Annotated in this window: 60 protein-coding genes and 3 pseudogenes (1 of these 63 running past the window's edge); 45 read left to right on the plus strand and 18 right to left on the minus strand. The window is 45.5% G+C overall.

The genetic code is table 11. The features are described from left to right. Positions 1–182 (minus strand): annotated as a pseudogene (locus KNP96_RS10380) (copper amine oxidase); the annotation flags it as partial. 321 nt (positions 183–503) lie between these two features. On the opposite strand from KNP96_RS10380, the gene KNP96_RS10385 reads away from it, so the two are divergent. The 7 genes from KNP96_RS10385 (at position 504) to KNP96_RS10415 (ending at position 6,921) form a co-directional block, all read left to right on the plus strand. Beyond that, entirely contained in the window at positions 504–1,877 is a 1,374-nt protein-coding gene (locus tag KNP96_RS10385) for a PepSY-associated TM helix domain-containing protein (protein WP_239456801.1), read from the plus strand. Next, the gene (locus KNP96_RS10390) at positions 1,874–2,326 is read left to right on the plus strand and encodes a hypothetical protein (protein ID WP_088836136.1); all 453 of its coding nucleotides are present in this window, start codon (positions 1,874–1,876) and stop codon (positions 2,324–2,326) included. The genes KNP96_RS10385 and KNP96_RS10390 overlap by 4 nt, the downstream gene beginning before the upstream one ends. Before the next feature lie 125 nt (positions 2,327–2,451). Beyond that, positions 2,452–3,822 carry a copper amine oxidase gene (locus tag KNP96_RS10395; RefSeq protein ID WP_214770335.1) on the plus strand — a complete coding sequence of 457 codons (1,371 nt, stop codon included), beginning with the start codon at positions 2,452–2,454 and terminating at the stop codon, positions 3,820–3,822. A 253-nt stretch (positions 3,823–4,075) separates the two neighbouring features. Continuing rightward, on the plus strand, positions 4,076–4,327 hold the full coding sequence (locus KNP96_RS10400) for a hypothetical protein (RefSeq protein WP_088836138.1): 252 nt from the start codon (positions 4,076–4,078) through the stop codon (positions 4,325–4,327). Positions 4,328–4,500: 173 nt separating this feature from the next. Continuing rightward, positions 4,501–5,559, plus strand: coding sequence for a bifunctional transcriptional activator/DNA repair enzyme AdaA (locus KNP96_RS10405; protein ID WP_214770338.1), 1,059 nt, complete (start codon positions 4,501–4,503; stop codon positions 5,557–5,559). Further along, the gene (locus KNP96_RS10410; RefSeq protein ID WP_214770341.1) at positions 5,546–6,589 is read left to right on the plus strand and encodes a DNA alkylation repair protein; all 1,044 of its coding nucleotides are present in this window, start codon (positions 5,546–5,548) and stop codon (positions 6,587–6,589) included. Before KNP96_RS10405 ends, KNP96_RS10410 begins: the two co-directional genes overlap by 14 nt. A 2-nt stretch (positions 6,590–6,591) precedes the next feature. Then, entirely contained in the window at positions 6,592–6,921 is a 330-nt protein-coding gene (locus tag KNP96_RS10415; protein ID WP_214770344.1) for a hypothetical protein, read from the plus strand. 53 nt (positions 6,922–6,974) lie between these two features. On the opposite strand, the gene KNP96_RS10420 is transcribed toward KNP96_RS10415, so the two are convergent. Further along, complete coding sequence (locus KNP96_RS10420) at positions 6,975–7,271, minus strand: hypothetical protein (RefSeq protein ID WP_214770347.1); 297 nt, start codon at positions 7,269–7,271, stop codon at positions 6,975–6,977. A gap of 15 nt (positions 7,272–7,286) precedes the next feature. Beyond that, a complete protein-coding gene (locus KNP96_RS10425; RefSeq protein WP_214770349.1) occupies positions 7,287–7,874 on the minus strand; it encodes a DEAD/DEAH box helicase family protein in 588 nt (195 codons plus the stop codon). A gap of 138 nt (positions 7,875–8,012) precedes the next feature. Between KNP96_RS10425 and KNP96_RS10430 the strand changes: the two genes are divergently transcribed. Continuing rightward, positions 8,013–8,540: an NUMOD4 domain-containing protein gene (locus KNP96_RS10430; RefSeq protein WP_214770351.1), complete on the plus strand. Its 528-nt coding sequence runs from the start codon at positions 8,013–8,015 to the stop codon at positions 8,538–8,540. 66 nt (positions 8,541–8,606) lie between these two features. On the opposite strand, the gene KNP96_RS10435 is transcribed toward KNP96_RS10430, so the two are convergent. Then, positions 8,607–8,786, minus strand: coding sequence for a hypothetical protein (locus KNP96_RS10435; RefSeq protein ID WP_239456898.1), 180 nt, complete (start codon positions 8,784–8,786; stop codon positions 8,607–8,609). Positions 8,787–8,951: 165 nt separating this feature from the next. Here KNP96_RS10435 and KNP96_RS10440 point away from each other — a divergent pair, with 165 nt between their 5' ends. Further along, the gene (locus tag KNP96_RS10440) at positions 8,952–10,043 is read left to right on the plus strand and encodes a GGDEF domain-containing protein (RefSeq protein WP_214770353.1); all 1,092 of its coding nucleotides are present in this window, start codon (positions 8,952–8,954) and stop codon (positions 10,041–10,043) included. A gap of 38 nt (positions 10,044–10,081) precedes the next feature. Here the strand turns inward: KNP96_RS10440 and KNP96_RS10445 are convergent, their stop codons facing one another. From KNP96_RS10445 to KNP96_RS10455, 3 genes are all read right to left on the minus strand, one after another. Continuing rightward, positions 10,082–11,185, minus strand: a complete 1,104-nt coding sequence (locus KNP96_RS10445; RefSeq protein WP_214770355.1) for a DNA/RNA non-specific endonuclease — start codon at positions 11,183–11,185, stop codon at positions 10,082–10,084. Positions 11,186–11,438: 253 nt separating this feature from the next. Further along, on the minus strand, positions 11,439–11,849 hold the full coding sequence (locus KNP96_RS10450; RefSeq protein WP_214770357.1) for an NUDIX hydrolase: 411 nt from the start codon (positions 11,847–11,849) through the stop codon (positions 11,439–11,441). Continuing rightward, positions 11,792–12,505 carry a Type 1 glutamine amidotransferase-like domain-containing protein gene (locus KNP96_RS10455; RefSeq protein WP_214770359.1) on the minus strand — a complete coding sequence of 238 codons (714 nt, stop codon included), beginning with the start codon at positions 12,503–12,505 and terminating at the stop codon, positions 11,792–11,794. The genes KNP96_RS10450 and KNP96_RS10455 overlap by 58 nt, the downstream gene beginning before the upstream one ends. Before the next feature lie 146 nt (positions 12,506–12,651). Here KNP96_RS10455 and KNP96_RS10460 point away from each other — a divergent pair, with 146 nt between their 5' ends. The 3 genes from KNP96_RS10460 to KNP96_RS10470 are packed head-to-tail and all read left to right on the plus strand — an operon-like array spanning position 12,652 to position 13,688. Beyond that, entirely contained in the window at positions 12,652–13,026 is a 375-nt protein-coding gene (locus tag KNP96_RS10460) for a hypothetical protein (protein ID WP_214770361.1), read from the plus strand. Continuing rightward, positions 13,023–13,406, plus strand: a complete 384-nt coding sequence (locus KNP96_RS10465; RefSeq protein WP_214770363.1) for a hypothetical protein — start codon at positions 13,023–13,025, stop codon at positions 13,404–13,406. Before KNP96_RS10460 ends, KNP96_RS10465 begins: the two co-directional genes overlap by 4 nt. A 15-nt stretch (positions 13,407–13,421) precedes the next feature. After that, on the plus strand, positions 13,422–13,688 hold the full coding sequence (locus KNP96_RS10470; RefSeq protein ID WP_214770365.1) for a hypothetical protein: 267 nt from the start codon (positions 13,422–13,424) through the stop codon (positions 13,686–13,688). 34 nt (positions 13,689–13,722) lie between these two features. Here KNP96_RS10470 and KNP96_RS10475 read toward each other — a convergent pair whose 3' ends face one another. Beyond that, on the minus strand, positions 13,723–14,112 hold the full coding sequence (locus KNP96_RS10475) for a RidA family protein (protein ID WP_214770368.1): 390 nt from the start codon (positions 14,110–14,112) through the stop codon (positions 13,723–13,725). Between the two features lie 112 nt (positions 14,113–14,224). Between KNP96_RS10475 and KNP96_RS10480 the strand changes: the two genes are divergently transcribed. The 6 genes from KNP96_RS10480 to KNP96_RS10505 are packed head-to-tail and all read left to right on the plus strand — an operon-like array spanning position 14,225 to position 22,574. Beyond that, positions 14,225–14,548, plus strand: a complete 324-nt coding sequence (locus KNP96_RS10480; protein ID WP_214770371.1) for a nucleoside triphosphate pyrophosphohydrolase — start codon at positions 14,225–14,227, stop codon at positions 14,546–14,548. After that, complete coding sequence (locus KNP96_RS10485) at positions 14,545–16,866, plus strand: DEAD/DEAH box helicase family protein (RefSeq protein WP_214770374.1); 2,322 nt, start codon at positions 14,545–14,547, stop codon at positions 16,864–16,866. The genes KNP96_RS10480 and KNP96_RS10485 overlap by 4 nt, the downstream gene beginning before the upstream one ends. A gap of 58 nt (positions 16,867–16,924) precedes the next feature. Then, entirely contained in the window at positions 16,925–18,319 is a 1,395-nt protein-coding gene (locus KNP96_RS10490) for a V-type ATP synthase subunit I domain-containing protein (protein ID WP_214770377.1), read from the plus strand. A 1-nt stretch (position 18,320) separates the two neighbouring features. Further along, entirely contained in the window at positions 18,321–20,342 is a 2,022-nt protein-coding gene (locus tag KNP96_RS10495; protein WP_214770380.1) for an McrB family protein, read from the plus strand. Next, positions 20,326–22,173: a hypothetical protein gene (locus KNP96_RS10500; RefSeq protein WP_214770382.1), complete on the plus strand. Its 1,848-nt coding sequence runs from the start codon at positions 20,326–20,328 to the stop codon at positions 22,171–22,173. The genes KNP96_RS10495 and KNP96_RS10500 overlap by 17 nt, the downstream gene beginning before the upstream one ends. Positions 22,174–22,178: 5 nt before the next feature. After that, positions 22,179–22,574: a hypothetical protein gene (locus tag KNP96_RS10505; protein WP_214770384.1), complete on the plus strand. Its 396-nt coding sequence runs from the start codon at positions 22,179–22,181 to the stop codon at positions 22,572–22,574. A gap of 87 nt (positions 22,575–22,661) precedes the next feature. Here the strand turns inward: KNP96_RS10505 and KNP96_RS10510 are convergent, their stop codons facing one another. The 6 genes and pseudogenes from KNP96_RS10510 to KNP96_RS10530 form a co-directional block, all read right to left on the minus strand. After that, the gene (locus KNP96_RS10510) at positions 22,662–22,961 is read right to left on the minus strand and encodes a nucleotide pyrophosphohydrolase (RefSeq protein WP_214770387.1); all 300 of its coding nucleotides are present in this window, start codon (positions 22,959–22,961) and stop codon (positions 22,662–22,664) included. Beyond that, positions 22,958–24,592: a DUF2075 domain-containing protein gene (locus tag KNP96_RS10515; RefSeq protein ID WP_353048346.1), complete on the minus strand. Its 1,635-nt coding sequence runs from the start codon at positions 24,590–24,592 to the stop codon at positions 22,958–22,960. Before KNP96_RS10515 ends, KNP96_RS10510 begins: the two co-directional genes overlap by 4 nt. A 315-nt stretch (positions 24,593–24,907) precedes the next feature. Next, positions 24,908–25,393, minus strand: coding sequence for a DUF6060 domain-containing protein (locus tag KNP96_RS10520; RefSeq protein ID WP_214767285.1), 486 nt, complete (start codon positions 25,391–25,393; stop codon positions 24,908–24,910). Between the two features lie 81 nt (positions 25,394–25,474). After that, a complete protein-coding gene (locus tag KNP96_RS10525) occupies positions 25,475–25,669 on the minus strand; it encodes a hypothetical protein (RefSeq protein WP_214767283.1) in 195 nt (64 codons plus the stop codon). Between the two features lie 160 nt (positions 25,670–25,829). After that, a pseudogene (locus KNP96_RS17000) lies at positions 25,830–26,511 on the minus strand (IS30 family transposase). A gap of 149 nt (positions 26,512–26,660) precedes the next feature. Continuing rightward, positions 26,661–26,882 carry a hypothetical protein gene (locus KNP96_RS10530; RefSeq protein WP_214767281.1) on the minus strand — a complete coding sequence of 74 codons (222 nt, stop codon included), beginning with the start codon at positions 26,880–26,882 and terminating at the stop codon, positions 26,661–26,663. A gap of 611 nt (positions 26,883–27,493) precedes the next feature. Between KNP96_RS10530 and KNP96_RS10535 the strand changes: the two genes are divergently transcribed. The 8 genes from KNP96_RS10535 to KNP96_RS10570 all read left to right on the plus strand — a co-directional run bounded on the left by KNP96_RS10535 (position 27,494) and on the right by KNP96_RS10570 (position 37,144). Beyond that, positions 27,494–28,507 carry a LacI family DNA-binding transcriptional regulator gene (locus tag KNP96_RS10535; RefSeq protein ID WP_088836158.1) on the plus strand — a complete coding sequence of 338 codons (1,014 nt, stop codon included), beginning with the start codon at positions 27,494–27,496 and terminating at the stop codon, positions 28,505–28,507. Positions 28,508–28,713: 206 nt separating this feature from the next. Further along, positions 28,714–30,021: an ABC transporter substrate-binding protein gene (locus KNP96_RS10540; RefSeq protein WP_214767279.1), complete on the plus strand. Its 1,308-nt coding sequence runs from the start codon at positions 28,714–28,716 to the stop codon at positions 30,019–30,021. Positions 30,022–30,081: 60 nt separating this feature from the next. Beyond that, positions 30,082–30,978, plus strand: coding sequence for a carbohydrate ABC transporter permease (locus KNP96_RS10545; protein WP_088836160.1), 897 nt, complete (start codon positions 30,082–30,084; stop codon positions 30,976–30,978). Positions 30,979–30,981: 3 nt separating this feature from the next. Next, positions 30,982–31,902 (plus strand): carbohydrate ABC transporter permease, encoded by a 921-nt coding sequence (locus KNP96_RS10550; protein ID WP_214770391.1) that lies wholly within the window; start codon positions 30,982–30,984, stop codon positions 31,900–31,902. Positions 31,903–31,928: 26 nt separating this feature from the next. Beyond that, entirely contained in the window at positions 31,929–33,275 is a 1,347-nt protein-coding gene (locus tag KNP96_RS10555; RefSeq protein ID WP_214770393.1) for a GH1 family beta-glucosidase, read from the plus strand. 64 nt (positions 33,276–33,339) lie between these two features. Continuing rightward, on the plus strand, positions 33,340–35,727 hold the full coding sequence (locus KNP96_RS10560) for a carbohydrate binding domain-containing protein (RefSeq protein WP_214770395.1): 2,388 nt from the start codon (positions 33,340–33,342) through the stop codon (positions 35,725–35,727). 127 nt (positions 35,728–35,854) lie between these two features. After that, positions 35,855–36,328, plus strand: coding sequence for a hypothetical protein (locus KNP96_RS10565; protein WP_214767275.1), 474 nt, complete (start codon positions 35,855–35,857; stop codon positions 36,326–36,328). A gap of 516 nt (positions 36,329–36,844) precedes the next feature. Beyond that, positions 36,845–37,144 (plus strand): excalibur calcium-binding domain-containing protein, encoded by a 300-nt coding sequence (locus KNP96_RS10570; protein ID WP_088836165.1) that lies wholly within the window; start codon positions 36,845–36,847, stop codon positions 37,142–37,144. A gap of 43 nt (positions 37,145–37,187) precedes the next feature. Here KNP96_RS10570 and KNP96_RS10575 read toward each other — a convergent pair whose 3' ends face one another. Further along, entirely contained in the window at positions 37,188–37,511 is a 324-nt protein-coding gene (locus tag KNP96_RS10575; protein ID WP_088836166.1) for a thioredoxin family protein, read from the minus strand. Between the two features lie 306 nt (positions 37,512–37,817). On the opposite strand from KNP96_RS10575, the gene KNP96_RS10580 reads away from it, so the two are divergent. From KNP96_RS10580 to KNP96_RS10620, 9 genes and pseudogenes are all read left to right on the plus strand, one after another. Next, entirely contained in the window at positions 37,818–38,687 is an 870-nt protein-coding gene (locus KNP96_RS10580) for a cation diffusion facilitator family transporter (RefSeq protein ID WP_088838402.1), read from the plus strand. Positions 38,688–38,895: 208 nt separating this feature from the next. Next, positions 38,896–39,384 carry a MarR family winged helix-turn-helix transcriptional regulator gene (locus KNP96_RS10585; protein ID WP_088836167.1) on the plus strand — a complete coding sequence of 163 codons (489 nt, stop codon included), beginning with the start codon at positions 38,896–38,898 and terminating at the stop codon, positions 39,382–39,384. After that, the gene (locus KNP96_RS10590; protein ID WP_214770397.1) at positions 39,377–41,101 is read left to right on the plus strand and encodes an ABC transporter ATP-binding protein; all 1,725 of its coding nucleotides are present in this window, start codon (positions 39,377–39,379) and stop codon (positions 41,099–41,101) included. Before KNP96_RS10585 ends, KNP96_RS10590 begins: the two co-directional genes overlap by 8 nt. Then, positions 41,098–42,966: an ABC transporter ATP-binding protein gene (locus KNP96_RS10595; protein ID WP_214770399.1), complete on the plus strand. Its 1,869-nt coding sequence runs from the start codon at positions 41,098–41,100 to the stop codon at positions 42,964–42,966. Before KNP96_RS10590 ends, KNP96_RS10595 begins: the two co-directional genes overlap by 4 nt. 148 nt (positions 42,967–43,114) lie before the next feature. After that, entirely contained in the window at positions 43,115–43,414 is a 300-nt protein-coding gene (locus KNP96_RS10600) for a rhodanese-like domain-containing protein (RefSeq protein ID WP_088836170.1), read from the plus strand. A 46-nt stretch (positions 43,415–43,460) separates the two neighbouring features. Then, complete coding sequence (locus tag KNP96_RS10605) at positions 43,461–44,879, plus strand: MBL fold metallo-hydrolase (RefSeq protein WP_214770401.1); 1,419 nt, start codon at positions 43,461–43,463, stop codon at positions 44,877–44,879. Positions 44,880–45,052: 173 nt separating this feature from the next. Then, the gene (locus KNP96_RS10610) at positions 45,053–46,858 is read left to right on the plus strand and encodes a mechanosensitive ion channel (RefSeq protein WP_214770403.1); all 1,806 of its coding nucleotides are present in this window, start codon (positions 45,053–45,055) and stop codon (positions 46,856–46,858) included. A 42-nt stretch (positions 46,859–46,900) separates the two neighbouring features. Continuing rightward, positions 46,901–47,970: pseudogene (locus KNP96_RS10615) on the plus strand (amino acid permease); the annotation flags it as partial. A 110-nt stretch (positions 47,971–48,080) separates the two neighbouring features. Then, on the plus strand, positions 48,081–48,863 hold the full coding sequence (locus tag KNP96_RS10620) for a GNAT family N-acetyltransferase (protein WP_214770405.1): 783 nt from the start codon (positions 48,081–48,083) through the stop codon (positions 48,861–48,863). A 182-nt stretch (positions 48,864–49,045) separates the two neighbouring features. Here KNP96_RS10620 and KNP96_RS10625 read toward each other — a convergent pair whose 3' ends face one another. Then, a complete protein-coding gene (locus tag KNP96_RS10625; protein WP_353048347.1) occupies positions 49,046–49,498 on the minus strand; it encodes an NUDIX hydrolase in 453 nt (150 codons plus the stop codon). After that, the gene (locus KNP96_RS10630; RefSeq protein ID WP_214770410.1) at positions 49,495–50,577 is read right to left on the minus strand and encodes a nitric oxide synthase oxygenase; all 1,083 of its coding nucleotides are present in this window, start codon (positions 50,575–50,577) and stop codon (positions 49,495–49,497) included. Before KNP96_RS10630 ends, KNP96_RS10625 begins: the two co-directional genes overlap by 4 nt. A 184-nt stretch (positions 50,578–50,761) precedes the next feature. Between KNP96_RS10630 and KNP96_RS10635 the strand changes: the two genes are divergently transcribed. Then, positions 50,762–51,619 (plus strand): YihY/virulence factor BrkB family protein, encoded by an 858-nt coding sequence (locus KNP96_RS10635; RefSeq protein ID WP_088836176.1) that lies wholly within the window; start codon positions 50,762–50,764, stop codon positions 51,617–51,619. Positions 51,620–51,697: 78 nt separating this feature from the next. On the opposite strand, the gene KNP96_RS10640 is transcribed toward KNP96_RS10635, so the two are convergent. Then, positions 51,698–52,552 (minus strand): sulfite exporter TauE/SafE family protein, encoded by an 855-nt coding sequence (locus KNP96_RS10640; protein ID WP_214770412.1) that lies wholly within the window; start codon positions 52,550–52,552, stop codon positions 51,698–51,700. A 119-nt stretch (positions 52,553–52,671) separates the two neighbouring features. On the opposite strand from KNP96_RS10640, the gene KNP96_RS10645 reads away from it, so the two are divergent. The 9 genes from KNP96_RS10645 to KNP96_RS10685 form a co-directional block, all read left to right on the plus strand. After that, on the plus strand, positions 52,672–53,529 hold the full coding sequence (locus KNP96_RS10645; protein WP_214770414.1) for a LysR family transcriptional regulator: 858 nt from the start codon (positions 52,672–52,674) through the stop codon (positions 53,527–53,529). A 105-nt stretch (positions 53,530–53,634) separates the two neighbouring features. Further along, positions 53,635–53,898 (plus strand): metal-sensitive transcriptional regulator, encoded by a 264-nt coding sequence (locus KNP96_RS10650; RefSeq protein ID WP_029332497.1) that lies wholly within the window; start codon positions 53,635–53,637, stop codon positions 53,896–53,898. Between the two features lie 57 nt (positions 53,899–53,955). After that, positions 53,956–54,435 carry a DsrE/DsrF/DrsH-like family protein gene (locus KNP96_RS10655; protein ID WP_088836179.1) on the plus strand — a complete coding sequence of 160 codons (480 nt, stop codon included), beginning with the start codon at positions 53,956–53,958 and terminating at the stop codon, positions 54,433–54,435. A gap of 78 nt (positions 54,436–54,513) precedes the next feature. Then, entirely contained in the window at positions 54,514–54,819 is a 306-nt protein-coding gene (locus KNP96_RS10660; RefSeq protein WP_214770531.1) for a rhodanese-like domain-containing protein, read from the plus strand. A 26-nt stretch (positions 54,820–54,845) separates the two neighbouring features. Continuing rightward, positions 54,846–55,142, plus strand: a complete 297-nt coding sequence (locus KNP96_RS10665; protein WP_088836180.1) for a rhodanese-like domain-containing protein — start codon at positions 54,846–54,848, stop codon at positions 55,140–55,142. 48 nt (positions 55,143–55,190) lie between these two features. Continuing rightward, entirely contained in the window at positions 55,191–55,757 is a 567-nt protein-coding gene (locus tag KNP96_RS10670; RefSeq protein WP_088836181.1) for a sulfurtransferase TusA family protein, read from the plus strand. 31 nt (positions 55,758–55,788) lie between these two features. Then, positions 55,789–56,925, plus strand: a complete 1,137-nt coding sequence (locus tag KNP96_RS10675; protein ID WP_214767259.1) for an MBL fold metallo-hydrolase — start codon at positions 55,789–55,791, stop codon at positions 56,923–56,925. 50 nt (positions 56,926–56,975) lie between these two features. Further along, positions 56,976–57,203: a sulfurtransferase TusA family protein gene (locus KNP96_RS10680; RefSeq protein WP_029332503.1), complete on the plus strand. Its 228-nt coding sequence runs from the start codon at positions 56,976–56,978 to the stop codon at positions 57,201–57,203. A gap of 53 nt (positions 57,204–57,256) precedes the next feature. Continuing rightward, positions 57,257–57,671, plus strand: partial view of a sulfite exporter TauE/SafE family protein gene (locus tag KNP96_RS10685; RefSeq protein WP_029332504.1) — the 5' portion only. 362 nt of this gene lie beyond the right edge of the window; only the first 415 of its 777 coding nucleotides appear in the window; its start codon is at positions 57,257–57,259; the stop codon falls past the right edge of the window.

Genomic DNA, 57,671 nt, shown 5'->3' on the forward strand with positions numbered 1-57,671 from the left:
TGCTCAGAAAGCAATTGGTCGAGTGTCGCACGAAGATCTGCTGCTTTCGTTTTGACCGTGACGTTTTTTGCTTTGTCCTCATGCATCATGTCGTCTGAACCGCCTGATGCAAACGCCGCCGTTCCTGGTAATACGAGTGCTGCTGCCATTGCTGATGCTGCGAATTTTTTAGTGTGTTTCATTTGTAATCATCCTTTCAAATTTGGGTTTTATTTTAACCAATCTGGTAATTCGTTTCCTCATCGTTCTGAACAGCATACGCACCCGGATTTCGTTTGGATTTAAAAAAGCAAAAAAAAGTGAAATCTTTTTTAAGTCATTTGTGGAATCTATGAAAAAAGACTCCAGTATGTGTGCATTTTCTTCATAGGGACTACGCAGAAACAACACTGGATTGGCAAGAATTCGCCATAGTGTGTTAAAAGTTGGCTTGATGTAACCGCTTATAATTAAAGACGTGTTCACATGTGGGACATATATAGGAAAGAACGGGGGATATGATCATGAAAGAACGGAATCAAGCTTCGCGCGTGCAGCAGAGCTGGTACCAATCGATGTGGCGGTGGCATTTTTATGCAGGCATTATTTTTGCACCGATTTTTATCATACTTGCCGTCACAGGATCGATTTACTTATTTAAACCGCAACTGGAGGATATGTTGTACCGTGACATGATCTTCACGGAAGAGACAGGGCAACGTCTGCCGCTCGAAGATCAGATGAAAGCTGTCGCGGACAAATATCCAGAGGCGGGTATTTCTTCGCTTGGTCAGTTTGAGCAACAAGACCGGACGACACGGATTGGCGTGACGTTCAAAGAGGAGTCGGGATATGTCTATGTTGATCCATACACGGGTGAAGTGACGGGGAAACGACTCGGGGCAGGACCACTCGGCTTTATTAAAACAATTCATGGGGAATTGTTTGCTGGGAAAGCCGGAAATCTTCTCGTCGAACTTGCAGCGAGCTGGGCAATCATTTTATTGGTGACAGGAACGTATCTCTTTTGGCCACGAGGGAAAACGGGGAGCTTCAAGCGTGTATTTTTCCCGTCCTTCAGACAGAAAAACGGAGCACGTAATTTTTGGAAGGGGCTTCATGGTTCAGTTGCCGTCTGGTCAACGATCGGATTACTCGTGATCATCGGTTCCGGACTCGCATGGTCGGGTGTCGCAGGTCAGTGGATCAATACGATTGCGACGAAAGCCAATTCGAATTATCCACAGTTTGCGTACGGACCGGATGAAAGTATGGCGTCAAAAATCGTCACGAAGGACATTGCGACGGATATTCCTTGGGCGACACAAAACGACGTCGTTCCGAGTTCGGGACCAGCCCGACCGTTGACACTGTCTGTGACGGAAGTCGCAGCTGAAGCGAAACAGTTAGGGATGGGACGCCCGTATCAAATTACACTTCCACAAGGGGAAACAGGGGTCTATACGTTATCCTCTCTTCAAAGTGCGCCGACCAAAGAAGCGACGATTAATCTCGATCAATATTCGGGAACGGTCTTATCCAATGTCTCTTATGCAGACTACGGACTCCTCGCGAAGGGCATTACGCTTGGGATTGGGTTTCATGAAGGACGGTTGTTTGGTTTCTTGAATCAACTCGTCGGATTAGCACTGTGTCTAGGATTAATCTTCATCGTCGCCAGCTCATTTGTTCTATGGTGGAAACGCCGAAATGGTGCAGGAAAACTAGCGCCACCAAAACGGGCGAGTGATCAACGCGTGCAAAAAATCGTTGCCGGTTTGATTGTAGTGATCAGTTTGACGATGCCACTCGCGGCACTGTCGGTCATGACAATCCTCGTACTCGATTTCTTGATTTTCACGCGTCGACGTAAAGGAAATAAGGAGGCGGCAGCATGAAACGATTCGTATTAACAGGTTTATTCGCCAGTAGTATGGTGTTACTGGCCGGCTGTCAGTTCGAGACAAAAGCGGCTGCGCCTGCGATGAAAGTCGGACTTTACGCACCGGAGAAAATCGCAGCAGACACGAACACGACGGTCGCGCTTGAAATTGAGAACCCGCAAGCCATCGATCAGGTGCATGTTCAAGTTACGCCAGTAGGAAGTGACGAGACAGAAACGTATATGGCAGAACAGAAACAGGGACATTATGTCAGCAGTATTCCTTTTAAAAAAGCCGGTGTCTATCTCGTCAATGGTATGGTCCATGTCGGTTCGCATGTCTACACACCAAAAGCACTCGTTCAAGTGGGGGATGTGTCAGAAAAAGAGCTCGAGGCGGCACAGAGCTTATTGAAACAGGCCGTACCGGCAGGGGAACAGACGGATCATCATGGACATCATTAATGGGAAATAAGGACTTCGCTGCCGAAGTCTTTATTTTTTTGGGAAAAATATTAAAAATCAAAACTATTTGTGAACTTCTTACGTTATCTATGTGTAGTCCAAAAAAATAAAGGGGTGTTTACAAGATGAAAATGAAAAAGTCGTTTCTCGCAGTTCCACTCAGTGCCGCATTGTTGATTCCGGCAGCCGGCGTCAGTGCCCATGGTCATGAAGATCACAGCAAGATGGCCAGCTCCGGAAACATGTCTCTCGATGTCTCCTCACCAGCGTCCGACCTCCGGGCGACACTCGATCAGCTTTTATCGGAACATGCCTACCTCGCAGTCGTTGCAATGCAAAAAGGGATTGATGGGGCGGATGATTTTGATCAAGCAGCAGGTGCACTGAATCAAAATGCCGATGATCTCTCAGCAGCCGTCGGATCAGTTTACGGGGATGAAGGCGGAGAAGCCTTTAAAGAAATTTGGAAAAGTCACATCGGTTACTTCGTCGATTACGTGAAAGCAACAGGGGCAGAAGATGAGGAAGCAAAACAAAAAGCGCTCGATGACCTCGATTCGTACCGCGTCGAACAGGCAGCCTTTTTGGATAAAGCAACGGAAGGGCGATTGAAAGCAGCTGATCTCGAAGGTGGCTTAAAAGTCCACGTCACCCAACTCTTGACGTCGTTCGACAGTTACGTTGCAGGTGATTATGACGCCACGTACAGCAATTTGCGAAAAGCAATCGAGCATATGTACATGGTCGGGGAAGGATTATCGGGAGCAATCGTCGATCAATACCCGGATAAATTTGAAAATACGAAAGTCAATACACCCGCAGCCGATTTACGTGCCGGTCTGAACCACAACTTCTCGGAACACGCGGCACTCGCAATACTTGCGATGCAAAAAGGGATTGAAGGAGCAAAAGACTTTGATGCCGCAGCCGGTGCACTCAGTGAAAACACGGACGACCTGACAGCATCAATCGGCTCGGTCTACGGTAGTGATGCAGCGAAAGAATTCAAAAAAATCTGGTCGAGCCACATCGGCTACTTCGTCGACTATGTCAAAGCAACGGGGGCGGAAGATGAAGACGCACGTGACATGGCCGTCAAAGAGCTCGACGAATACCGTGTCGAACAAGCTGCCTTCCTTGATGCAGCAACGGAAGGTCGCCTGAAGTCAAAAGACCTGGAAGAAGGCTTGAAGATGCACGTTGATCAATTGTTACTCGCCTTCAATAGCTACAATGAAAAAGACTACGATAAAACGTACCCGGCAATCCGTGAAGCTTACGGTCATATGTACGGAGTCGGTGAAGGAACAGCGACAGCAATCGTCGATCAATTCCCGGATAAATTCCAAGGGACGCCAGCAAGCATGCCGAACACAGGTCTTGGTGGAGCCGCTGAAACTCAATCGTCAGCCGGTATCTTATGGTCACTGTTCGGAATTGCAGCCGCTTCACTTCTAGGATTTTTTGCAATCCGCGGTCGTCGCGAACAACAATAAGCTGTCTGACGGAGATGACTCAAAAAAGTCGCCTGAAGCGCGTGCGTTCTTTTAGACGAGAGGAGGGTGGCGGATGTAACGTCGGTCACCTTTGTCTCTGTAAAGACTGACGTTTAAGTCAGTCGCATTAGATTGCAGACTCAATGATTTTGAAGGATTCAAGATTCGATTCCTACTCTCGGGCATTCTTTAAAAAACGAATTTTTATTAGAAGACGATCGTGAAAATAAAAATCAGGAAAGGAGGAGGAACAATGAAACGAACCATCGGCGTGGTAGTAGTACTCGTCTTCGTCGTCTTCATAGCTCTCATGACACCAGAACTGCATGCAGTGGCAGTTGAACATCTGTTGCAGGATCCATTGACATCGAGCGAAATCATCCCGGTCGAAGATCGTGCAGTCGAGCCAGGTATCGTCCCGCGTATCTTACCGTGGATTGTCAGTAGTCTATTGCTCAGTGCCTTCGTGACGTTCCTCCTCCTGCGACGTAAACCAAAGCGTTAAATGAAAGCACGATCCGTTTCTCAGCCATCTGTGGCTGAAGAGGCGGATTTTTTTTTGAAGTGGACACGCGTCCGGATCAGGCACGTCGCAAAAACAAACACATCGATGCCTGATTTTCGGCGACATCCCATCGGAAGAACTCGGTATACTGAAGGAAAGAAGGAGGCGATCGCATGGAGGACCATCAAACAGAAGAGTATTATGCGGCACTCGTCCGCCGGGATGCGACCTATGAAGGGCGGTTCTTCGTCGGCGTCAAGACGACAGGCATCTTTTGCCGGCCGTCCTGTCCTGCCCGGAAACCGAAACGCGAGAACTGTGAATTTTACGGGACGGCGAAAGAAGCCTTACTCGCTTCATATCGCCCGTGTCTCCGCTGTAAACCCTTGTCGCACCCCGGTGCGAGTGACATCATCAGCCGTCTTGTTGCCGCTGTCGAAGCGACACCGGAAAAACGATTTAAGGAGGGCGATTTCCGGGAACTTGGACTCGATGCGTCAACGGCGCGCCGCCAATTCAAAAAACGCTTCGGGATGACGTTCGTCGAGTATGCCCGCTCACGTCGGATGGGACTGGCGATGAAAGAAATCCGGACCGGGAAACCGGTCATCGAGGCCCAGCTCGCGGGTGGCTACGAATCGAGCAGCGGCTTTCGGGATGCTTTCGCAAAAATCATGGGTGCGACACCAAAACGCTGGGACGGGACCTACTTGCAGGCGAAATGGCTCGATACGCCACTCGGTCCGATGCTCGCGATTGCAGACGAGGAAGCCCTTCATTTGCTTGAATTCGTTGATCGCCGAGGACTGGAACGGGAGATCGAACGGCTCCGTCTCGCGGCACGGGCCGTCATCGTCCCGGGGGAATCAATCATCTTTGAGCAAATCGGACAGGAGCTGACCGACTATTTCGCCGGGACACTGCTTCAGTTCAAGACACCACGTGCCCTCTACGGAACGCCGTTCCAACGCCGCGTCTGGGCCGAGTTGGAGCAAATTCCGTCCGGAGAGACGATTTCTTATCAAGAACTCGCCATCCGGATCGGTAATCCGCTTGCGGTCCGGGCCGTCGCCCGGGCAAATGGTGCCAATCAACTGGCACTCGTCATCCCGTGTCACCGCGTCATTCGGGCGAACGGTGATTTGGGCGGGTACGCCGGCGGGCTCGCCCGGAAAGCGACATTGCTCGAAACCGAACGACGAAAGGACTTGATTTCACATGGCACTGATTAAAGATGTCTTCTCGGACGACTGGCTCGACCGCCTGGGGCGGGCGCTGGATGCGCCGCGGCTGCAGCAGGACATCAAACAAACCGACTGGGAGGAACTCGCCTTCAAACAACGGGTCCGCCGGATTTCGACGTCGCTTGGATCGTATGTGCCACGTGAATTTGATATGGCGGCGACAGAACTCGAACGGCTTGCCCCGGAGTTCACGGGACTCGCCGGGATCGTGTTTCCCGACTATATCGAGCTCTACGGCGACGACTGGGACCGGGCGTTGCTGGCACTCGAACGGCTGACGCCGTATTCGACGGCGGAGTTCGCCGTCCGGCGGTTTTTACTGACCGACCAAGACCGGTACTTACAACAGGCACTGCTCTGGAGCACGTCGGACGATGAACATGTCCGGCGCCTGGCATCGGAAGGGACACGTCCACGCTTACCATGGGGACAGGCGATCCCGGCGTTGATTGCCGATCCGCGTCCCGTTCTGCCGCTGCTCGACCGGTTGCTGACCGACGACTCACTTTACGTCCGCAAGAGTGTCGCCAATCACTTGAACGACATCACGAAGACGCACCCGGAACTTGTGATTGAACGACTCGATCAGCTCGGGACCGATCCCCGTGTGGACTGGGTGTTGCGTCACGCTTCACGGACGTTGCTGAAACAAGGACACCCGGACGTCCTAAAGGCATTTGGTCTCGTGACACGCGGCACGGTCACAGTCGATGATTTGACGGGGACACCGTCGCTGCCGATCGGAGGCGAGCTGTCGTTTACATTTAGCCTCACGACGACGGAACCGCAAGTCCTGCGGATTGAATATGCGATTGACTATGTCAAACAGCGGGGAATGAGTCAAAAGGTCTTTCGGATTAGTGAACGACAGGTGGCTGGACGGGAGACGTTTACAAAACGGCAATCGTTTCGGAACTTGACGAGACGCGTCCACTATCCGGGGACGCATCGTGTGACCATCTTGATTAATGGGCAAGCTTACGCAACGGCAACGTTTGACGTGACAGGGGAGGAATGAAGATGAACGGACGCCATCCTGACTTTACGACGTCCCGCTTACACATCGAAGCGGTGGATACGACAGACGGCTGTGTTTGGACATTGGAGCTGTGGGACGAGCACCAACAGGTTGCGACGATGCAGTTAGCCGGTCAGCAACTCAGCTATGACGCAATCGATCCGTCCGACGCCGCCGGCTACGTTGAAGAAGCCTTGAGGGTCATCACGGCGTATCTGGCACGGACATTATTGTTACCGTCCGTGACGGGCAGAGGCGGGGAAGCCGTCGTTTGGGAGAAGAGTGGATTTGAGAGAACGGATGACGGATTTTCGTTAGCCTTGACGCACTAAACGAAAAAGAGGACAATCCGCGTCGCAGACTGCGAACGGCTTGTCCTCTTTTTTTAAGGTTCCGAGATGCCGTTCGCAAGCAGCAGGAGATAAACCCAAATCACGAGCGGGAGCAACAGCATCAGAGTGGCAAGCAGGCTGAAGGTCTTGATGACAGTGTTTTTCAACCGGAGCGCAATCAGGAGTGACATCACATAGCCGACGCCGACGAGCGAATATAGACTGATCGGGACCCAAAGGCTCATGTTCGGGAACGTCCGTCCGTTCAGTCCGAAAAATAACAGGAGGCTGACGATCAAGAGAATGAAGGTCAGGACAAGTGAACGGTATTCCTTCGGTTGTGACGTCAAGCGGCATTCTCCTCTCTATTTTTGACCGACGGGGTTATAAGACCAGCCGAAGCGGGCGCAGATTGCTTCGGCACTCTCTGCGGCAGAGCGTCCTTCCGTATCCAGGCGGAAGTAGTTCGGGTACGGCAGTTCTCCTGGCAGGGAGGACGTCCGGTAGCCGTCTGCCGTCTCGAGTAAGTCGTTTTCGGAAGCGGCGAGATCTCGTTTCGTAAACTTATGGGCAAGACGGTTTTCCGTCTTATTCCGCATGAGCCGTGTTGCGACAGAGGCTTCGAGTTCGACGATATAGACGTCGGAACCCGCCTCTTCAAACAATGCGACCGTTTCCTCAATGAACTCAATCCCTCCGCCTTCGACCCCGAACAGGCAGAGGAACGTGAAGAGGACACCTTCGAGATCGCTGACCGCCATCTCTTTGAACATCTCCCGGCGGATCAAGTCCTTCAGCCTGTGATGGGCGGGCTTTGAAAAGTCGAAATAGGGCAACAGCAAATCGATCGTCTGGTGGTTATGAAACAACTTCATCCCGGTCAACCGTTCGAGTTCCTGACCGATTGTCATCTTTCCGACGGCCTGAGGACCGAGCAGCAAAACAAATTTCATCGAAAGACCCCGTTTCCTTTTTTTTGTTAGATTACCATACAAAAAAGGAACATTAAAATTAGAACGTTTGTTCGCTTTATTGTATAATGGGAGTAAGAACTGTTGGCGTTTTAGGACCGAATGGAGGTCATTGCTCATATGGAACATTGGAAGATGGTGCAGGGGTATGAGGGAAGTTATCAGGTCTCGACGTCAGGCAACGTCCGTTCGCTCGACCGGATTGTCGAGACAAGCCGTGGCGTCAAACAGCGGCGCACGGGTGTCGTCCTGCGTCCGCGAATCAATCAGGACGGCTACCGGAAAGTGACGCTGTATCAGCAGGGGCGTGGTGAACGGTTTTACGTCGGTGAACTCGTCGCCCGGGCGTTTCTTGACCCGACTGCCTGCGAGGAGCGTCTCGTCCGGGCGGATCATGACCGGTTGAACGACCACATCGATAATCTGTCGGTCAAGCCTTCGCCAAGTCAAGCCTATGCTTCCTTGCTCGCTGAATTCGATCTGCTGTTGACGGACCATGTTGAATTGTCGGCGTGGCAGATTCGGGAGATCCGGCGGCGCTACCGGACGGGCGAAGCGTCGATTCGAAAGCTTGCGCTCGTGTACGGGGTGACTGAAAACCGGGTCCGCAATATCATCGATAAGAAAGAGGCGCGGTATGTCGTGTAGGCAGAAGGAAAGGGCAGTCCGAAGAAAATCGGTCTGCCCTTTTGGTTGAAAAAAAGTAAGGTGTCGTTAGCCGGCAAGTGGTAAGTACGGCGTGATTTGGCTCACCGTCAGTTGGAGGAGCTGTTGCGTTTCCTCTTTCGGTTCAGACGTGACGTAGATGATTAACGCAGCGGCGACGATTAAAAAGATGACGATGACGAGCCCGATGAAGAAAGGCATTTTACTTTTTCGTTTTTCTTCGTTCATGTCCACAGGTAGTTCCCCCTTTTACGAATTAACAGATGCATCTGTCATAATGATTCCCTTTTAAGAAAATGGAAAACCTGCGAAACGGCTAGAAAAAGGGTTCCGGTAAGACGATAAAGAAGATATAGACAGAAAAAGCTATTTTTTGAAGGGATGTCGATCGTCGTGTTGAGTCAGTTCAACCAGTTTCTATTAAACTTTTCCCTTTTGATTACGTCCCTGCTGTTCGCCTTCTTACCGATGCGCAACATCAAACGCATTTCACCGCACTCCTCCATCCGGATCCGACTTGCCGTCGGATTGATTGCAAGCGTGATCGGGGCACTGCTCGTCTTAAACAGTATCTCCTACGATGGAGCGAAGATTGATTTACGACTCGTCGCGCTCGTCACGGCGTATTATTACGGCGGCTGGATCAGTGGCGCATTGACGACGGTCGCCGTCATCGGGGCCCGCTTTCTCGTCACGCCACCCGGTGTCTACCAAGGTTTGATTCTCGCGACACTGATTTGTCTTGCTTTACTCGTCACGGCAAGTATTTACCGTCGCTTTGCTGCCCAGACGTTCAAAGACTACCTTGTCCTACTGAGCATCGGAATCGGCTACAGCTTACCGGCCCTGTACTTGTTGACGGATACGTTCATTCGGTTTTTCGAGATGTCATTCGTCTACATCATCTTCAATCTCCTCGGAGGGTACGTGACGTTTCGTTTTCTGCAGGAGTTACGGAAACATTTCCAGTTCGTCCAAGCCCAGCAGGAGCTTGCCTTGACGGACAGTCTGACGAATCTCGCCAATCGGCGGAAACTCGATGAGACATTGGCCGACTATGACAAACACGGGTATGCCTTCTCGGTCCTGATCGTCGATATCGACTTCTTCAAGTCGGTCAATGACGAATACGGACATGATGGCGGGGATGTCGTCTTACGGCAACTCAGTCATCTGTTGACGACGTTTTGTCCGGAAACGGGACTCGTCACCCGGTATGGCGGCGAGGAATTCGTCGTCGTCCTGCCGGATATCTCGCACCGTGAAGCGGAGCAACTCGGGGAACGGATTCGGACGGCGTGCGCCGATCAACACTTCATCTTCAAACCGTATCCGGCTTTCCATGTCACGCTTTCGATGGGTGTCGCATCGTCCGACCAAGCCAAGACGGCGTTCGAAGTCGTCCAAAAAGCCGATCAGGCGCTGTATCAGGCAAAACAGACGGGGCGCAACAAAGTCGTCGGTTATGATATGACACATAATTAAAAAAAGGCAGCTCCGCGGAGCCTGCCTTTTTCGTGTTGTCATTCACCGACCATGCCGTCGTTATCGTTGTCCCGCATGTACGGATAGAGCCAGTGGTCACTCCGGATCGGCATGCTGAAACCGGCATCCTTCGCTTCCTGGATCGTGACTTGTCCGTTTCCGTTCGCATCGACGCTTGAGACGTCACCGCCCGTTTCCGGCGTCGTGCTTGGTGTCGAAGCGGCAGGCGTTTTCGCCTTCGGTTCAGCTTTTGGTGTTGCTTTTGGCGCTGCCTTTGGTTCAGCCTTCGGTTTACTTTCCGGACTCTCGGTCAGACCGAGCGACGCGTTGACACCATCCGGGTTGATGTTATCGAACTTGTCGACGATGACGTTGCCTTTGATTGTGTACGTGTACTGATAACTCGAAGGAATTTGTGTTTTCGTCGTTTCATAGCGGATGATCGCTTCGAAATTCGTCGCACCACCGGCTTTACGGATAGTATCTTCCATGTAGGCTTGATCGCCGTGGCGATTGAGCGTGCTGTCCTGCGGCGTGATGTTGTAGGCGTTCGAGACACCGCCAAGCGAATCGGCGATGACATGTCCTTCATCAAGATCACGGTGTTCGACACCCGGAACCTTCGCTTCATCATGATAGTAGCGACCGGCTGACGTCACGTCTTCCGTTTTATCATTTTGTAAGGTGATTTTTTTGGCGATGACTTTGACGAGTTGTCCATGCTTGTTCGTAAATGCCCAGTATTCACGGTCCCCGAACCCGATATCGACGACGACGTTCGCCTGACGGTCTCCGGACTGGTCGCCGCCATCGACTTGAATCTGTTTGTATCCGGTGAACGGATCATTGCTGGACGCCGTGACCGAGGGCTTGTCTTCTGTTTCTTTTTGATCCGTTGTCGTGTCTGATTTTTTTTCGGTCGTCTCTTTCGCAACCGGCTCTGCAGGAGGCGTCTCCTGTTTCGCGTCTTCTTTAACGATGTCCGCTGTCGGTTCTTTGATGTCGCTCGTCTGCGGCGTCTCTTCTTTTGGAGCACGTTCCTCCGTCTTCGTGTCTGTCGAAGAAACTGTCTCCTCGTCGCTCGCACATCCCGTCAGTAACAGGGCCGCTAGCGGTAATGCAAGGTACATTCGTTTTTTCATGCCGCACTCCTTTCACTTAAGCACACCCGTCTGTTTTCTCAACATCCCTGAAGCTGGCGCTAAGCTGATTTTCAATATATAACAATCTTAATATATATTTGGGTGCAATTAAACAAATATGTAAATTTACTTAAGGAATGACGACGTCAACCTCGTGACGTGATGCAATCAAGGAAGTTGCATTTCAGGAAAAAGACGATCTGTCCTGGTGGGCAGGACAACAAAAAAACACGCCACTTCACGTGACGTGTTTTCAAGTCGAGACGAGCTGAGGAAATATCTGATACCGCTCAAAGTCAGTTAAGATGTTCGGTGCAATCTGTTTCCGAATCATTGCTTCGTCAGCCCAAAGATAGGCGTCGTGTTCGTCCGATAAGCTGACAGCATTGGTTTCCGCCGTACAGAAATAGACGAGTAAGATGACTTGGCGGTCGGAGTGGGTCAGGAAACTGGAGGCATACGCAATCCGGTCGACCGTGACTGAGAGTCCCGTTTCCTCCCGGACTTCACGGATCAGACTCGCTTCCGGTTGCTCCCCGAAATCAATCTTCCCGCCCGGACATTCCCAGGTCCCGCCACCCGAGTCGGCAGCGGCACGCTGGACGATCAGGATTCGGTGATCTTGCCGGATGATGCCTTTGACGGCGGTGATGATGGTTGGCATATGTGTTCCTCCGTTCGCTTGAGCACGACAGGCAGGGGGCCTTCCTGTCGTACGAGTTGATTGTTGTTAAGGTAAATCCCTGTCCGTTCCGGTAAACCGTAACCGTATAGGCTTCCGGTCGTAATAAATGCCTGTTGTAAATTCGCAACTTCATCCCAAGTATCGTAATGGACGGAGAGGACGGCGTCCGGTAAGAGACCGAGTCCTTCAAGGACTAAGTCCCGACCGTCCCGCTGATCGATTGCCGGAATCCGGCACTCGTCCGGTGCGAGTAATGCCCCGGCAGAAAAACCAGCGACCGGGACACCAGAGCGGTACCGTTCTTGGATGACGGCGCCGATTGGCGTGTTGAGGATGTAATCCTGATAACATTCCGTTTCCCCACCCGAGATGATGATGCCTGTGCTTTTGCTCAACTGTTGAAGCTGTCCGTCGGTCGGATGGGGCGACAACGGCAAGTGGAAAAAGTCGGTTATCCCACAGGCGGCTAACGCATCCGTATAAACCGGTGCGTAACTTGAGAAGGACGAACCGGGACGCGGAACATAAAGTAAGGCGACGGGTCCGGGTCCGTCTACACAATCGGCAAACGCGGCACAGAGTGTTGGCGGGAACGGCGGTCCACCGCCGAATAAGAAGAGATGTTGATTGGTCATGGGAAAGACCTCCTTCAAAAAAAGTATTCTTTTATCGTATTAGAAATGTACGACAAAGGGTACCTGTTTATTTTTTGTGATAGGTAGAAAACGGAAAATGAATTACAATGGGAATACCAGGGAAAGTACAGCGAGGAGAGCTGGATATGAACCAAAAGCAGATAAATCGATTTCGCTACCGGGAGTCCGGGATGGGGCAAGGGCAAACGTTCTTCTGGACTAGGGCGACCGGGGAATTGCGATACGAAGAGGACGGGCGGGAAGAACCTAAAATCAAGCGGCTCTCGTCAAAGCAACAAGCGGTGCTTGAACAACGGTTGACGCAAGCAAAGGTAGCCGACTGGAAACCGATTTATGAGACGGAGTGGCTGATTCTCGACGGGACGGACTGGGAAATCAGTTGGAGTGGTCCAGGTGGAGACGGGGCATCTCGCGGCAGTAATGCCTTTCCAGAAGAGTGGGAAGTGCTGCGGGACTGGCTCTATGGACAATGTACAGAAAGCGGGGAGGAAACGAGATGAAAAAAGGGCTGGTCGGACTGATCGTCCTAATCGGGTACACGGTTCCGTTCGTTTATTTTGCATTATTGGAAGATTTCAAAACGGGAACGTTACTTGGTTATTTGCTGTTACTTGTCATGTTTACGGCACTCGCCTTTGTCGGACAACGTTTTAGTCATCTGTTGTTTGTAGTTTTCGGCAATCTCGTGTCTTATTTCGTCTCGGTTTATTTTGCGGGACAGAGGAACGACTTCGGCTGGGACTGGTATTTTAAACCGCTGACAGCAGAACAACTGATTCTGTTTGTCAGTCTGTTGATGCTCATCCCGCAGTTAATTGCGGTGGTCGTCGCGATGTCACGGGAAGCAAAAAGACGGATGAAAAAGCAGATAACTGAATGAGTGGAGGAGACCCTGATGACTGAAAGCAGTGAAGCATTATTAAAAGCCATCATCGAAATCTTGAGGACAGAACGCCAACTGGAGTTGACAGAGCTTTACCAGCGTGTACGAGAGCGAAACGATTTAGATGTGTCACGTTTTTCGACGGAAGCCGGACTCGATGCCCGCATCCGAAAATTAATCTATTTTCATGCGAGTGAGTGTGAGTTATATGAAGGAACGAAGGATTTGTTCTACAGTGAGACAGGCAAAGGGACAGGGCGCTGGGAATTACGAAAATGAAAACACGCCACCAACAGTGACGTGTTGCAATGCATTAGACTAATCCTAAAATCTCGACTTCGACCAAAGCACCCTTCGGCAACTCTTTGACAGCGATACATGAACGGGCCGGGAAATGGTGATGCGGTTCGAAGTACGCGGCATAAACTTCATTGAAGGCCGCAAAGTGCTCCATGCTCGTTAAGTAACACGTCGTCTTGACGACACGGTCCGGTGTCAGGCCGGCTTCTTTTAAGATTGCATCGACGTTTTTCATGACCTGTTCCGTCTGTTCGGCAATCCCGCCGGCAACGAGTTCACCGGTTGCCGGGTCAATCGGAATCTGACCGGAGGCATAGAACGTACCATTGGCGATGAAACCTTGCGAATAGGGACCGATGGCAGCAGGTGCCTGGTCTGTGTTGATTTTTTTGAATGCGTTCATGAAAAGAACCTCCTATGATTTTGGGTGGTGAATAGGGATATGGCGTGCGATTTACGTCTAACTGTAGGATAGTTGTGACAACGTTACTATTACATACAAGGAGTGAAGCAAAATGCCTCTTTATCATAAGTTAGTCCGAGACGAAATTCCAACCATCATTGCGAAAACCGGAAAGCAGGCGACGTTCCGTACGCTTGAGCCGGAAGAGTTTTTAGCGGAAGCAAAACGAAAGCTCCATGAGGAAGTCGCGGAATATGAAGCTGCGGTGACGGACGCAGATGCAGTCGAGGAGCTGGCTGACCTGCTCGAACTGATTCAGGCACTAGCGAAGACGCACGGCGTGACAGTCGAGGAACTGGAAGCCGTCCGACAGGCGAAACAGCGAAAGCGCGGCGGTTTTGAAGAACGGCTTTATCTTGTCGAGGTAGAAGATTGATCCCGGAAGCGAAGCTGACGACACACCATTTATATGACTCACTCGTCGATGCCATTGATCAGGCGGAGGAAGTCTATATCGTCGCCGCCTTCGCACAACGCTCGGGTGTTGAACTGTTGTTACCGGCGTTGCGTCGCGCCGTTGAACGGGGCGCTGATGTGCATTTTTTGATTGGCGACTACTTACATATTACGGACCCGGAGGCGTTGGCAGAATTATTGAAACTGGACGGTCTGTCGATTCGGTTTTATCGCTCCGGCGGTCGGGCGTTTCATCCGAAAGCTTATTTGTTTCGCAATGCAGAGACGGGTCTGTCGATTGTCGGCTCGTCGAATATCTCTAAAAGTGCGTTCCGAACAGGTGTTGAGTGGAATCTCCATTTACCGCAAGCCGTCGCGCCGCATATCTTGGATGATGCGATTGAGGCATTCATGGATCTTTATTTAAGTGAAGCAGCTCAAGACCTGAATCCGATTGTCCTCGAAGCGTACCGGCAAGAACATGACGCACGGCAATATGTTGCGGAACCGGAAGTTGATTATGCGGAGGAACAGATCGTCACGTCCGAGGAGATTCTGCCGCACCGGGTGCAGGAGGAAGTATTACGGGCACTCCGGGAAACGATGGAAGAAGGACGGACGCGTGCTTTGACTGTGCTTGCGACCGGTCTTGGAAAAACGTATCTCAGTGCATTCTTTGCACGTGGTTTTAAGCGGATTCTGTTCCTCGCACATCAACGCGAGTTGCTGGAACAAGCGGAACGTTCGTTTCAAAAGGTCGAACCCAATTGGCAGACAGCCTTTTATATTGGATCAGACCGTACGAACGATGAACAGACGGACGTGCTGTTTGGATCAGTCCAAACGTTATCCCAAAACCGGCATCTCGAACGGTTTGCAAAAGACCATTTTGATTTGATCATCATCGATGAGTTTCACCACGCAGCAGCTAAAAGTTATCAAAAAGTGCTTGCGCATTTCGACCCCCGGTTTTTGCTGGGACTGACAGCGACGCCGGACCGGATGGACGGAGCGGACGTCTATGCACTGTGCGACAATAACGTTGCGTTTCAGATGCACTTCACGTCAGCGATCAACGAAGGATTCCTGACACCGTTTCATTATTACGGGATTCATGATGTCATCGACTACTCGCAAATGCGGCGGATGGGACGGAAATATGATGCGATGGAACTGGAACAGGCGCAGATTGATCGGGCAGTCTCAGAAAACATCTATGCCGCCTGGTCGAAGCACCGGCAGACGAAGACGATCGGCTTTTGTTCGTCGATCCGTCAAGCTGAATACTTAGCGCTGACGTTCCGGGAAATGGGACACCAAGCGATTGCCTTGACCGGACAGACCATTAATCGACGGGAGCGGATCCAAGAGTTTGAACAGGGAATGTTAGAAATCGTCTTTACGGTTGATTTGTTTAATGAAGGAGTCGACATTCCGAAAGTCGATACGTTACTATTCTGTCGACCGACGGAATCAATTGCAATCTACACCCAGCAAATTGGACGGGGCTTACGTTTAGCGAGTGAGAAATCACATTGTGTCATCATCGATTTGATTGGGAACTATAAAAACGTCGAAACGAAGCTGATGTTGCTTGGAACAGTAAAAGACAAGCTCAAGCGGGGGGACAAGGAGCCGATTACCCCACCAAAGGGATGCATCATCGAGTTCGATACAGAAGCGCTGAATATCATTCATCGGATGCGTCAACCGAATCAGCGTAAACTGCGTTTGATCGAAAGCTATGAACAAGTGAAACTCGATCTTGGGCGTCGTCCAACCTACGTTGAGATTGGTCAACTGACAGCCGTGCCGACGGGTTATAAACAAGAGTGGGGCTCGTACGTTGGTTTCCTGAAGGAACAAGGTGAATTGACGGATGAAGAAGTTGAGACCTATGATGCTAACCGTGAATTGATTGAACAGGTCGAAAAAACGGTCATGAACCGGAGTTACAAGATGGTTGTCTTGCTGTCGATGCTCGAGCGAGGAGAAGAACGTTGGATGGAGCCGATTACGGCTGAAGAAGTGGCACCGTTCTTTTATCAGTATCTGCATGCAGAGAAGTATCGGGAAGTGAAGGATGCACAAACGTCGGAGTTAAAAGGACCGTTTGATGCTATTAAAGTAGAAAAACTGTTAAAGAAGATGCCGTTTCCAAGGATGGGGAATCAATTTTCATTTAATTTAGATGAATTATGTATTTTGAAAAATGATAAATTTAGTATTTCATTACATCATATAATTTTTGAGATTGTAAATTATAGACTATACAATTATTTCAAATTAAACTCCTAATAAATGTACTTTTTATGATATAATTGTGTGATTTAAATTTATTTTTAAGGAGTAAGATATGGATTTTGTAAATGTATTTTTAGAGTTGGCGACTGAAGATGATTATGATGACTTATTAAGTTTTTTTAAGGAACCTATGCTGCTAAAAAAAAAATATGCATACGAAGATAAAAAAGAACTTTCAAGAAAAGTATTAGGTTCTCTTACGGTTAACATGATAAAAAAAAGAAAAAAAAATAAAAGCGATCCCTTGTATGTATACATCAATAAAGTAAAAAAAGAATTTGCAAGATTTCCATCTGGTTTTACTGAACAGTTATTGTACTTACTTATAAATGAAAATAAAGTTTCTCAAGCAAACGGGTTTTTACTTTTGTGCTCAAATAATCTTGAAGATTCGAATAGTATTATAGAAAAAACTAAGGAAGCAATTAATTCAAACCAATACTATTTAAAAACCTTTTTAAATGAAATACCTGAAGAAGAATTTAATTCATTCAATGTATCAAAAGAAAGAAAAAATATCATAATTGATTATTTGTCTAATCATTTCAGTGAAAATAATATTAAGATTAGCACTAATGTGAAAAATAGTATTTTATCTATAGAAAAAATGTCCTCAGTTGATCTTATCTCCACCAAATTTAAAACTGAAGAAGATAGAATATTTTCTTATTTAAAGTATATAGAAAAAAATGCAGAAAAAATTGATAAGTTCTCATTTCTATTAAATTATAGTCTGGATGAATTTTTTATCGAATTGATAGAGAATATGAACAAAAAAGTTAAAGAAGAGTCTACCAAAAATGATGCATTTCAAAAAGAATTGACTGAAAAAGAAGAAGTAGTCAATAAATATAAAAAAATTCTTTCTAATGAAGTAATCACAAAAAAAAATCTTGAAAAAACTAAAAACTCCTCTATTTTTGAGATGAAAAAAGAAATTGAAAACATTAAATTAGAAAACAAAAGAATATTAAATGAAAAAAATTTTTTAAAAGAAGATATCAGTAATAAAACTAAAAGTATAAGTGAACTTACATCACAAATAAAAGATGAGAGCCGAAAATTAGCTGAAATCACCGAGAAAAACAAATATATTAATGAAAATTATATAAAGATAGATAAAAAAACCATAGAAAACGATTTTTTTTATGGGAAATGGATATTTGTTTGCTCTAAAGATTATGAATTTTTATGTGATTTTTATCCTGAGCTATTAATAATGAACTCGGAAGAATTGAAAAAACTATTAATAGATTTAAGTAGAAATGAATACAAAAAAATATTTATATTAACTAGAGCGATGTCAACATTTACCTATAAAAAAATTATAAGTGAAATAGAAAATTTAGATTTACAAATAGAAATCAGCACGAAAGAGTTTCGTTCGCTTAAAGAAACGATTGATTGGATAGGATATCAAAAATGTATTGAGAAAGGGATAGAATAAATTGAAAATCTATACTTCAAAAATATTAGAACAAATCAAAGGGAACTATATTGTAGGTACATTAGAGACTGATCCATCTAAAATTCCTAACTTAGGAGATTCGTTAGAAGCAATAACTTTTTCTCAGCAAATGAATGATATTATTTTTTACGTAAAGCCTTTGAGTCAGGAACCTACAGAAATTGCAGAGTTGAGTCAACAACAACTAAATAAATCAGATCTTTATATTGGATTTGCTAGCAAAAGTATTGAATGGCCTATTGATTTTAGGTATGGAAATGATAGTAATTTGATACAAAGAAGAATAGATTATTTGAAAAACAAGATGGAAGGTAAATTATTACTGTTTAATCCTGTTTTGCGGCAACAAGAAAGTAAAGAAAGAGTACATAAAAATTTAGGTGAAGTTACATTTGAAGGTGATTATATTTCTGGAAGAGAATATATTGCAGTTCCTAGAATATTGATGTCTCCAGAAGAGTTTGAAGATGTCTTATTATCAGAAAAACCCTTAAATTTAGAGAGTTATAATCATGCAATGCCAGCTCCTCTTTTTTTATTATGCGGAGAATATATTTATGGGAACATACTAGATAATCAATGGAAAGTAGACTCTTCTAGCAATGAATCGGCAAGAGTTATTATTGCATCAAATAATATAAAAAAAGTGAAAATTAAAGAAAGTATTTTAAATGAAAATATTTGCTCTGATAGGGGGAAAATTGTTTTTATTGATGATCAATTCATTGGTGAAACAGTTTCTGATATGTTGAATTTTGAAGGATTAAAAATTGGAGAATGGGAAGAAAAAGATAGAGATTCAGATGAAAGTATGATTACAAAAGAAAAGCTACATCCCGAGTCTGCTGATGCAAATAATAATGAAATTACAGAAATAGATTTTATAGAGTATTTAGAAATGAAGGCCTACAAAAAAGGTTTAGTATATTCGAAGGAAGATTTAATTAATTTTCATACTAGCCTAAAATCAAGTGTTTTTACTATTTTATCTGGTCAAAGCGGAACTGGTAAAACACAACTAGCTATTTTATATGCAGAATCATTAGGACTAACGCAAGATGATAAGACTGTTCTAGTTCTACCAGTCTCACCCTCTTATACAGAGCCTGGAGACATTCTTGGTTATTTGAATCCCTCTTCTGGGCTATTTGTATCTGCAGAAACTGGGTTAACTGATTTTTTGATTCATGCTCAGAATAATCCCAAGCAGACACATATGCTAATTTTGGATGAAATGAATTTAAGTCAAATTGAACATTATTTTTCTCCATTTTTATCTTTATTAGAACTAAATGAGGAAAACAGACGCTTAAAATTATATAGTTCAGGCGCAATATGCCACAATAATCAAGTCTATACAAGCAGTATTCAATTAAGAAATAACTTGATTATAGTTGGTACGATGAATGTTGATGAAACAACGAAAGACTTATCAGATAGATTACTTGATCGTTCAAATATCATTACTCTGAGAAAACAATCTTTTTCAATCATAAAAAGAAAACTTGAAGAGAATAAAAAGATTGAATTAAATAATCAAGGAGCCGAAGATGTATACGGACAAATGTATATTGATTGGAAAATCACGTCGAATGACTGGAGTCATTTTTCGGAAGTAGAAATGAATTTCTTTGATCAACTAGATAGTTTAATATCCAATATAAGTACACAAAAAGGCCTATCAATAAGAAATATTATGAGGATGGGTCTTTATATTCAAAATTTACCTGACTTTAAAGAAGATAGCGATTATATTATTGATCGTTCAAAAGCGATTGACTTATTTATTAAGCAAAGAATCATCACAAAAATTAGAGGCTCTATTGAAGAATATGAAGAGTTAATTGGAACGGTGTCCAGTAATGACGAAATTCCAACTGGTGATTTGTTTAATTTATTAAGTGATAGATTTGTTATGGACAACATAAGTTCTTTTGTAGTGACGAAAGAGGAACTTATTAGGAAAGCAAGGGAACTAGGTAACTATGGATATGCAACCTAAACTAATTTTTATAGAAGAGCTTCCATTTAAAAATAAAGAATTTGAAGTATATTTTGATATTGATAAAGGATTTTCTCAAAAATTTATTACTAGTAATGAATATTCTAAAGTAAGTGTTATTTTACAATCTCCATTAGATATGGAAGCTACAGTAAAAATATCATCATATGAAGATAAAATTATTGAAATTTCTTCAAATTCTAATCCTGTTGTAATTATGGAAGGAAATAAAGATAATAGCATGGTTGCAGGAAGATATCATTTTGAACTGAAATACTTTAATAAAAAATACGTATCGTTTTATTCAGTCAAATCAAATATTTTGTCAGATGAATCAGTCTATTATTTAAGAAATTTTGTAGATAATATGTTGAGCGGATTATCAAAAGAATTTTTTTATCGTAGGAAAGAAGCTACTGTTCTTGAAAGTAACTTACCTTTAACACCGATGCAAAAATATATAGATTTATCTTTGCAAAAAAAAGCTGTTTTTTTTACACTGCAATCGATTTTTAATGATCCGATATCAGACTTAGTTAGTATTTATAAAATATCAAATCGTTCAAAAAAACCAGATTATAAAAGTTTTATGTGGGAATCTAAAAAAGGCATAAATAATATAAATAATTCTTATTCTTTAAATCTTTTTAATGAAAAACATAAAAGGATATCGTATGTTAATCCAGAAAACCGAATGTTAAAAAAAATAATTTATAAATTCATTAGTGATTTAAAAAACTTAAGATATGCAATCAATAAAGAAATTAAAAACTATGATCAAGAAATAAAAAAAATAGAAGTTGAGTATATACACATTAATCAAAAAAAAGAAGAAGTAAGAAAGCGGATATTTGGATTTGAAAATGAAAAAAATGATTTGAATCATCAACAAAAGGTAATTAGTGCCAGGAAATTTGAAAAAATCAATCAGAAAACTGCATATGAGAAACATATTAATGAAATCGACAGTTTGTTATATAGATTCAATCAATACTACTACATTGATTGGTTTAAAGAAGTTCCTTTAAAAAATAATTTAAAAATATCACAACGTTTTTCCAAAGATATCAGGTATAAAAAGATTCATGATATTTATAAAACTATCAATTCTCGTGATGATTTGAACAAAAAAAATATTTCTGATAATAGAGAAAATAGAAAAACTTGGCAGTTATTTGAATATTATAATATAGGTATTGTAATAAAAATTTTAATCGATTTAGGTTTTGAGTGGACTTCCGGATGGTTAGCTGATGAGAATAATAATAATAAATATCTAAGCAGCCTTCCTCCAGGTACGGTATTAAGGTTTAGGAAACCAAACGATCCTAATTTTTACTTAGATGTTCAATACGATGCGGAATTTGAATCTTTTAGTACATTTAATAGTAAAAAAAGTAGTTATTATATTGAAAACAATCGTCGTCCAGATATTTTATTATCATTGTTCAATTCAAATGGTGAATTGCTTACAAATAAATCAGGATTAATTATTGAGTCCAAATGTAGAAATAAAAACTATTTGTTTGACGATAAATTTCAAACCGATGTAAAAAAACAACTATTAGATTTTAAAAATATGAGTTATTTTAATTCTAGACTTCTTAATGAAGGAGAAGATTCAGTTTGGAAGCCGATTTTTCAAGTTATTGTTTTATATCCAAAACAAGATTCAGAAGCTATATTGAGACATGATAATATTTATGGTAGAGGAATTGTTTATATTCAAGTCCAGCCTAACGAAATAAATGAAGAAGAGAATGCAATAGGATATAAATCTTTGAAAAATATGATAGAGCTATTTATTGAACAAGCTCTTGAAAGAAGCTGATAAATATGAAAAATAGCGAAAACGAAATTTATAAAATACTGAAAAATAAATACTTAAAAGGTCCACGCTTGGATATGAATAGCGATTTAATTGGATTAAATTCATTTTCTGGCGATAAAAATTCCGCTTTTTACGAATTGTATGGTAAGAATAGGATTTTTAAAATGCTTATATTTAGACCTTCGTCGTCTCTCTTCATTAATAGTTATTTAGGGAAAAATCACTTTCTTATCTTATTAGTAGAAGACGAAGGAGTTAAGGGTGGATTTATTACCAATGAAAATTGGAATTTAGATCAATTCGGAAAAATATTCACCGATTTAGATGAAAAAGATTTGAATGAACTATTTGAATTATGTAAAAAATATTTAATTGATCATTTTAATGAACTTAATCAATAATTTTTTTATTTAAAAATTATTAAAGATGGAACCTATTTAGCAAGTTTCCATCTTTAATAATAAATTTATAAAGCTTAAGATTTTAAATTATATCGAATACTTCTCCCCATTCTTCCTAATCTTATCTACCACAATCTCTTCCACATCGACATTCAACTCGCTACATAACGTCAGCGCGTAAATCAGCACGTCGGCAATCTCTTCTTTGATGTTCTCCTGATTTTCTTCCCATGCTTCTTCGCTGCTTCGCCACTGAAAGGCTTCGAGTAATTCGGACGCTTCGATTGATAAAGAAATCGCTAAGTCTTTTGGATTATGATGGGGACGCCAGTTGCGCTCGTCCCGGAAGTCGTCGATTTTTTGGATTAAAGTCTTGATTTCATTCATGTGTGCTGCTCCTTTAGTTGTAATAGTCGCTCACGTAAAGCGGGATTTGTTGCGTATAGATAGAGTCCTTTGACACCACGCTTCATCAGGACATTCAGTGAGTTCAAAATGATTTCCTCTTTGGCCCGGTCGTTTTCTACCTGGCTCAAATCTTGGCGGGCGACGAAAGCACCCGTGTCTTGGTAAAGTGTCGGCTCCAGTTTCAATCGTTTCGTCTGCTCATCATACTGAACGGATGGACCTAGGACGACACCGACGTAATTCAAATCAAAGCCTTGAATCGTATAGATGGAACCGACTTCCTGAATCGTTTCTCGTTGTTCTGCCCATGTCTGATTGGGATAACTTCGATTCCAGGGCAGATTAATCCCGCCTGCATCGACTACATAATCAGCACCGTCTTTTTTATGGAGGTAATCAAACGTCGAAACGATGCGTGAGAGACCATATTGCTCATTTTTCAGGAAGATTGCTTGCTTAAAGGCTTCCGGATCATGGAAGATTTGAAAATCGTACTGCGGATCAGTTGGAAGCGGGAGAATCTCCTGCTCGACGAACCGGTTGATCCAGTGCAGCGTCTCTAGACTCGCCTGCATCCGAAATTGATTGGTCAAGGGAAGTGTCGCCGTTGAAAATGAACCGACGATGTCCTGCAAAGTCGTCCGTCCCCAGTAACTCTTAATCTTCAATACTTGCTTCGGATCGAAAATCAGAATCGTGATTTTACTGCGAGTGATGATTTCGTGCAGTTGATTTTGTTGTTTGAAGTTATTGTAAGCATCTTCTTTCGTTAATAACAGATGGGCTTCATCCACGAGTACGATATCTGCTGTATGTTGCTGCTTCTCGAGTGTATTTAAGAAGGGTGTTGGTTTTTGAAACTGTTTTTTCTTCAGGTTTGGTAAACTGCCGGCAATCGATTTATATGTCTTCAGCATTTCACCGTGGTTAACAAGCAGATAGTTGTCCGTACGGTATAACGGAGAATCCGCTTCTTTCGTCAAGTCTTGAATCGTGTTGAACAGGGAGCTGAGCAACACGCTTTTACCTGTTCCGGCATCACCTTCGATCACAAAGACATGATGGCCTGGTTGAGTGATGTGTGTTTTACAGTATGTAAGGATTGTTTGTTTGACTTCAAGTTGCTGCTCGGAAAGTTCTTTAAACGGTGACAGCTTGTAAACATCCTTATTGCGTAATTGATCGAGCGTTCCTTTTGCAATCTGTTCTATCCGTAACTGTTCCCAAATGTTTTCGAAGACGGTCTCGTTGAAAAAATCTTTCCGGAAATAGTTGTGCATCTGGCGGGAGGTCGTCTGACTGACATTTTGTAAGACATACCGACCATCTGCAATTAAGAAATTAATCAGATTGGATTCGATATTATATGTTGCCGATTGGTTGAACTGTTCATGCCCAATCAAGATCGTTTCGTCGAGGTGCTTTCGGCGCACGTCTTTTAAATGGGCCTTTAAACGCTGGTTCTTTTGGACAGTCTGCCCGACATAGGCCTGTTCCTTTTTCCGATTGTATAACAAATACACAATCGGATAGTCGTCTATGTAGAGTGTTTTCCGATTGGTTACTTCACTGTAGGTAAAACGGTGTTTCTCGAAGTAAAGGTTCTTCAAAACAAATGTCAGTCCTTCCGAAATCTTCAGGGGTGGCAATAAGAAATTACAAATTAAATATAGCATGCTCAAATCAAAATTGTTATTTAAAGGGATTTTTTGAACGCAGATAAAAAGAACGGTCCACTATCGGACCGCTCTTTTTTCTGTTTGTAAGTTAAATCATACATTCAAAATTAAAAGTTTAATCAAACAAGATTACGTTTTGAAAATCGAATAAATAATTTGAAACTTAATTTTTTAGAACTAAGAACGCTCAGGAAATATTTTTGACACTAAAAGTTCTAGTTATTAAGACAATGATATAATTTTAAATCATTTTTTTGTTGTGTAAACAAAGTAGAACATTCCATCTGCCTTACCATTAGCAAGTTTTTTAGGTAAACGAACATACCCTGTTTTACCATTTTTATGACAACCTGTCCCTTGGTTTCCACAATTTAAAAAATATCCACTTTTTTTAATTTTATAAGGCTTGAATGCAATATAGCCGTATTCTCCCTTTTTCAAATTAAAAGTATATGAACTAGTACTAGCTTTTGCTGAAGAATAACTAATACCTAATGAAGATTTTATTGCTGATTTTTGAATGTCGGTAGCTGCACCGTAAGTTACTGTTATAGTTTTTGTATATGTAACACCGTGTCCAATAGAACAAGTGCTGGTTGTACAACCAATGTCAGCAACCACCTTTAACGGATCTCCTACATAACTAGTGCTTTTTGTAGGTTTAAACTTAAGATACTCATAATAAGCTGCTTTTGTAGAACCTCTTTCTTCTGAAATGATAGAATCATTCAAAGAAAAAGAATTTATTTCCTCTTTAGATTCAGTATCAGCTAACTGGTTACCAGAAACATTTAAGGAAAATTCTTCTTCAACTTATTTTTCAGATAACGTTTTCATTTCACCATCCTCTGTCTCTGTGAATGGAATTATATAATTTCCGAACTCTTCTGAATAAAATGATTTTTGTTCAGAAAGCTCGTTTGCTTCAGCATTGGGAACACTAACTGAAAACGTAGTAAATAAGGATAATGAAGCAATCCCTAATACGATTTGCTTGTTTTTAATCACGTTAAAATCCCTCCGAGGTTTGAAAGTATGCTTCGTAAATAAAAGATAATCAAAAATATGTAATTGTTATCAAAAAGAATTTTAAAAGAATATTTTTAAAAAAGTTAGTTTATCATATTAAGTGCAACACTTCTTCCGAGAAGACCTCGTATGCAGTTTTCTAGTTGAAACACTTTTTTGGTCTACCATTAATGCAGGAGAGCGACTGACCTTGTTAAAATCCGTCCCTTCCAGGAAGAATTCATGGAGAAGATTATTGGAGTTCTCGTTACTCCAACGTTACCAAAAAGAATACAGATCAGTGAAGTACATCGGTAAGTCTGACGCTTCACGAATACATTCATGACAGCTAAACTCTTTTCCACGGTCTGTCGCCGCGGTCTTGAACGTTCCTAGTGGGAAATAGAGATACAATTCTCAAATTGCAGACTCCATCGATGCAGCAGACCGATCTTCCCTCGGTACAGCGATATAGAAACGATTTTACCGCTCTATGAACGTCGCGACATAGGCCTTGGATTTCCCTTCTGCCTGAGACGGCGGTATTTAGCTCCCGATGTCTGAGCATTTGGCGCCTTTTTGACGTCAGACGGACGTTTACTGATAGACAGTCCGATGTTGAAGCATCTACTTGTCTCACGTGGTTTCTGATGCTTTCCCTTTTGACGAAGGAGTCCAGAATCGACCTCGACGAGGTCCGCATAGATCCAGCGATAAATCGTCTTGAACGATAGTTTTTCTTCTTGGAATAAACTTTCCGCAATCTTTCGGATAGAGAAATCTAACTCAAGATACGCCTCTATTTTGACTCTTTCTGATATGGTAAGTTGAACACAGCTCATAACGAATCCTCTGTTGAATCTGGTGTGGTAGGTAGCTTTATTCTATACAAGGTCGTTATGGTTTTTGTGTCTTCTAGTGTTGCACTTAATATTACAATTCATCAAAAGTTAATTAATAAAAACAAAATAATTATTGATTTTAGAATTTATTAATTTTTTTGCAATTTGTTTATGAAGAATCCCAATAAAATCAAAACTGCTCCGATAACGAAAAGATAAATCGCATAATTGTTGAGACCATACGTTTTAATATCTTCAATACCTACACTTTTTGTGAGTTCTAAATAAGCTGTAAATATTTTGGTGGTAAACAAAACAATAATTCCTAGTAAAATTGAAACGATTCCAGATGTGACAAAAGATTTGTTCATTGTTTCCCTCCTTATTATTAATATTTAAAAAATTGTTAATCTTACAATCTTTACTTAAAATAAACTAACATAAAATGTGAAAATATGAAGTGATTTTGACAGATTGTAATCTTACAATCTTGAAAGAAATGCTTGAACTTTCAACATTGTGACTTCATTCATTTCATGATTATGCTGTTACTAGATGTCAAACGAATTTTCAATAATCCCATAATACTCTCGTTTAAATGTTTTTTTAATCTCTATGATGAAATGGTTGTCATACGAAGTTTTTTCAAACGTCGCACTCAAGACGGTCGGGTAAGTGAAGTGATAATGTAATATTTTGGCTGGGAATTGAATGAGTCATGCTTCATCTCATCAGAAAACATTAATCGTGTTTTGGAAATGAAGAACTGTAATGCTGGAAGAATGATTGAACGTCTCTTCAGGACTTACGTTAAACTCTATGGTATTTAGAATCGTTTAGCGTATGTTGCCTTATCTTAATGAAAGCGATATCATTTATTTTTTTAATTCCAAATAAATTCGAAAAAAATGGTTGTGTCTTTCCAAATTCCCGTCTATACTAAGTTTATCGAAAGCGCTTTCGGTGAAATGAGGTTTTAACGATGGGCACAATTTATGATTTAGCAAAATTAACAGGTTTTTCGATTACGACAGTCTCAAAGGCATTAAACAACTATTCCGATGTCAGTGAGAAAACGAAAGCAAAAATCATTCAGGCGGCAGCGGATATGGGGTACTTACCCAATGCGCATGCTCAGTCCCTTTCGACGAAACGGTCCTGGACGATCGGGGTCATGTTCTCGGAAGCGAACGAAGTCGGGATGATGCATCCGTTCTTCAACGCGATCATCGAAAGCTTCCGTCAAGCGACGGAGCAACAAGGATACGACTTAATCTTTGCTTCACGTAATCTCCGCAACCGCGACATGAGTTACCTCGAGCATTTTCAGCACCGGGCGGTCGACGGTATCGTCGTCATCTGTTCCGATCAAATGGACCAGCACGTCCAAGAGTTAATTCAGAGCACGATTCCAATCGTCGTCGTCGATATGGACAGCGCGGATTGTAGCGTCGTCTTCTCGGACAATCTGACAGGGGGAGCACTCGCTGTCAATCACTTGCATGAACTCGGTCATCGCCGAATCGCCCATATCGCGGGAGATACGACGATTGACGCAGGAAGTGCACGGATTGCTGGGTACGAACGGGCAATGGCTGAACTCGCACTACCGATTTTAGAAGGTTACTTAATCAACGGTGGTTTTTTCTCGGTCGAAGAAGGTAAACAAGCGATGCAGACGTTACTTGCCTTACCACAACGTCCAACGGCAGTATTCGTTGCCGGTGACCAAATGGCGATCGGTGCGATGGAAGCAATACATGAAGCCGGGTTACACGTACCAGCAGATATTTCAATCGTCGGCTACGATGATATCGAAATGTCGAAATACGTCACACCGAAGTTGACGACCGTCCGGCAGGATACGGAACGGATCGGACAACATGCAGCGGATTTATTGATCGAACAAATCGTCAACAAGCAACGTCTCAAGACGACGGACATCATTCCCGTCGAGTTGATCGTCCGCCATTCAACGGGACCCGTCAACGACTAACAATCGATTTCGAAATCGCTCTCGCAGGTGGAAGGCGAGGACAAGCGAGAGCGGTTTCGAAACAGTATATTTTTTTAAAGCTTTCCGAAAGGGCTTTCGGAACTTTTTTCTAGGAGTTTTCGAAAGCGCTTTCGATATTTTTGGATAAGAAATGAAACCGCTTACTAAATTAGTGAGCGAGTACATCAGAAAAAGGATGGGATGACATGCGTAAGAAGTTAGTCAGTGTTTTGACAGTCGGCGCGTTAACAGCAAGCGTTTTAGCAGGATGTTCAGATAGTAAAGAAGCAACGACAAGTGATGGGAAACAAGTCTTGAAAATCTGGTCATTCACGGATGAGTTAAAAGAACCAATCAAAAAGTTCGAAGAGAACAATGATGTCAAAGTCGAATTGACGATCGTTCCGATCGCGGATTACCCAACGAAATTAAAACCGGCACTTGAGAGCGGCGTCGGTGCACCGGATATCTTCACAGGTGAGATCGCCTTCTTGAAACAATGGGTCGACGCCGGTTACTGGGCGAACCTATCTGAAAAACCGTTTAACGCAGACGAAGTCAAAGATGACTACATCCCGTACGTCTATGACATGGGGAAAGACAAAGACGGTAACGTCCGTGCGCTGTCATGGCAAACAACACCGGGTGGTATCTATTACAAACGCAGCATCGCCAAAAAGGTCCTCGGCACAGATGATCCAAAAGAAATCGGTGCGATGATGAACTCGATGGACGGCGTCTTCGATGTTGCTGAGAAAATGAAAGGCAAAGGCTACAAAATGTTCCCGGATGAAGGTTCAATCCGTTGGTTCGCACAAGGTAATGATCCGCAGGCCTGGGTCAACGATAAGCAAGAGCTCGTCTTGACAGAAGACAAGAAGAACTACATGGATTACGCAAAAGAATTACGGACAAAACAATACACAGCACTTGCGCCAGAGTGGTCACCATCATGGTTCGCCGGGATGGATAAGCCGGTCAAAGTCAAAGAAAACGGTAAAGAAACCGAAACAGAAATCTTCTCGTACGTCCTTCCAACATGGGGCTTACACAGTGTCTTAAAAGAAAATGCGAAGAAATCAGCCGGTGACTGGGCAGTCACAAGCGGACCGAGCCCATACTTCTGGGGCGGTACATGGTTAGGTGTCTACAAAGATTCGAAGAAACAAAAACTTGCGTATGATTTCGTCAAAATGATGACGCAAGACGAAGAGTTCTTGACGGATTGGGCGAAAGAAACAGGTGACGTCCTTGCGTATACACCGGTTACCGACAAAATCAAAACCGACTTCAAAGATGAGTTCCTCGGCGGACAGAACAACTATGAGTTCTTCCTCGATCAAGCGGATCAAATCACACCGGGTATCGTGACGAAGTACGACCAACAGCTCGATACATTATACGGTGCGTCAGTCATGGAATACGTCCAAGGCAAAAAATCAAAAGACGAAGCACTTGCTGAATTCTACAAAAAAGTCAAAAATGCGTATCCGGACGTCAAAGTACCGGAATAAGGAGACTGGGTGGGGCGGACCTCGCCCTACCTCTTCTTGTTTAAGAAAGGGGTTTGACCTGTGAAAAAACTCGATCGCCATGGTTATCTGTTCATCGCACCGTTTTGGATCGTCTTCTTAATCTTCAGCATCTATCCGGTCGCGTTGACGTTCTATTACAGCTTCACGAACTATACAGGCGCAGAAGGCGAACAACTCGTCGGACTCGCGAACTATACGCGTTTGCTCGGAGATACGTACTTCATTGAAGCGTTCTTCAATACGATCAAGATTTGGGGACTGAACTTCATCCTGCAAATTGGTGGAGCGTTGATGCTCGCCTTACTGTTCTCAGACTTACAACTCAAGTTAAAAGGACTTGCTTTCTTCCGGGCGACGTTCTACTTACCGAACTTAATCACGATCAGCTCGGTTGCCTTGTTGTTCGGGATTTTACTCGACTGGCAACACGGATCACTCAACATGATGTTGATGAAAGTCGGAATCATTTCCGACCCGATCAACTGGTTGACACAACCGGTCACAGCCCAGATTTCCGTTTCACTCATCCTGACCTGGATGTGGCTTGGTCACTCGTTCATCGTCGTCATGGCCGGTGTATCCGGCATCTCGAAAGATTATTTCGAAGCGGCCTTGATTGATGGTGCGACACGCTGGCAAATCTTCTCGCGAATCACGTTGCCGCTGTTAAAACCGATCCTGCTTTACATCATGATCACGTCACTGATCGGTGGACTGCAACTGTTTGATCTCCCGATGTTGATTACGGACGGTGTCGGTGCGCCGGATGGTGCCTTGAACACGATGGTCCTCTATCTCTACAATCAAGCCTTTAAGTACAACAACTATGGCTACGCTGCTGCCGTCGCCTATGGATTGTTTGCTATCACGCTCGTCTTTTCAATCATCGTCTTCAAAGGGATGTTCCGAAAAGAACGTTCACCGAAAGGAGCCTGACCGATGGAACGAAATGCAGAAGCACGGCGGATCGTCCCGCAAACGGAGGAACAACCGGAGCGTTCAGAACGTCCGCTGAAGTTGGCACCACCGAAACAGAAAAAAGCCTGGTTCGGCAAGAGCCTGATCTATGTCAGCCTGATTGCCTTGACCATCGCCTGTATCATTCCATTTTTGATGATGATCATCAACGCGACCCGGTCGAACGAAGAAGTCCTGTCCGGTTTCTCCTTGATTCCCGGCAACTCGCTCGCTGAGAACTATGCGGCGCTAAGCTCCTACGTCAACATCTGGTCCGGCTTCAAGAACAGTCTGATCATCGCCGTCCTCGTCACTGTCTTGTCGGGTTACTTCTCAGCGATGACAGCGTTCGGATTTGCTTTTTATCAGTTCAAAGGAAAAAACGTCCTGTTCGTCTTCATGCTCGTCATGATGATGATTCCGGGACAACTCGGATTGATCGGGTTCTACGAACTCAGTAAGAATTTAGGTATTCTCGACAGCTTCATCCCGCTGATCGTTCCGGCGATTGCCAGTCCATTCACGGTCTTCTTCGTCCGTCAATACTTGCAGACAGTCATGCACCCAAGTTTGATTGAGGCGGCGCGGATGGATGGCGCGAGCGAAATGCGCATCTTCCATACGATCGCCTTGCCAATGATGATGCCGGCGATCGCGACGATGTCGATCTTTACGTTCATCGGTTCGTGGAACAACTACATCATGCCGCTTGTCCTATTGTTCTCACCAGAAAAATACACGTTACCGGTCTTGATGGGCTTCTTGAAAGGTTCACAAGTCGCAGAAAACTTAGGGGCACTTTATCTTGGAATCGCGATTTCCGTCGTCCCGATCATGATCGCTTTCTTGTTCCTATCAAAATACATCGTCAGCAGCATCTCAGCTGGTGCCGTCAAAGAATAATCTGTTAGTTAAAGGGGAGTACGCGTATGAAATTTGCATCAAACTTCGTCTTCGGAACGGCTACGTCTTCGTATCAAATCGAGGGCGCACACGACGAGGGGGGACGGACACCATCAATTTGGGATACGTTCTGCGATACGGACGGAAAAGTTTTTGAAAAACACAATGGCGATGTCGCCTGCGACCATTACCACCGGTTTGAAGAAGACATCCAGCACATCAAACAGTTAGGCGTCGATACGTACCGCTTCTCGATTGCCTGGCCACGGATCTTCCCGGCGAAAGGTCACTACAACCCGGAAGGCATGGCGTTTTACCGGACACTCGCGACACGCTTACGCGAAGAAGGGATCAAACCGGCCGTCACGCTCTACCACTGGGATTTACCGATGTGGGCATACGACGAAGGGGGCTGGGTCAACCGTGACTCGGTCGACTGGTTCCTCGACTTCGCCCGTGTCTGCTTCGAAGAACTCGACGACATCGTCGATTCGTGGATCACGCACAATGAACCGTGGTGTGCCGGTTTCCTCAGCTACCACCTCGGACACCATGCACCCGGTCACACGGACATGAACGAAGCCGTCCGTGCCGTTCACCACATGCTGTTGTCACACGGAAAAGCGGTCGAACTGCTCAAAGGGGAGTTCAACTCGGCGACACCGATCGGCATCACATTGAATCTCGCACCGAAGTACGCGAAGACGGATTCCGTCAATGATCAGTTGGCGATGAACAACGCCGACGGGTACGCGAATCGCTGGTTCCTCGACCCAATCTTCAAGGGACAGTATCCGGTCGACATGATGAACCTGTTCTCGAAATACGTCCATACCTACGACTTCATCCAAGAAGGCGACATGGCAACGATTTCGGTCGGCTGTGACTTCTTCGGGATCAACTTCTACAGCCGCAACTTAGTTGAATTCAGTGCCGCGAATGACTTCTTGCACAAAGATGCGTACTCGGACTACGATAAGACGGGCATGGGCTGGGACATCGCACCAAACGAGTTCAAGGACTTGATTCGTCGCCTTCGCGCGGAATATACGTCACTCCCGATCTTCATCACGGAGAACGGGGCAGCGTTCGACGATCAACTCGTCGATGGTCGTGTCCATGACCAAAACCGGATCGACTATGTCGCGCAACACTTGCAAGCAGTCTCCGACTTGAACGACGAGGGAATGAATATCGAAGGCTACTACCTCTGGTCGCTGCTCGATAACTTCGAGTGGAGCTTCGGGTATGACAAACGATTCGGCATCGTCTATGTCGATTTCGAAACACAGGAACGGACATGGAAAGACAGCGCGCATTGGTATGCCGATGTCATCCAGACACATAAAGCAACACTCTCACAGGAAGCGTAACTCAGTCGCAGGCAAGGTCGAATTACATCGGTCTTGCCTGTTTTTTGTCAAAGGAGGATTACAGATGAAGAAATGGCTCGCAATTGCACTTGGGACAGGCTTAGTCTTAACTTATGCCGGGACAGGGCATGCTGAAAAAGCAGACAAACAGGACAAAACGAAATGGAAAATGGTCTGGTCGGACGAGTTTACGAAACAACAACTTGACCGGACGAAATGGAACTACGACACGGGAAACTGGATCGTCGATGCGGACGGCAACGGCGTTTCATCCGGGTGGGGAAATAACGAAAAACAATATTACACCGACAAAAAAGACAATGCCTTCATCCGTGACGGAAAACTCGTCATCCGCGCAAAACAGGAAAAGACGACGGACGCCTTCGGAAGTTATGACTACACTTCGGCAAAATTGAAGACAAAAGGACTGTTCAGCAAGACGTACGGCCGTTACGAAATCAAAGCGAAACTGCCGACCGGTAAAGGACTGTGGCCGGCATTTTGGATGTTGCCGGAGCAGGACAAGTACGGTGCCTGGGCATCATCCGGTGAAATCGATGTGATGGAATCCTGGGGCAGTCAGCCTGAAAAGGTCGCGGGGACAATTCATTACGGCGAAAATTGGCCGAACAATAAATATACCGGAAAAGATTATCATTTCCCGGAAGGTGAGCGAATTGACCAGTGGCATACATATGCCGTCGAGTGGGAGCCGGGTGAACTCCGTTGGTACGTCGACGGAAACCTCTATCAAACACAAAACGATTGGTACAGCAAAGGCAAAAATACAGCGACGAACTACAGTTATCCGGCACCGTTCGACCAAAACTTCTATCTCGTGATGAACCTCGCAGTCGGCGGCTGGTTCGACGGGGAAGTCGACGCGACGACGAAGTTCCCGGCTGAGATGGAAGTCGATTACGTCCGGGTCTATGACCTGAAGAACCGCGCCTACCGGGAACCGGTCGAACCGGTCTATGAAGATGTGACGTTACCGGACGGGGCGAAGCAACCGCTTGAAGACGGAAACCTCGTCTATGACCAAGCGTACGAAAAAGCGATTAAGACGATTACGGACGGCGCGCAGACACTTGATCCGACCTACTGGAACTATGTGACGTTGCCTGACTTTGGCGGCACGGGATCAGTCGACGTGACGGAGCAGGACGGAACACGTTTTGCTGACGTGTCAATTACGAAACCAGGAACGCAAACGTACTCGCACCAATTGATTCAAAACGTGTCGCTCGCACAAGGTGGCCGTTATCAAGTCAGCTTCGACGCGAGTAGCGACCAGGCGCGGAAGATGGTGGTCAAAGTCGGTGGTGGGGCTGAACGCGGTTATACGAAATACTCGAATGAAGAATCAATCGATTTAACGACGACCGTCAAGCCGTACACGTTTACGTTCGACATGACGGGTGAAACGGATCTTGCGGCACGGCTCGAATTCAATCTCGGTCTTGAACAGGCTGGCGTCAAAATCGGCAACGTCCGTGTCGAACAGATTCCACGCGGTGAAATCGATGAAGCGGCAACAAAACCGGCTTTACCGGACGGCAATCAAATCTACAACGGAACGTTTGACCAAGGGGCGATGGATCGTTTGACGTACTGGCAGTTTGATGCTGGGAAAACGAAGGGGACGGGAGTAGTCGATCCTGTAACACGCGTCTTCACATTCAAAACGAATACGAAAAAAGGACAAAACGCGACACTGTCGCAACAAGGCGTACAACTCGTAAAAGACCATCAATATGTGCTGCGTTTCAAAGCAGTAGCAAAACGGGTGAACAAGATGGACGTTCAGTTGACGGATGCGACAGGAACGACGGCTTACCTGCCGGAACAACGGATTGCGCTGAGCGGTAAGATGGAGACGTTTGAAGTACCATTTACGATGACAGAAGCGACGGATCTAAAAAGTCGTCTCCAGTTCATTCTTGGATCAGAGAAAGGGGAAGTGACCATTGATGATGTTGAACTCTTTGACACGACGCCGATTGAGATCGACAAGTCGCCGTTAAAAAACGGCTCGTTCACGGAAGGGCTGAACTTCTGGAGTTCATACGTTCATTATGATGCACAAGCGGTCGTCTCGACGGTAAATGGAGCTGCAAAAATCGCGATTGCTTCAGAAGGACAAGAGCCATGGAGCGTCCTGCTTGAGCAAGGGAACTTAGCGCTCGTCAAAGGACAGACGTACCAGTTGACGTTTAAGGCATCGTCGACGGTTGCACGTCCGCTCGAAGTGACGGTCGAAAATGCGGCGTATACACGCTACTTCAGTCAGGTCGTAGCAGTCAGTCCGACGGTGAACACGTACCAGTACGAGTTCACGATGGGACAAGACGATACAGCTGGTCTGAAGTTCTTGATGGGAAAAGCGGCAGGCTCTCCGTTTGCGGCGCATGATGTGACGATTGATGATGTGAAGCTGGAAGTAAAATAAACCGGACGAGCCCTGACCTGTTAGGGCTCGTTTGTTATGTAATTAAATATTTTTACTTTTTATGGAAGGTTTAGCGGTGGGAATAGCGAATACTAGTTCATATCAAAAGTAATGGAGGAATTTGAAAATGCCGAAGGGAACAAAGTCTTATCTCGTACTTTTTTGTACGCTATTACTCGTTTCGATTGCGTTGAACGGCTGGCCAGCTGGAATTTATCCGGATGGCTCGATTGGTATAGTACAAATTCTTACGTCGATTGGCTGGTTTGCTTTCTTAATGGGATCAATCCTCATCCTTAAAAACACATCACTCATCCGTTTTCTGTTTAACTACCTTCGTTTTGGTTTCATCGGCGGGATGGTCGTCTATTTGATTACATTGTTTGAGAATCACCTTTGGGATCAGACGTGGTTTGACATGATGTCAGGAATCCAATATCCACTGTATGTTCTGTTTGTCGTGCCGATGTTTGGTTGGAATGCCTTTGCTGCAATTCCGTATGGTGATTTTTCATTTTTAATTGGTTTCCTCTATCTTTTGATCGCCTTTGGTCTAAGCCTACGGTATAAGAAAATCAAGATTGAACGGTTGCGTTACTGAATGGTAATTACAAGTAGGGCCTGTTACTGAATGGTAATTACAAGTAGGGCCTGCTTCATTATGAAACGGGTCTCAGACTGTAGACAACGTACGATGTGCTATCGGGAGAGAAAGCGTCTCTTTTTTCGTTGCTTTCCTCGGGCGAGGCGCAAGCCGTTGCTCCTTGATCCTCACGGACAACGAGCAGGGTCTTGCCTGCCTCTGGCAAGTCGCGTTAAAAACGCACTTTTTCCCGTAGGAGTCAACGAGACGTGACGCTTTTTAGGTAATACCGTGACGGAAAGCCGGGCATGCAGACAGTTGAGCGCAATCTGTCTCAAATCGGCATGTTCACACTTAATAAGCGTTTGTCTACACGCTAGGGCCCGCTTCATAATGAAGCGGGTCTTTTTTTGTCTTTTAAACTGTCAGATAAGTCATATCTCTAAATTTTAAAAATAGGAAACTATTTCTAAAGAAATCTATTATAATCAAATTATCACTAAGATTTGGTTTTTTAGAAACGGAGGTAACCTGATGAAAAAAGCATTAAAGATTGTCATGACAGGTGTACTTAGTATTTCATTACTTAGCGCTACATCTGGTCAAAGTGACGCAGCGACTAAGGCGAAGGCATTTAAAAACTGTACGGAGATGCAAAAAACGTATAAAGGTGGCGTCTCGAAGAAAAAGGGTTTGAAAAACCGAACGGGTTACGATAAAAATGGGAAAGCCATTTATAAGAAAACAAAGTACGCCCAACATGTAAGCTTAGCGACGTATAATCTCAATAAGTCAAAAGACCGTGACAAAGACGGCATCGCCTGCGAACGCTAAAAAAAGCCCCGCTCTCCTAAATGGAAAGTGGGGCTTCATGCGTTTAGTTGAAGTTCTTTTTGAGGAAGTCTGTCACTTCTCCTGGTGTTTTTGCGTTGGCGCTATGCAAGTGACCAAGCTTCTCGCTGTTTTGGAAAACGAGTAAACTTGGAATTCCCATGACGACATTATCGGATGCGATTTCCGGGAACTCATCTTTATCGATCGTATAGATTGGAAGTTCTTTAAATTGTGACTCGACGTCCGGCATGAAGTAGTCCATCCGTTTGCAGTCCGGGCACCAGTCGGCTTCGAACTTGATGATGACCGGTGTTTCGCTTGCGATTAGTTCTTTAAACGTGTCTTCACTCTTGATGTAGTTACTCATGTGTAAATCCCCCTATAGTATGATTGTTTGTCTTTAGTCTACTGACTCTGGTAAGAAGATGCACGGATTATGCTTTTTTTGTTCAATAAATTTCCGCAAAAAAGTTGGTTGTTCAAGAGATGTAAGCGGTTTTTCTGTTCAAGAATGTTGGATTACTAGGGCTTGATCTATTTTGCCTATAGAAAACAAAGTTGGTCATTTATTAATTATCTAGTTATAAACAAAATGATTTCTCTAGACCCACTTGTATTGAACTGCTACGATAAGTTTTCGGAATTAAGCGAGTAAGTGGGGGCGGGCGGAATGATGGACGAACAAAAATTCGATAATCTAAAACGGGGCGAACGCGGTGCGATGATTAGCATTGCAGCCTATATCCTATTATCCGTAATTAAATTGCTTGTCGGCTATTCAGCGGATTCTGCCGCTTTACGGGCAGATGGTTTGAACAATACGACGGATATCATCGCATCGATTGCTGTGTTAATCGGATTACGAATTTCCCGTCGTCCGGCAGATGACAATCATAAATACGGTCACTGGAAAAGTGAGACGATTGCGTCGATGGTCGCTTCTTTCATTATGATGGCAGTCGGTCTCCAAGTGTTGATTGATACGATTTCAAGCTTATTTGAAGGAAAACAAGAATCTCCAGATATCGTAGCTGCCTATGTCGGAATCGGTTCGGCAGTCGTCATGTATTTTGTCTATCGGTATAACCGCAAACTGTCTGAAGAAATTGACAGCAAGGCTGTCATGGCAGCGGCGAAAGACAATCGGTCGGATGCCTGGGTCAGTATCGGAGCGTCAATCGGAATCATCGGTTCCCAGTTCGGGATGCCGTGGCTTGATATCGTGACGGCGATCATCGTCGGTTTCTTAATCTGTAAAACGGCATGGGATATTTTCTCGGAAGCTTCCCACGAACTGACGGACGGCTTTGATGAACAAAAGCTGAAGATGTATGAGGACGTGATTTTTGACCTCGAAGGTGTCAAAGGAATCAAGTCAATCAAAGGACGGAACTATGGCAATAATGAAGTCGTCGATGTCGTGATTCTCGTCAATTCGACACTCAACATCCACCAAGCCCATGATATCGCAACACGAGTCGAAGATACGTTGACGGACGAATATGGCGTCTACGACATTCATGTCCATGTGGAGCCGGAGTGAACTATAGAGAACGACCATTTCTAGGTAGAGAAATGGTCGTTTTTTTGTGTATTCATAATCTGTGGTCACTCTTTGAATTTGCTAAAAATATTATGTGCATTTTCACATTGTTATTTAGTTGACTTTACGAATGAATCGGCGTAATTTAGTTTACATAGATAATCATTCCAAATGGAACGATTCGAAATTGAACAAAGGAGTTGAATCCATGGAAACAGAACAGCAGGAAAATTTACGATCGGCAACGATGATGAAATCGTTTTGGAACATCCAGCGCCACTTGATGCGTTTTGCCCATCAGACGGCACAGGAAAATGGACTCAGTATGCCGCAATTTCATAGTTTAATGACGATTGCACCGCGCGGACCGATTACCCAAAAAGATTTGGCAGCACAGACCCACTTACCGAAAAGTACGCTCAGTCAATCGATCGAAGGACTGGTGCAGTCCGGCTGGATTGTTCGCGAGACGAACGAACAAAATCGGCGCGAAGTGATTTTGTCGCTCAGTGAACAAGGAGAACGTTTCGTTCAAGAGATGAAACAACAAGAAACCGGGATGCAACAACGCCTCGAGAAAATTTTGGAAACGATTGATCCGGAAGCCTTCGAGCAGATGCTTGCGACCCATGACATCATTGCCCGTGGCATGAAAGAGATTCTCCCGCCAGGAAACGGAGGTTGTACACGTGATTAAGTTACTCAAAAATCTAAAAGTCTATAAATGGTCGGTCCTCGCCGTATTGGTCCTCGTCTTCGCCCAGTCGATGTCCGATTTGTATTTACCGACTTTGATGGCAGACATCATCGATAAAGGCGTTGTCGTCGGGGATACAGGCTACATTTGGAAAATTGGTGCGGTCATGCTGGGCATCACGGCACTCGGTGCGACGGCTGCAATTGCCGCAAGTTATTATTCATCAAAAGCGGCGATGGGACTTGGGCGTGACATTCGCCGGAAAGTCTTTAACCAAGTCGAACGTTTTTCACTGCAAGAGTTCGACCAGGTCGGAACGGCGTCGCTGATCACACGGACGACGAACGACATCACACAAGTCCAACAAGTCGTCATCATGATGTTACGGATGGTCGTCAGTGCACCAATCATGTTCATTGGTGGTCTAATCATGGCGGTCTCAAAGGATGCGAAACTATCACTCGTCATCGTCGCCGCGATGCCCGTCCTCGTTGTCTCGATTTTGTTGATTTTATGGAAAGGGGTGCCGCTGTTCGGACAAGTCCAAAAACGACTCGACCGGTTAAATCTCGTCTTACGCGAGAATTTGACAGGCATCCGTGTCATTCGTGCCTTCAACCGGGAGAAAGAAGAAAAAGTCCGTTTGACGCAAGCCAATGCGGATCTGACGGACGTCTCGATTAAGGTCAATAAGATCATGGCATTTTTGATGCCGACAATGATGCTCGTGATGAACTTGACGGTCGTCGGCGTCATTTGGTTCGGTGGGATCCGGATTAATAACGGCGGCATGCAAATCGGTGACCTGATGGCGTTCATCCAATACGTCATGCAAATCATGTTCGCCCTCGTCATGGCATCCGTCATGTTCGTCATGATTCCCCGTGCTGCGGTCTCGGCGAAACGGATTAATGAAGTTCTCGAGATGACACCGACGATGGTCGATGAAGGAACCGCTTCAGCAGACCGTGAGCCGGGCACGCTCGTCTTCGATCACGTGACGTTCAGCTATCCGGGTGCGGAAGCGCCGGTGCTGTCGGATATCAGCTTCAAAGCACGTCCTGGTGAAATCACCGCTGTCATCGGCGGAACCGGTGCCGGGAAATCGACGCTCGTCAATTTGATTCCCCGTTTTTACGACGTAACGAGTGGCAGCATCCAAGTCAACGGCGTCGACAGTCGTGACGTCCCGCAAGAGGAATTACGTTCGAAAATCGGCTTCGTGCCGCAAAAAGCCCTGTTGTTCACGGGCTCGATTGCAGACAACATCCGTTTCGGGAAACAGGATGCCTCATTAGAAGAAATCGAACATGCAGCGCGTGTTGCCCAAGCGATCGACTTCATCGAACGGATGCCGGAGCGGTACGATTCCGTGATTGAACAAGGCGGATCAAACGTTTCCGGTGGCCAAAAGCAACGGCTCTCGATTGCCCGGGCGCTCGTCCGCAAACCCGACCTCTATGTGTTCGATGACAGCTTCTCCGCCCTCGACTTCAAGACGGATGCGACACTCCGAAAAGCACTAAAAGAAGAAACGCGTCAAGCGACCGTCCTGATCGTCGCCCAACGTGTCAGCACGGTCATGGATGCGGATCAAATCATCGTTCTTGAAGAAGGGCGCGTCGCAGGAATCGGCACGCACGACGAACTGTACGCAACAAACGATGTCTATCAAGAAATCGTCAAATCCCAACTGTCAGAGGAGGAAATCGCATGAGTCAGACAACGAAACGCCCTGCCGGCGGACCTCCGGGTGGACCGGGTGGTGGTCCCGGCGGTGGAAACATGATGATGATGGGAGAGAAACCGAAAGACTTCAAAGCGACGTTCCGTCGGTTACTCGCCTATTTAAAACCACGGCGGACGGCACTGATTGCTGTGTTTGTCGCCGCGATCCTCAGTACGGTCTTTATGATCGCCGGACCAAAAATCATGGGGACAGCGATTACGGAACTGTTCGAAGGGGCGTATGCGAAGTTCCAAGGGGTGCCGGACGCTGAAATCGACTTTACGAAGATTGGCCAGATTTTGTTACTGCTCGCAGGACTTTACGTCATCAGTAGTATATTTAGTTACATTCAACAATACATCATGTCGAGCGTCGCTCAAAAAACGGTGTATGACTTACGGGAGGACGTCAATCAGAAACTCGAGCGGTTGCCGCTGAAATATTATGACGGACGACCGAACGGGGAAACGCTCAGCCGGGTGACAAACGACATTGATACGATCGGGAGTACGCTCCAACAAAGTGTCACGTCGTTCATTACGTCCATCGTCACGATCGTCGGGATCTTAATCATGATGTTGACGATCAGTCCGCTCTTGACGTTAATTTCACTCGTGACGTTACCGTTATCGATTTTTGCGATCCGTCCGATCTTAAAACGGTCACAGAAATATTTTGCCGATCAACAACGGACACTCGGTCAACTGAATGGCCACGTCGAAGAGATGTATACGGGACATCCGGTCGTCAAGGCGTTCGGTCACGAACGGAAAGCCGTCGCAGAGTTTGACGACGTCAATGAACAGCTTTATGATGCCGGACGAAAAGCCCAGTTCATTTCCGGCATCATCATGCCGATGATGATGTTCATCGGGAACATCAGTTATGTCTTGATCAGTGTCGTCGGCGGGATTTTAGTGACGCAACGCAGTATCTCGATTGGGGACATTCAAGCCTTCATCACGTATACCCGACAATTCACACAACCGATCACGCAGACGGCGAACATCGCAAATATCGTCCAGTCGACGGTCGCAGCAGCAGAACGTGTTTTTGAATTGTTAGATGAAGAAGAGGAAATCAAAGAAGTGACAACGCATCATCTCGCGCGTGCGAAAGGTGCCGTCGCGTTTGAACACGTTGACTTCGGTTACGGAAAAGACCTCTTGATTGAAGACATGAACATCGATGTCCGGCCGGGACAAACCGTCGCGATCGTCGGTCCGACCGGTGCTGGGAAAACGACCTTAATCAACCTGTTGATGCGTTTCTATGAATTAAACGGTGGTGCGATCCGGATTGACGGAATCGATACCCGTGACATCTCCCGGGAAGACCTACGGACGACCTTCGGGATGGTCTTACAGGATACGTGGCTCTTTAACGGGACGATCCGCGATAATCTCGCGTACGGGAAAGTCGGAGCATCGGAAGAAGACATCATCGATGCGGCGAAAGCAGCCCATGCCGATCACTTCATCCGGACGTTACCGGACGGGTATGAGACGGTCTTGAACGAAGAGGCCTCGAACATCTCACAAGGGCAAAAACAATTGTTGACGATTGCCCGTGCGGTTCTCGCCGATCCACCGATCATGATTTTGGATGAAGCGACGTCGAGCGTCGATACGCGGACGGAAATCTTCATCCAGCAGGCGATGCAACGCTTGATGGACGGACGGACGAGTTTCGTCATCGCCCACCGCCTGTCGACGATTAAAGATGCGGACTTAATCCTCGTCATGGATCAAGGGCGTGTCATTGAACAAGGAACGCATGAAGCGTTGCTAAAAGCAGATGGTTTCTATGCGGACCTCTACAACAGCCAGTTTTCCGAAAAAGAAGTCGTATGACAGGATCGTAAGAAATGAAGCAGTTCCTCGAGGAGAGGGGCTGCTTTTTTTGTCGGAATAATCCTTTCCCTTGATTTTTAATACCGCAGGGGGTATATTATGAGCAGAAATCATTTTGCCGAACGGGCAACAAAAGGAGAGAAACTTCATGAAAAACATGTCGACGACTGAACTTGAACAAACACTTCAAACGGATGCATCAATCCAGTTGATTGATGTCCGCGAAACGGATGAATACGCAGGCGGTCATATCGAACAGGCTAAAAATGTTCCATTATCTGAATTGACGGAACGCACGGCTGAACTGGATGCCTCTCAACCGCTCCACGTCATTTGTTTATCGGGTGGACGGAGTATGAATGCTTCGATGTATTTGGAACAAGCAGGCTTCGACGTCACGAACGTCGACGGCGGAATGATGAGCTGGGAAGGAAACGTCACACGCTAAGCAACGATCAATCGGGTACGACCATTCAACTAAAGGAGGAATCGTTATGTTATTACGCTATTTCTATGATGAAAAATTAGCACAAGCTTCATATATGGTAGGGTGCCAGAAGACAGGGGAAGCGATCGTCATCGATCCGGCACGAAACATCGAACCGTATCTCAAAGAAGCGGAAAAAGAAGGGCTTCGAATTTCGGCGACGGCGGAAACACACATTCATGCCGATTTCGTCTCTGGGACACGCGAATTCGCGAAGCGTCTCGGAACGACAGCTTATCTATCAAACGAAGGCGATGCTTCTTGGAAGTATGGTTTTGCTTCAGAGATTGATGCCCGTCTCGTCAAAGACGGGGAGACGTTCAAAGTCGGGAATGTGACGCTTGAAGTCATGCATACACCAGGTCATACGCCGGAACACATCTCGTTTGTCTTATACGATCGTGATCAGACAGTTCCGATGGGGATTTTCACAGGTGACTTCGTTTTCGTCGGCGATATCGGACGTCCGGATTTACTGGAAGAAGCAGCCGGTATTCAAGGAACGACAGCCCTCGGTGCGAAGCAAATGTTCCAGTCCTTGAAACGCTTCAAACAACTGCCTGACTTCACACAAGTCTGGCCGGGACACGGTGCAGGAAGCGCGTGCGGGAAAGCCCTCGGTGCTGTTCCGACATCGACGGTCGGCTACGAAAAAGTGACGAACTGGGCACTCCGGATGGAGGATGAAGCGGCATTTGTTAAAGAATTAACAACGGATCAACCAGAACCACCGAACTACTTTGCGATGATGAAAAAAGTCAACAAAGAAGGCATTGTCGTGACGACAGAAGTTGATCGTCCACGCCTTGCTGAAGCGAACACGGTGGAAGAACTCGTCAAGACGATGCAAGTCGTCGATACACGAGACGGAAAAACATTTGGTGCCGGACATGTACCGGGGACAATCAACATTCCCTACAATTCGAAATTCGTCGCCTGGGCAGGCTGGTTAGTCGATTTCAATCAGGATATCGCCATTCTCGCAGCAACGGATCAACTGGAAACGATTCAAACGGATTTACAATCGATCGGACTGGATCGTTTCGTGACATTGATTGATGTCGAAAAACTGACAGCGAGTCAGTTAACAGAAAGTTATCCGGACTGGACAGCAGACAAAGCCATCGCAGCAGCTGAAGCCGGTGACGTCTACGTCCTTGACGTCCGAAATAAAACAGAGTGGGAGGAGAGCCATTATGAACAGGCTCACCGGATTTTACTCGGAAAACTTGCGTCACGTCATGAAGAGCTTCCGAGCGACCAACCGATCGCCGTCCACTGTGCGTCAGGGGTCCGGTCACGGATGGCGGTCAGCGTCCTCCAATCACTCGGTGTGAAGAATGTCATTAACATCGATGGCGGGTATGCAGCGATTGAAGACGTCTTACACGATCAGACCGTCGCCGGAAAGGCAACGTCACGTTAATCAAATAAACAATGTCGAAACGGATGATTCTCGCGAGGGTCATCCGTTTTTTAGTGTTTCTTGAATTGTCTGTCAATTTGACTGAAAGCGTGTTTACTTCATTCACAACAGGGGGAAATGATAGATGTAAAGGTATGCCGATAATCCATTTTTTAAAAAAGGAGTGTGACAGGATGAACAATATGTGGAACGATACTTCGCTAAACCTGAACGGAATGTTCGGTGTTCTTGGTAACATATTAGGTGCACTACTTGTGTTCCTAATTGGTTGGCTGATCGCAAAATTAATTGCGAACGGCATTCAAAAGGCACTAGAAAAGTCAGGTGTCGTCAAGAAGTTGATGCCAGAAAAGTCAGCTGAAGCGACAACGAAGAAAAAGAAATGGACACCAGAAAAAGTCGTTGGAACAGTTATTTTTTGGGTCTTAATGGTTTTTGTACTAATTTTAGTGTTCAACATTCTTAATCTTGGCATCATTGCAGCACCACTCGCAGACACAATGAGCACGCTGCTTGCGGCAATTCCGAACATCTTAAAAGCTGCACTCGTTCTACTGTTCGCCTATATTATTGCCGTCGTCTTACGGATGGTCATCGTCAAAGGTGGAACAAAGTTGATGGCGAACGAAAAGGTTCGTTCAAACAAGATGTTACAAGGACAAGCCGATCTATCGAACTATCCAAAAATTGCCGGGGATATCGTCTTCTACTTGGTTTTATTGATTTTCCTACCAGGTGTACTTGATGCCCTCAACATTGACAGTGTTTCGGAACCGTTCAGTCAACTGTTATCCTCGTTCTTAAGCTTCATCCCACGACTAATCGCAGCAGCAGCTATTTTGCTAGTTGGGTTCTTGGTCGCAAAAATTGTCCGCGATATCGTGACGAACTTCCTTCATGCGATTGGGATGGATAAATTTGCTTCCCGTTTTAACATCGGGACAGACAATCAAAAAGATTCAAAATCGGTCTCGTCAATTCTCGGGACAGTCGTCTTCATCTTGATTTTGATTCCGATCACGATTTCAGCACTTGATCAACTGAACATCGAAGGAATCAGTGCACCAGCAATCAACATGCTAAACGATGTCCTCGGAATGATTCCGAACATTGTAATCGGCGTCGTCTTGATTCTCGTCGGTGTCTATGTTGGACGATTTGTAAAAAAATTCGTCACCGACCTTCTCGTCCGACTCGGTTTTAACAATTTGACACGTCACTTGAAAATTGGAAACTGGGATGCAAACAATACGTCGATGTCACCTTCTTCACTCGTCGGTGCTCTCGTTGAGATTATCATCGTCGTCCTGTTCGTCGTCGAAGCCTTTAACCTGATTGGTCTGAACTTCATGGTCGATCTTGGACGAGCTGTCCTTGCCTTCCTTCCGAGTGTCTTGACGGCGATTGTCATTCTCGCAATCGGGATTATCGTCAGTAACTTGGTCAAACGCGCGATGGATAGTTTGTTCGGCAGTTCTGATCTTAAAGTCCTATCGAATGTTGCACGTTATGCGATTTTAGCCCTCGCGATCTTCATGGCACTCGATCAACTTGGCGTCGCAGCGACGATCGTCAACTCGGCCTTCATCTTGATTCTCGGAGCAGCCGCCCTTGCCTTCGGCCTCGCCTTTGGTTTAGGTGGTCGCGATAATGCTTCGCGCTACCTTGATCGTCTCGAGAAGAAAGCAGAAGAGACAGAGCTTGATACGTCGAGTCTTGCTTCGGACCGAACTCCATCAGCTCCTAAGCCAAGCCTGAAAGAAGCGGCTAAAGGTGCAGCTTCGAAAGCAGCAGATGATGTCACGCCAGACCGTGCCCCACGTGCTTCCCGTCCGACGGAATCGACTGATGAGAAACCGACGCACGGTAAGCCAAAAGGTGCGCTTCCTGAAAATGATTTGGCACAACAGGATGATTATCCGATTGACCCAGATGGAAATCGTGGACCAAATCTTGATCATCCAAACGATCGTCCGTAAGTAACGTGTAACTCCTTCGCTAGTATGCGAAGGAGTTTTTTACTCGGAATCGGTGCCATCATTGGTACAGGTATTTTCGTTTTAATAGGAACAGGCGCCTTATACGCAGGTCCAGCATTACCGGTCTCATTCATTATTTCAGCCATCGTTTGTGCGTTAGCCGCCCTCTGTTATGCCGAATTTTCCTCGATGATTCCTGTCTCGGGTAGTGTATATACATACACCTACGCTACGATTGGCGAACTCGTTGCCTGGATCATCAGGTGGTGTTTAATTTTAGAATACGGTCTGGCTTCGAGTGCCGTCGCGACAGGGTGGTCAGGTTACTTCCGATCTTTGTTATCGGAATTCGGCATTGAACTTCCGACGGCGCTCCGTGCTGCACCGGGCGCCGTATCTGGCAGTGAAACGTTCTTTAACTTACCGGCATTCTTGATTTTGATGATCATTACGTTCTTGTTGTCACTTGGAATCAAGGAAACAAAACGTGTCAATAACGTGATGGTACTCGTTAAAGTCGCCGTCGTCATCTTGTTCATCGTCGTCTCTGCAATTATGGTCGGAATCGTCCCGTTCAAACAATTTGAAGGTGTCGATAGTCCGGTTTCGCTTGCGTTAAAAGTCGCAGGTCAAAACTGGGTTGCCGGATTGGAGCCATCGTCGGGATGACGACAGTTATTCTTGTCATGACATTTGGTCTCGTCCGTCTGTTGTTTGCGATGAGTCGTGATGGATTATTACCGAAAGTTTTCTCGGACGTCAATGAAAAATCGTATACACCGGTCAAGGCGACTTGGATTCTCGGTACCGCTTCTGGTTTGATTGCTGGATTCGTCCCGCTCGGTACGTTGGCGGAATTGATTAACATCGGAACACTCGCTGCGTTCGCATTAATCTCCGTCGCCGTCATCATCTTGCGTCGGACGCGTCCGGACTTGAAACGGGCGTTCAAAGTCCCGTTCGTCCCGGTTCTCCCGATTTTATCGGTCCTTGCTTGTATCATGTTAATGTTGAATCTCCAAACCTTTACGTGGATTGCGTTCTTCATCTGGACGGCGATTGGTTTGCTTGTCTACTTCGGTTACGGAAGAAGCCGTTCGAAATTAAATTAAGTACATGATCACTCTCGATTTCATCGGGGGTGATTTTTTTGTTGGAAACAAGTGCAGGAAACATCTTGTAAAAAGTCGAACGATTGAAGAGAGAAGAGGAGGGACTACATATGATTCATATTAAAAGAAATCCTGATTTAGAATCTGCCTACAACGCGATGCAAGAAGGGTTCAGTGATTACATGATTCCGCTCGGTTTGTCACTTGAAGTGTTTCAGGAACGGATTTTGACGCGAGATGCCAATCAATTGAAACACTCGTTTGTCGCCTTTCATGGAGAACGACCTGTCGGGTTATGGCTGAACGGCCTCAAGAAAATTAAAAAAGAGCAAGTCATGCGGTGTGGCGGGCTTGGCGTAGATCCGCAGTATCGCCGTCTCGGCATCGCAAAAGCATTATACGAGGCTCAACTAAGTTATGCGAAAGAGCTGGAAGTCGATCGATTAATGCTTGAAGTCATCCAAGGTAATACACCTGCAATTGATTTGTATCACCAGCTTGGCTACCGCCAAGACCATGAACTCGGTTATTTTCAGCGCGATGAACCGAACCAGGTGAATCCACTCGTTGAGATTGATGAAGTGGCATTTGAACGGAGATACGCCCAACAAGGCGAATACATTTGGCAACAAGATCCGGGCGTGATGAAATATAGAAAGGCCACCTATTATGAACTGGATGGAGCATTCATCGCTGCTTCAAACGACTCGATTTTTGCCATTGTGACGGAAGAATCGGAGGTCGCGCGCATCGCAACGGAAGCGACCCGACGTTTGAGTGGAATGACGTATCAATTGCAGTCGACGAATCCACTCGTCTGGGAAACATTGCGTGCAGAAGGATGGGCGCAACGTGATTTAAAACAATTCGTCATGAGTAAAGCCATTCGTTAACGAAAAAAATAGCCATCGTTCGGAAGTAGCAAGCACTACTTTAGAACGAATGGCTATTTGTCATGTCCATAAGCTGATCATGACGAGGATGGCGAAAATTACGAATAAGATTCCAGTGCCACCCAGCATGATAAGCATAATTTTGTTCATCATTGGAAAATGCCTCGTCTCTAAGAATGAATTTATGAAGAAATACTTGCTATATAATCTTGAATCATCACAAGATGCGAACCGACGATGTTATCCGGTAAGTCCGTCAGGGACACATACGTCAATGCAACACTTTCATCACTGACACGGAGTGTGCCGGAAGTATCGGAAGCAACGTAGGCGAGGGTGACACTTTGAAAGACATCCCCGTTCGCGAGTGTCGTGACGTAATTTTTACCGGAGTAGACACCGAGCAGCTTGAGCGTCTTTGCGACGAGTCCGGTTTCTTCGAATAATTCGCGTCGGGCCGTCTCTTCCGTCGATTCTTCCCATTCCATGAGACCACCCGGAAGACCGAAACGTGCTTGTTCTTCATTTCGTTGTTCGAGTAAAATCTGACCTTCCTTAATGACGAGGACGACGGCACCGACTAAAATCAGTGGAGTGGGTCCGACTAAATCACGGATGGATTTGACGTAATTCACCACGGCACCTCCTGGTGGAACGGGCATCCCGTGGCTTGCGTCTGTTTCGGGAAAAAGTTCGGTCGCTGTAACGCATTGTCATAATTTTTATGGAAGACATGTGTCGCTGCTCCGCTCATCGGCGGAACGAGCCACGACCATTCCCCAGTGACGTCGCGACCGCAAGTGGCTTCATTTTTTTCGAACCGGGCGAATTGTTTGGCCGCCGTATGATGATCGACAATCGTCACTCCGGACCTCTCGAAGGATTCGAGGACGGCGACATTGAGTTCGACGAGGGCCCGGTCTTTCCATAAGGCGCGCTCACGGGACGTGTTCAGACCAAGTTGTTCAGCGACAAGCGGTAAGAGATTATAACGGTCCGCGTCAGCAAGGTTACGGGCTCCAATTTCAGTTCCCATATACCAGCCATTGAACGGAGCACATGGGTACGAAATGCCGCCGATTTCAAGACGCATATCGGAAATCATCGGGACGGCGTACCACTTGATGTCGCGTCCTGCGAACAAATCATAGTCGGGATGGATGATTGTAACTTCAAGAATCAGTTCTTGTGGAATCTCATGGAGTGTTACTTGACCATCGAGTTCAACCAACAGCGGTAAAATATCAAAGGCGGTCCCGTGTCCCATCCACCCAAGTGCCTGACATTGTTTCGTGAAAGCGGTGGATGCGGGATCACCAAGTACGCCGTCGGCCGTTTCGTAGCCGGCGTAACGAATCAGTTGATGATTGAGGACGCGGACACGTTGCGGATGGAAAATCGTGATTGTCGAACGGATCCGTCCCTCATTGGTGGCGTGGCGAATGTGGTGGAACAACGCGTCTCGAATCGCTTCGATCGTTGTCGCCGCACGGGCATCGATGACGTGCAGTTGATCCCAAAAGAGCCGTCCGATGCACCGGTTGCTGTTACGCCAAGCAAGTTTCGCTCCGAACGTCAATTCGTCCGTTGTTTGTGTATAGTTTCCCGTTCGTAAAATTTCTTCGCGCACGTCGTTCAAACGATTTTGTGTATGTGGTGTCTCTTCTATATAAGTCGTCAAGAAGCGTTCTGCTTCGTCTAGTAAATGTTGCACGGCGTTTGAGTCCTTTCTTCATCCAAAGCGACAGAGTTTCTTATTCTAGTGTACAAGGTGAATGGAGGAAGCGCCAACTCATAGCAATTGCCTGTTTTTCGATACGTTCAAAAGACGTTCACAGATTAAGTGGGAGCGGGAAGGGGGATAGATAAGAGAATCAATCGAAAGTGAGGAACATGGCATGTCTTTAGTCAAACCGGTTTTTATTCGCTTTTTTGGCGAAGCTTTTTTCGATAAGTCGGCACAGCTGGCCTATTATTTGATGTTGTCCTTATTTCCATTCTTATTATTCGTTGTCGGATTAGTATCTTTTTTACCATTCACTTCCGGTGAAGTCCTTGATTTGATTCGTCCTTTCGCACCAGCGGAAACCTATGATTTAATTCGCCGAAATGTCGTAGGGATTTTTGACGAAGGGGGATTGAAACTTGCTTCGATTAGCTTCGTCGCAGCCTTTTGGCTCGCCTCGATGTCTGTCCAGTCGCTCGTCCGGTCCCTCAATGATGCCCTCGAGGTGACAAGGAAAGTGCCGTTTTGGCGGGGCTTATTACAAGACTTCGGATTTACGATTGGGATGATGTTCATCTTGCCGTTTTCGCTACTTGTTCCGGTCGCCGAGAAATTGGCCCGACGCTTCATCAATCATTTTGCACTCATCGCGGATGTTGCAGCAGACTATTCGTCCATTTGGTTTGTATTCCGCTGGGGGCTCGGTTCCTTGTTTCTATTTGTGTTCTTTGTATTGTTGTATCGCATTTTACCGAGTGTCCGTTTGACGATTCGTCAAGTACTCCCGGGGGCATTATTTACGACGATTGCCTGGCAGGTCGTATCGGAAGTCTTCTCATACTATGCGGAGTTTGGGAGTTACAATCGTCTCTACGGTCAGCTCGCAGGAATCATCGTCTTGATGACCTGGTTTTATTTATCCTCCGTTGTTTTGATGCTCGGTGGATTGATGAACGCAGAACGGATGCGGCAGAAAAAAGAGGCGAAGATCATGAAGCCTGAAAAAATCAAAAAAGAAACTGTCCGCTGAGGGCAGTTTCTTTAGTTTGCACGTAAAGGGTTATGAAGATTGTTTTCGCTGTGGACGCGATTCAAAAAGACTCATGTCCTAGGAATGTCTACTTCTTACTTTTTGATAGAAAAATAGAAGCAATAGCCCAATCGTAAAGATGCCGAGCAAGATGAGCGATCCTGTTTCCTGCTCTAAGACTTTCAAGACGACACTGACGGCGACGACGGCGTAAAAGATGCCAAGACTCTTTCGGACGAAACGATCTTCGAACAGATGAAGCAAGGAAGCACCAATCGGAGAGCCGATAAACGCACCGACGATTAAAGCAATGCCGAGATAAAGCGGAGCTTCGGTACCGGAAGCAAGATAACTGGTGACACCGCCGAGGACGATCAGTGTCGCCGAGGCGATGCTCGTGCCGATGGCTTGTTTGAGTGGGAAACGGACCCATCCCATCAAGAGTGGCGTAAGCAGGAAGCCACCACTGACCCCCATGAGGGAGGAGAGAATCCCGGCAGCAAATCCGATGACGATCAATTTATAAAGATTCGCTTGTGTGATATGTCCTTCGACTGGTTTTCGTTTCGATGGTTTTAAGAACTGAATCGCAAACCACGTCAACAAGACGATGTAGAGGGCAGAAATCATCGCATCGGCTCCGGTCCGTTGTTCGAGCCAAAAGACGACCGGTGTGATGACGGCAGAACCGACGATCCCGGATAATCCGACGGCTAACGCATCACGGACATTAAAATTTTTCAGACGCATATGGGATACCGTCCCGGTCACGGTCGAACCGAGTGTCAATAACAGACTGAGGACGATCGCGGTACTGGGTGGATAACCGAGGATTAATAAGAGAGGAGTTAAAATAATCCCTCCGCCGATTCCGAAAAAGCCGGATAAGATACCAATTGTTGACCCTAAAAGTATAAACAGGATGAATTCCATGCAGTAAACCCTTCTTTCTTTTGTTCTTAATCTATCTTTACTGTACAGCGTGATGATTGATTACGAAAATAGATTATACTGATCTAAATGATTATAAAGGTTAATGAGGAGGGGAAAGAATGCGTCTCCACGAACTAAGAACGTTTATTTCATTAGTCGAAACGAAACACTTTACGAAGACAGCAGAACAACTCTATATTTCACAACCAACGGTCAGTCTGCATTTAAAACGGTTAGAAACGCATTTTGGACAAGCGTTGATTCACCGGCATTCCTTTAATAAGACGATTGAAATATCAGAAGCCGGACAATTGGTTTATCGCCACGCGAAAGAAATCCTGCATCAAGTGGAGCGACTCGATCAAGAGATGGATGAACTCGAGGGGCTTGTCCGCGGTCATTTGAAGATTGCTGCGACACATACGATTTATGAAACGATGCTCGAAAAAATGATCCATCGTTTTGTAAATCTGTATCCGGAAGTCGTGATTGATGCGAAATTGATGAATCAGGAACAAGTCGAACAAGCTGTGCTTCATTACGAAATTGATTTAGGTCTAGTCGAAGGAGTTGTCGAAGCACCACAAATTGAGGTAACGCCGTTTACATTCGATCGCCTCCGGGTGATTGGTCGACGAGAACTTGACCTCAGTGAGGCGACATTCATTTACCGTGAGGAGGGGTCTGCCGGGCGAGCAGCACTCGAATCCTGGTTAGCGACGAATGATATCGTTCCGCAACGTATCATTACGGTCCATTCGAATCGTCTCGTCAAACAGTTGATTGAAAATGGAACGGGTATTTCGATGATTTCCGAGCGGTTGGCGGGAGAGATGCTCGATTCAGCAAACTACCGGTTTCACAACGAAGATCCGGTTCACAAGCGGACTTTTCAATTCGTGACGTTAAAGGGACAACCGACGCGGCTTTCCGAGAAGTGGATGGCGATGGTAGTGGAAGAATTCAAACAGAATTAAAAAAAGAAAACTTTTCCGTTGACTTATACCCCCATAGGTATTAAAGTATGAAATGTACCAACGAGGTATGACGAACGTCACACGAAAAAGGAGAGTGGTCTTCAAATGGAAAAATTATATGAAGATCGAATCATTCATCGAATGAACCGGATTGAGGGACAACTACATGGCATCGTCCGTATGATGAAAGAGGATGCTTCTTGTAAGGATGTCGTCACACAGCTCAGTGCGACACGTAGCGCGATTGATCGTGTCATCGGACTGGTTGTGAGTGAAAACCTCATCGGTTGTGTCAAAAATGATGAGACAGAAGAAAATCATGAACAGGCTGTTGCAGAAGCCGTTCAATTGCTTTTAAAAAGCCGGTAAAATTTTTTAGAATAATTTATACCCCTATGGGTAAAAGTAGACGGAGGAATTAGTTAAATGTCAGATGTTAAAAAAACAACGATTGTATTGTTCAGTGGAGATTACGATAAGGTGATGGCAGCATATATCATCGCAAATGGAGCAGCAGCGTATGATCACGAAGTCACGATTTTCCATACGTTCTGGGGATTAAACGCGATGCGTAAAGATGAACCGATCCAACCGGATAAAACGTTCCTCGAAAAAATGTTTGGTAAATTCATGCCACGCGGTGCAGATAAAATGCCACTTTCGAAAATGAACTTCGGTGGTGCCGGTCAAAAAATGATCAAAAACGTCATGAAAAAACACAACGCAATGCCACTTCCGGATTTGATTGAACTTGCAAAAGAACAAGACGTGAAGCTTGTCGCTTGTACGATGACAATGGACTTGCTTGGTCTGAAACAAGAAGAATTGCATGATGGGATTGAATACGCAGGTGTTGCAGCATACCTCGCAGACGCAGAAAACGGAAACGTCAATCTCTTCATCTAACTTAGAGAATGGAGGCATCATAAAGTGGATATCTTAACCGTTGTTTTTCTACTGATCGTCGCGTTTCTTGCTTACCGCATGTTTGTACCGACGAAAGGTGTCGCGAAAATCTCAACAACTGAACTAAAAAGTAAATTAAATGAGCGTAATCGGTTTTACTTGGACGTCCGGACACCGGGCGAATTTAAAGGAAACCACATTAAAGGGTTCAAAAACATTCCGCTCCAAACGTTACCGGCACAACTCGACAAAATTCCGAAAGACAAGGAAGTTATCGTGATCTGTCAAAGCGGGATGCGAAGTAAACAGGCTGTCAAGCAACTCAAAAAAGCAGGTTATCCGAACGTAACGGAAGTATCAGGCGGCATGAATGCGTGGCGCTGAACGTAAACTAAAGGAGGATGAAGTAAATGAAACGACTAACCGCTAAAGAAGTACAGGAAAAGCTTGAAAACGGGGAACACTTAAACATCATCGACGTACGTGAAGTCGACGAAGTGAAAGAAGGCAAGATTCCTGGAGCGAATCATATTCCGCTTGGTCTCGTTGAATTTAAAATGAATGAACTCGATAAGAAAAAAGAGTACGTCATGGTTTGTCGTTCTGGTGCACGCAGCGGTCGCGCGACAACATATCTCGAAGGACAAGGCTACAATGTCATCAACATGGATGGCGGCATGATGTCCTACGAAGGAAAAACAGAGTAAAAATTTTAATCTTAAATATACCCCTAGAGGTAAAAGGAGCGAATACTTTTGCAGACAATTAAAACAGACGTTGTACTTGACGCACGTGGACTCGCTTGTCCGATGCCGATCGTCCGTACGAAAAAATCAATCAAGACACTCGAACCGGGTCAAGTCATCGAAGTGCAGGCAACCGATAAAGGGTCAACCGCTGATTTACGTGCTTGGGCGAACAGTACCGGCAATCAGTACCTTGGAACGATTGAAGAAGGGGACGTGTTACGTCATTACGTCCGGAAGTCTTCCGGAAACGATCAGGAAGCTCCTGCTTTCACACAAGTAGTGAATAACGAGACACTTGAAGCAGTGCGCTCAAACGACGACGTGCTCGTTCTCGATGTACGTGAAACAGCAGAATATGCCTTTTCACATATCCCGAACGCGATCAACATTCCGCTCGGTGAGCTCGACACACGCAGTGATGAACTCGATAAAACCAAAACGATTTACGTCGTTTGCCGGACAGGCAGCCGGAGTGATCTCGCATCACAACAACTGGATGCAAAAGGATTCACGGTTCAAAATGTCGTACCGGGCATGAGCCAGTGGACGTTTGATACGGCAACGACTGTTTAATTACTAAACCGCTTAGGAGGAACAACAACAGATGGCACATGCAATGACGACTCAAGAAGTCACACAAAAAGTTATTAACCGTCAACCATTCTTTATCTTAGACGTCCGGAACGAAGATGCATTCGCGGACTGGAAAATTGAAGGTGAAAACTTCAATTATTTGAACGTTCCATACTTTGATTTACTCGATGGTGTCGAAGACATTCTCGATCAACTGCCGACGGATCAAGACGTTCTCGTCGTCTGTGCAAAAGAAGGTTCTTCTATCTTCGTCGCTGATTTGTTAGAGGAAGCAGGACGGACTGTTTCTTATTTAGCAGGTGGCATGAAGGCATGGAGCGAGCACCTCGAACCGATTTCACTCGGAACATTGAATGAGACGGGTCAAGATCGTGGTGAAGTCGTTCAGTTCGTCCGAATCGGAAAAGGATGTTTGTCTTACATGATCATCTCGGAGGGCGAAGCGGTCCTCGTAGATGCAACACGGATGACAGATGTCTATCTTGATTATGCAGCAGCACGTCATGTCAAAATCACACATGTGTTTGATACACACTTACATGCCGATCATATTTCAGGTGGTCGTGAAATTGCTGAAAAAACGGGTGCGACCTATTGGTTACCACCAAAAGATGCGACAGATGTGACATTCGAATATGCGGCACTTGAAGATGGCAGCCATGTGCAAGTGGGGGATACACAAATCGACGTCCTTGCCCTTTATTCCCCGGGACATACGATTGGTTCGACATCATTCGTCGTCGATAACCGGTATCTCTTAACGGGTGATATCCTGTTCATCGATTCGATTGGTCGCCCTGACCTCGCAGGTCTTGCGGACGACTGGGTCGGTGACTTACGAAACTCGCTTTACAAGACGTACCGTGAACTTTCGAACGACTTGATCGTGCTTCCGGCACACTTCATGTTGATTGAAGAGTTGAACGCAGATGGCAGTGTCGCGGAGAAACTGAATGTTCTCCTTGCGAACAATCACGGTTTGAACATCGAAGACGAAAGTGTCTTCCGTAAGATGGTGACAGAGAACTTGCCGCCGCAACCAAATGCGTATCAAGAAATCCGCGAAACGAACATGGGTAAGAAGACACCAGATCTCGAAACACAACGTGAGATGGAAGTCGGTCCGAACCGGTGTGCCGTTCGTTAATCAGCTCGAAAACTAAACTAAAGCAAGCAACTATTAGGAGGAATTCATCAATGAAATCAGAACTCGTACTCGACGCAAAAGGACTTGCATGTCCAATGCCGATCGTCAAAACAAAAAAAGCAATCGCAGGACTTGAATCAGGACAAATTTTAGAAGTACATGCAACGGATAAAGGTGCTAAAAATGATTTACAAGCTTGGGCAAACTCAGGCGGTCATGAGCTCGTTAAACACGAAGAAGAAGCGAGTGTATTGAAATTCTGGATTCAAAAAGGGTAATTCAAGTTTAAGGGGGCTGCTGACAGTCCCCTTTTTTTAAAGGAGTGATCCACATGGAAATCGGTTTTATTATTACCATCTTCTTAATCGGTTTCGTCGGTTCGTACATCTCCGGGATGTTAGGAATTGGCGGATCGATCATCAAGTATCCGATGTTACTTTATATTCCACCGTTGCTCGGATTTGCGGCGTTCTCTGCTCATGAGGTCGCAGGAATCAGTGCCATTCAAGTATTTTTTGCGACGATTGGCGGCGTCTGGGCGTATCGTAAAGGTGGTTACCTGAACAAATCGTTAATCATCAACATGGGTGGAGCGATTTTGATTGGGAGCTTCATCGGCGCATATGGCTCGAACGTCTTAGCGGAAGATACAATCAATCTCGTCTACGGCATATTAGCGTTAACAGCTGCTGTCATGATGTTCGTTCCGAAAAAAGGGCTCGATGACATTCCGCTCGATCAAGTGA

The organism is Exiguobacterium sp. s133, from assembly GCF_018618595.1.
GTDB lineage: Bacteria > Bacillota > Bacilli > Exiguobacteriales > Exiguobacteriaceae > Exiguobacterium_A > Exiguobacterium_A oxidotolerans.

Coding starts and splice junctions, on each gene's coding strand:
- KNP96_RS10385 (WP_239456801.1), top strand. CDS start 504: ATGAAAGAACGGAATCAAGCTTCGCGCGTGCAGCAGAGCTGGTACCAA.
- KNP96_RS10390 (WP_088836136.1), top strand. CDS start 1,874: ATGAAACGATTCGTATTAACAGGTTTATTCGCCAGTAGTATGGTGTTA.
- KNP96_RS10395 (WP_214770335.1), top strand. CDS start 2,452: ATGAAAATGAAAAAGTCGTTTCTCGCAGTTCCACTCAGTGCCGCATTG.
- KNP96_RS10400 (WP_088836138.1), top strand. CDS start 4,076: ATGAAACGAACCATCGGCGTGGTAGTAGTACTCGTCTTCGTCGTCTTC.
- KNP96_RS10405 (WP_214770338.1), top strand. CDS start 4,501: ATGGAGGACCATCAAACAGAAGAGTATTATGCGGCACTCGTCCGCCGG.
- KNP96_RS10410 (WP_214770341.1), top strand. CDS start 5,546: ATGGCACTGATTAAAGATGTCTTCTCGGACGACTGGCTCGACCGCCTG.
- KNP96_RS10415 (WP_214770344.1), top strand. CDS start 6,592: ATGAACGGACGCCATCCTGACTTTACGACGTCCCGCTTACACATCGAA.
- KNP96_RS10425 (WP_214770349.1), bottom strand. CDS start 7,874: ATGAAATTTGTTTTGCTGCTCGGTCCTCAGGCCGTCGGAAAGATGACA.
- KNP96_RS10430 (WP_214770351.1), top strand. CDS start 8,013: ATGGAACATTGGAAGATGGTGCAGGGGTATGAGGGAAGTTATCAGGTC.
- KNP96_RS10435 (WP_239456898.1), bottom strand. CDS start 8,786: ATGAACGAAGAAAAACGAAAAAGTAAAATGCCTTTCTTCATCGGGCTC.
- KNP96_RS10445 (WP_214770355.1), bottom strand. CDS start 11,185: ATGAAAAAACGAATGTACCTTGCATTACCGCTAGCGGCCCTGTTACTG.
- KNP96_RS10450 (WP_214770357.1), bottom strand. CDS start 11,849: ATGCCAACCATCATCACCGCCGTCAAAGGCATCATCCGGCAAGATCAC.
- KNP96_RS10455 (WP_214770359.1), bottom strand. CDS start 12,505: ATGACCAATCAACATCTCTTCTTATTCGGCGGTGGACCGCCGTTCCCG.
- KNP96_RS10460 (WP_214770361.1), top strand. CDS start 12,652: ATGAACCAAAAGCAGATAAATCGATTTCGCTACCGGGAGTCCGGGATG.
- KNP96_RS10465 (WP_214770363.1), top strand. CDS start 13,023: ATGAAAAAAGGGCTGGTCGGACTGATCGTCCTAATCGGGTACACGGTT.
- KNP96_RS10470 (WP_214770365.1), top strand. CDS start 13,422: ATGACTGAAAGCAGTGAAGCATTATTAAAAGCCATCATCGAAATCTTG.
- KNP96_RS10475 (WP_214770368.1), bottom strand. CDS start 14,112: ATGAACGCATTCAAAAAAATCAACACAGACCAGGCACCTGCTGCCATC.
- KNP96_RS10480 (WP_214770371.1), top strand. CDS start 14,225: ATGCCTCTTTATCATAAGTTAGTCCGAGACGAAATTCCAACCATCATT.
- KNP96_RS10490 (WP_214770377.1), top strand. CDS start 16,925: ATGGATTTTGTAAATGTATTTTTAGAGTTGGCGACTGAAGATGATTAT.
- KNP96_RS10500 (WP_214770382.1), top strand. CDS start 20,326: ATGGATATGCAACCTAAACTAATTTTTATAGAAGAGCTTCCATTTAAA.
- KNP96_RS10505 (WP_214770384.1), top strand. CDS start 22,179: ATGAAAAATAGCGAAAACGAAATTTATAAAATACTGAAAAATAAATAC.
- KNP96_RS10510 (WP_214770387.1), bottom strand. CDS start 22,961: ATGAATGAAATCAAGACTTTAATCCAAAAAATCGACGACTTCCGGGAC.
- KNP96_RS10530 (WP_214767281.1), bottom strand. CDS start 26,882: ATGAACAAATCTTTTGTCACATCTGGAATCGTTTCAATTTTACTAGGA.
- KNP96_RS10535 (WP_088836158.1), top strand. CDS start 27,494: ATGGGCACAATTTATGATTTAGCAAAATTAACAGGTTTTTCGATTACG.
- KNP96_RS10540 (WP_214767279.1), top strand. CDS start 28,714: ATGCGTAAGAAGTTAGTCAGTGTTTTGACAGTCGGCGCGTTAACAGCA.
- KNP96_RS10550 (WP_214770391.1), top strand. CDS start 30,982: ATGGAACGAAATGCAGAAGCACGGCGGATCGTCCCGCAAACGGAGGAA.
- KNP96_RS10555 (WP_214770393.1), top strand. CDS start 31,929: ATGAAATTTGCATCAAACTTCGTCTTCGGAACGGCTACGTCTTCGTAT.
- KNP96_RS10560 (WP_214770395.1), top strand. CDS start 33,340: ATGAAGAAATGGCTCGCAATTGCACTTGGGACAGGCTTAGTCTTAACT.
- KNP96_RS10565 (WP_214767275.1), top strand. CDS start 35,855: ATGCCGAAGGGAACAAAGTCTTATCTCGTACTTTTTTGTACGCTATTA.
- KNP96_RS10570 (WP_088836165.1), top strand. CDS start 36,845: ATGAAAAAAGCATTAAAGATTGTCATGACAGGTGTACTTAGTATTTCA.
- KNP96_RS10575 (WP_088836166.1), bottom strand. CDS start 37,511: ATGAGTAACTACATCAAGAGTGAAGACACGTTTAAAGAACTAATCGCA.
- KNP96_RS10580 (WP_088838402.1), top strand. CDS start 37,818: ATGGACGAACAAAAATTCGATAATCTAAAACGGGGCGAACGCGGTGCG.
- KNP96_RS10585 (WP_088836167.1), top strand. CDS start 38,896: ATGGAAACAGAACAGCAGGAAAATTTACGATCGGCAACGATGATGAAA.
- KNP96_RS10595 (WP_214770399.1), top strand. CDS start 41,098: ATGAGTCAGACAACGAAACGCCCTGCCGGCGGACCTCCGGGTGGACCG.
- KNP96_RS10600 (WP_088836170.1), top strand. CDS start 43,115: ATGAAAAACATGTCGACGACTGAACTTGAACAAACACTTCAAACGGAT.
- KNP96_RS10605 (WP_214770401.1), top strand. CDS start 43,461: ATGTTATTACGCTATTTCTATGATGAAAAATTAGCACAAGCTTCATAT.
- KNP96_RS10610 (WP_214770403.1), top strand. CDS start 45,053: ATGAACAATATGTGGAACGATACTTCGCTAAACCTGAACGGAATGTTC.
- KNP96_RS10620 (WP_214770405.1), top strand. CDS start 48,081: ATGATTCATATTAAAAGAAATCCTGATTTAGAATCTGCCTACAACGCG.
- KNP96_RS10635 (WP_088836176.1), top strand. CDS start 50,762: ATGTCTTTAGTCAAACCGGTTTTTATTCGCTTTTTTGGCGAAGCTTTT.
- KNP96_RS10640 (WP_214770412.1), bottom strand. CDS start 52,552: ATGGAATTCATCCTGTTTATACTTTTAGGGTCAACAATTGGTATCTTA.
- KNP96_RS10645 (WP_214770414.1), top strand. CDS start 52,672: ATGCGTCTCCACGAACTAAGAACGTTTATTTCATTAGTCGAAACGAAA.
- KNP96_RS10650 (WP_029332497.1), top strand. CDS start 53,635: ATGGAAAAATTATATGAAGATCGAATCATTCATCGAATGAACCGGATT.
- KNP96_RS10655 (WP_088836179.1), top strand. CDS start 53,956: ATGTCAGATGTTAAAAAAACAACGATTGTATTGTTCAGTGGAGATTAC.
- KNP96_RS10660 (WP_214770531.1), top strand. CDS start 54,514: ATGTTTGTACCGACGAAAGGTGTCGCGAAAATCTCAACAACTGAACTA.
- KNP96_RS10665 (WP_088836180.1), top strand. CDS start 54,846: ATGAAACGACTAACCGCTAAAGAAGTACAGGAAAAGCTTGAAAACGGG.
- KNP96_RS10675 (WP_214767259.1), top strand. CDS start 55,789: ATGGCACATGCAATGACGACTCAAGAAGTCACACAAAAAGTTATTAAC.
- KNP96_RS10680 (WP_029332503.1), top strand. CDS start 56,976: ATGAAATCAGAACTCGTACTCGACGCAAAAGGACTTGCATGTCCAATG.